Raw genomic sequence first — 57,352 nt, 5'->3', positions numbered from 1 at the left:
TGTAGGCCGTCGTGATGTAGGAGATCAGGCGTTTGTCGGCGACCAGATCGTCGACGTTGGTGATCGTGCCGATCTTGGCGGTATAATAGGCCTTGTTGTAGTCGGCCGCCGTCTTGTTGACGTAGACGACGTCGGAACCGACCGAATTGTCGATGATGACGGACTGGGAATTCAGCGTATAGGCCTCGATGACCGAAGCCTTCTGCGCCGCGGTCTGGGCCGTGCCGGTGACCGTGCCGTCGGCGTTGAAGCTGAACTGGGCGGCAAGCGCCTTGTACTTGTCGCCGCCCTGCGTGTTGACGAAGCTTGCGGGGTCGCTGAGATCGCTCGTCAGCACCTGGCGCAGAAAATCCTTCGACGCATAGGTGGGATCGATGTTGAAGGTCTTCAGCACATAGGTGCGAAGCCTTGTGTTGTTGACCAGATCGTCGACGCTTTGCACGCTGTCGATATTGTTGCCGTAATAGGTGCTCTCGGCGGTCGCCGCCTTGTCGGCGTCGACGAAGGACTGCTTGTAGAGGCCGATGAGATCGTCCTCCTGCGCGTCCGTCTGCACGTCCTTGTCAGGCGCGTTGAAATTGAAGGCGGCCGCGAATTCGCGGTAGCGTGTATCGGAGAGCTTGTTGGCGTAGCTGTTGGGGTCGGTGAGATCGCTTTCCAGCACCTTCTTCATGAAGGCCTTGGCGTAGGTCATGTCCTCGAGGCCATAGGCCTTCATCGCATAGCTGTAGAGCTTGTAATCGCCGAGGAAGTCATCAACATCAGTCACCTTGTTGATATGGTCGGCGTAATACTGAGCGTCCTTCTTGACCGTCGCCTGGGACGCGACCTTGTTCAGGCTCGACGTCATGTCCTTCGACAGGATCGTGTAAGCGAGGGAAGCCGTGATCATCAAACGCGCCCTTCTCGGCAAAATCTCTAAAAGAACGAACTGCTGGTAAGCATATTTTGCCACAGAAAGCTTACCTGAGCCTTACCTCAGGATGCATCACTTCAGCACAGCATGGCGTTCACCTTCCGGAAACCCTGCCGGATTCGGTTTTGATAACCATCTGAGGACGCAAAGTTTTCTTAACCGCAATTTTTAAGCTGTACGGAACGGCAGGCCCCTATTGTCGGCCATAGAGGACGAAAAGTCCCAAGGAGAAGACCGGAAATCGGCTCTCAGGTAAGACAAGGGTAGAATGACATGAACAATCCCGTAATGAAGCCCGCCTGGGCTGGTACGACGCTGCGCCTCGATCCGTCCCGCTTTCCGCAGCAGGTCAGCTACGCCATCCATGATTGTTCGGATGACGTGAATATTACCATAGACGAACGCGGTGCGGTCCTGCGCAAGGTCCTCCCCTCCAGCGGCCTGCCGCTCTCGATTGCGCTACCGAAGCGCGTCTTCCAAGGTGTCGCCGCCCGCGCCATCGACCATGGCGACGGCGAAGTTACCGTCACCCTCGAACTCCATCATGCCGATCCGGAGCTCTGCATTCCGCTGCTCGTCGCCCATGATCTCAGCGATATCGCCGCCGACTGGCGCGGCTGGTCGGAAGCTTTCCGCATTCCGATGCTGATGGTCGAGGCCGACGGTGTCGCCCGGCCGCTCGAAGACCATATCGGCGGCTTACGCACCAGCGATCTCAAGCCGCGCCGCCGCCATTCCTACTTCGCCAACCGCCGCCCGCGCTTCCTCGTGCGCCGCACCACCGGCCAACTCGGCGTCGCCATGCGGATCGAGGGCAAGGAAATCATCGCCCGCAACTGAGCGATTTCGCGACACTTCGTTTTCGCACGCATTTGAAACCCGGCGCCCGCGCCGGGTTTGTCGTTTTACCATCGCTGCAATCAGGGCCCCAATCAGGGAATCGCGAAGAGCAGCGAAATGAAGAGGCCGAAGAAGATGATCAGGCCGACACGATTGTTCGACTTGAAGAGCGCCAGGCATTGGGCGGCATCATCGATATCGAGCCGAACGATCTGCCAGGCAAACATGCCGGCGGCGCCGAGCAAGGCCAGGAAGGCGATGAGATTGGCGCCGGCGAGCGCGAAAGCGGCAAACATCAGCACCAGCGTCAGCCCGTAAAGGCCGATCAGCCATGCCCTCGTCCTGTCGCCGAAGAGGCGCGCGGTCGAGCGGACGCCGATGAGTTCGTCGTCCTCCTTGTCCTGATGGGCGTAGATCGTGTCGTAGCCGATCGTCCAGGCGACCGAGGCGGCGTAGAGCAGGACGGAAGCAAAGGAAAGCCCGCCCAAAATGCCGGCCCAGCCCATCAGCGCGCCCCAGGAAAAGGCAAGCCCCAGGTAGAATTGCGGCCAGTCAGTGAAGCGTTTGGCATAGGGATAAAGCGCGACGATGCCGAGCGACAGCAGGCCGAGGAAAACGGTGAACCAGTTGAACTGCAAGAGCACGAAAAGCCCGACCAGCGCCTGCAGGCCGATGAAGATCTTCGCATGGGCGCGCGTTACGCGGCCGGAGGGCAGCGGACGCGAGCGCGTGCGCGCCACTTCCATGTCGATCTCGTGGTCGACGAGATCGTTATAGGTGCAGCCGGCACCGCGCATGGCGACCGCGCCGATGAAATAAAGGAACAGGTGCGACACCAGCAGGCTGCCGGAATAGAGCCCCTCGCCGATCGCCGCATTGGCGGCAAGGGTCGCCGACCAGAAACACGGCCACATCAGCAGCTGCCAGCCGATCGGGCGATCCCAGCGCGCGAGCTGCGCATAGGGCCAGAGCCATGGCGGCAGGATCCGGTAGACCCAGTTGTCGGAAGGTGCGTCGGAGACGCGGTCGTTGAAATCGCCGGAATCTTGCATGCCGCCATCTAGCGACCGGCCGGCGATCCGGTCAAGAAGCGATCTCTCCGTCTTATGCATGTCGTTATCCCGGAACCGCGCACACTTCCGGGCGACATGCATTGGATCACTGCAGGGAGAAATTGAACTTGTAGGTCGCCGAAACGCCGATCACGATCTGGTTCTTCGAACCGCGGTCGCGCACCAGGCTGCTGTCGGCGGCGGGACCGGCCAGCCGCTTATATTCGAGGAAGGAGCTGGCCGAGAGATTTTCCGTCGCCTTCCAGGTGATGGCCGTTCCGGCGCCGTAGGACTGGATGCCCGACGACGGCTTGTAAGGATCAAGGCCGCTTGCCGCGGCATGTTTGGCGCTGACGCCGTAATAGGCGTCGTAATAGCCGGCGGTGGCAAATGTCGCGCGCGGGCCGCCCGACAGCTGCAGGTTGGGCGCGATATCGGTGAAGGCATCGACGGCGAGATCGGCGACGATGCCGTCGTGGGAACGAATGCCCTGGCGGACTTCGGCGCGGGCGCGCAGGAAATCTGTGGGGTAAACCTCGACGAAGCCGCCGGCTTCCGCCCCCCATTTGACCTTCCTCAAGCCCTTCAGGTCACTGTCGTCACCGGCATCGCGCGACGGCACGAATTTGCCGACGAGGCCGGCGCGGAAGGCGCCCTTGTCGATGAGGGCGAAGGACGGGTTGTCGTTGCGCGAGGAAAAACGCGGGCCTGCACCCTGGCGGCCGACCGAGATCAGCGGGCTGAACTTGAATTCATTATGCGACGAGCCTTCGAATTTCGGCGCGGAGAAGCCGGCGACGCCGACGCTCAGATACCAGTCGCCGGACCAGAAGGGCTGGCCGCTTTCCTGCGCGAGCGCCAAAGCTGGGGATAGAAGGGCAATAGCCAAAGAGATCGATACGACTGATCGATGAGACACGTCCGCACTCCAGAAAACGCAAAAACAAAGCCGCGGAGAGCGGCGATGGCTACATTTATCGTGAGGTCGTTACCCCAATGTTAACCACGGGGGACAAAGGACGCTATTGAAAGTCATGCCGTGCGGGCCACCCGGCTGATGGCATCCTAACTCTGGTTCCACCGGCGAATGACCGGCTCCGTCAGATCATGTTCGTAACCGAGCACGCTGATAGAAGCCGTATCCAGCACGAAATGCGCGCCGCCTTGCGGCGGCAGGCCGAGCCAGCGGGCGGCGAGCACGCGCAGGAAATGCGAGCTTGAGAAGATCAGGATGCTGCCAGCCGCCTCGCGAAGCGCGTGGATGATGCTGTCTGCACGGGCGCCGACGTCGGCGGCGAATTCGCCATCCGGGCAGCCGTCGCGAAAGAGCTGCCAGCCGGGGCGCTCCGCCAGGATCGCCTTGGTGGTGATGCCTTCATAAGCGCCATAGTCCCATTCGGCGAGATCGTCGCGGATCACCGCACCCGATCCGAAGCCGGCGAGCGCGCAGGTTTTGCGGGCACGCGCCGAAGGGCTCGACCAGACGGCGGAGAAGGTGTGGCCGGCGAGCCGCTCGGCGAGCTTGCGGGCGGCGACCTCGCCGTTTCCCGTCAGCGGAATATCGCTGCGGCCGGTATGGCGGCCGGACAGGCTCCATTCGGTTTCACCGTGGCGCACCAGATAGATCTCGGGAAACGCACTGCTCATCGGCATGTCCTTTCATCACATCTCGCTGCTGCCGCTCAGAACGTCACCTTTTCGAGCGGCGGGCGCCTTGCCTCGAATTCCCTGAGCCTGGCTTCGTTTCGGGCGATATAACTGCGATTGTCGGGAACGGTGAACTGGTTCTTGGCGATCTGGACCTGCAGGATGAAGAGCTCATCCCAGCGGAAGCCCATTTCCGAGCCGGCCAGATAGAATTCCCACATGCGGAAGAACTGCTCGTCGTAAAGGGCCACCGCTTCGGCCTTGCGCGCCACGAAACGCTCGCGCCAATGGCGCAGCGTATAGGCATAATGCATCGGCAGGATTTCGACGTCCCTGACCAGGAGCCCGGCCTTTTCGAGCGGCGGCACGACCTCGCCGACGGAGGGGATATAGCCGCCGGGGAAAATATACTTCTCGATGAAGGCGTTGGTGCCGAAGCTCGGCTTCGGACGGGCGATCGAATGCAGCACCATGACGCCGTTGTCGTCGAGCAGGTCGGCTACCTTGCGGAAGAAATTGGGGTAATTGCCGATCCCGACATGCTCGAACATGCCGACCGAGACGATGCGGTCGAACTTCCTGCCGGTCATGCTGCGGTAATCCTGCAACTCGAAACGCACGCGCTCGGCAAGGCCGCGCTTTTCGGCGCGGCTGCGGGAAACCTTGAGCTGCTCTTCGCTCAGCGTAATGCCGGTGAAATCGGCGCCTTCGGTCGCCTCGGTCAGATACATGCCCATACCGCCCCAGCCGGAGCCGATTTCCAGGATGCGCTGGTTCGGCTCGAGCAGAAGCTTGGCGGCGATATGGCGTTTCTTGGCGAGTTGCGCCTCGTCGAGACCGATGCCGGCCGGTTCGAAATAGCCGCAGGAATATTGCCAGTCCTCGTCGAGGAACAGATCGAAGAGCTTGGCCGACAGGTCGTAATGATGGGCGACATTGTGCTTGTTGCGATTGACCGGCACGCGGCTCTTCAACTGCTGCCAGGCAATACGGCCGACGAGCAGTGCCGCCATCTTGAAATCGAAGATTTCATTGGTGGTGTTCTGTTTCACCAGCGACAGGAAATCGTAAATATTGCCCTGTTCGAGAATGAACCGGCCCTGCATGTACATCTCGCCGAGCTTCATCGTCGGGTCGCGGCGGATGGCGTCCTCAGCCTCCTGATCGGCAAGCCGGGCGACCACCGTGTCGCCGGTGCCGTCGCCGATCATGTAGGTGTCGCCATTGGCAAGGGTAAGTTCCAACGAACCCTTGCGGATGATTTGCTGGACGATCGAAAGGAAAGCCGACGCCATGGACGCCTCGCAAATGTGACAGGATGGTCACATCAACTTAGGCGATCTCTTTCGCCTTACAAGCGCCGGATTTAGCACTCTCGAAATTACGCTGCCAAACTGTTGCATTTTTGCCGATATGGCGGCTAAGCCTTTATTTTCGCTTCATGGCCTCGGCAAGGGCGGCGCCGAAAGCGCCCTGGCTCTCCGGCTTCGGTGCGGCCGGCCGGCGCTCGTTCTGCGGCCGCGAGCCCTGGTTCGCGCGAGAATCACCACGGGGCGGCGGCGCTGCGGAACCGTCGTCGCGTTTCATCGACAGAGCGATGCGCTTGCGCTTGGCGTCGACCTCGACGACTCGCACCTTGACGACATCGCCGGCCTTGACGACCTCGTGCGGATCCTTGACGAAGCGGTCGGCGAGCTGGGACACATGCACCAGGCCATCCTGATGCACGCCGATATCGACGAAAGCGCCGAAGGCGGCGACATTGGTCACCGTTCCCTCAAGCACCATGCCGGGCTTCAGGTCGGAAATTTCGTTGACGCCCTCGGCGAAGGTCGCGGTCTTGAAGCTCGGGCGCGGGTCCCGGCCGGGCTTTTCCAGTTCCGAGATGATGTCCCTGACGGTCGGCAGACCGAATTTCTCGTCGATGAACTGCCGCGGATCGACCGATTTCAGCATGGCGCTGTCGCCCATCAATGCGCGCAGATCGCGGCCGCAGGCGGCGACGATCTTCTTGGCGACGCCATAGGCCTCCGGGTGAACCGAGGAGGCGTCGAGCGGCTCCTTGCCGTTCGGGATGCGCAGGAAGCCGGCACATTGCTCGAAGGTGCGGCCGCCGAGCCTGGCGACCTTCATGAGGTCCCGCCGGGTCTCGAAACGGCCCTCGCTGTCGCGGTGGCGGACGATGGCATCGGCAATCGACGGACCGAGGCCGGAGACGCGGGAAAGCAGCGGCGCCGACGCCGTGTTGAGATCGACGCCAACGGCGTTGACCGCGTCTTCGACCACGGCATCGAGCGAGCGCGACAGCTTCTGCTGGTCGACGTCGTGCTGATACTGGCCGACGCCGATCGACTTCGGCTCGATCTTGACCAGTTCGGCGAGCGGATCCTGCAGACGGCGGGCGATGGAGACGGCGCCGCGTAGCGACACGTCGAGATCGGGAAACTCGGCCGCTGCGGTTGCCGAGGCGGAATAGACCGAGGCGCCGGCTTCCGAGACGATGACCTTGGTCGGCTTCGGCGCCGGCAGTTCGGTCAGCATGTCGGCCACCAGCTTTTCCGTCTCGCGGCTGCCGGTGCCGTTGCCGATCGAGATCAGCTCGACATTGTGCTTGCGGATCAGCGAGGCGAGTTCGATCTGGGCGCCGCGCACGTCGTTTCGCGGCTGGAAGGGATAGACGGTCGATGTCGCCACGACCTTGCCGGTGCCGTCGACAACGGCGACCTTGACGCCGGTGCGGATGCCGGGGTCGAGGCCCATCGTGGCGCGCGAGCCGGCGGGGGCGGCGAGCAGCAGATCCTTGAGATTGCGGGCGAAGACATGGATCGCCTCCTCTTCGGCCCTCTCGCGCAGTTCGCGCATCAGATCGAGCGACAGCGACATGGAAAGCTTGACGCGCCAGGTCCAGCTCGCGACCTCCATCAGCCAGCGGTCGCCGGGGCGGCTCGTCCCGATCTCATAGGCCGCGGCGATCATCCGTTCGACCGGCTTGTTCGGCGAGAGGGTCTCGGCGTCGGCCTCGATCGTCAGCGTCAGCACCTCCTCGTTCCAGCCGCGCAGCATGGCGAGCGCGCGGTGGCCGGGGGCGGTCGCCCAGCGTTCGGAATGGTCGAAATAATCGGAAAATTTTTCGCCCGCCGCCTGTTTGCCGTCGACGACCTTGGCCTTCAGCAGCGACGCCTGGCGCATATGGCCGCGCAACCTGCCGAGCAGGTCGGCATTTTCGGCAATGCCTTCAGCGATGATATCACGCGCGCCTTCGAGCGCCGTCTTCACGTCGGCCACATCTGCGGTGACGAAGCCTTCGGCGAGCCCCGCCGGTTCCCTGTTGCGCTCGGCAAGGATCGCCTCGGCAAGCGGGCCGAGGCCGCGTTCGCGGGCAATTTCGGCCCGCGTGCGGCGCTTCGGCTTATAGGGCAGATAGAGGTCTTCGAGTTCGGCCTTGGTTTCGGCGCCGGCCACTTTACCCATCAGTTCGTCGGTCATCTTGCCCTGACCGGTGATCGATTCGACGATCGCCGCGCGCCGGGCTTCGAGTTCGCGCAGATAGACCAGCCGCTCGGCGAGATTGCGCAGCTGCGTGTCATCGAGCCCGCCCGTCACCTCCTTGCGGTAGCGCGCGATGAAGGGCACGGTGGCGCCCTCGTCGAGCAGCTCGATCGCGGCTTTGGCCTGATCCGGCCGGGCATTGATTTCGGCCGAGATGCGGGCTGCGAGAAAACGAAGGTCAGCGGCCATAGGGTTTCCTGGGATTTCCTGTTTCGACGAAAGTTGCGGGACCATAGCGGCGAAAAGCGGCAAGGCAATGCCCGACTGTGGTTTTCACAGCGGAAGTTGAAGGATGGAGGATCATCGGCATTGTGCCGTGTGGCCCCCTCATCCGACCCTACGGGCCACCTTCTCCCCGCTGGGGAGAAGAGGGGAACAAGCCGCTTGCCTCTCTTTCCACTGCAGACGTTTCTAGGAAAAGGGACGTTGCCACGATTCCCCTTCTCCCCAGCGGGGAGAAGATGCCGGCAGGCAGATGAGGGGGCCATGCGGCAACACGCCTGCCAGGTCGCCCCACCCTATCGCCCTCTTCCGTTTTTGCGGTTGTGCAGATGCGGCATTCTTTGATAGCAGAAGCAACGTTTTGGATCGCCCTGCCCGCGGGCGCAAGGAAAAGTGTGACATGCCAAACCTTCTTCTCGAACTCCGCTCCGAAGAGATTCCGGCCCGCATGCAGCGCAAGGCTGCCGGCGACCTGAAGAAGCTCGTCACCGATGCGCTTGTCGAAGCCGGTCTTTCCTATGAGGGCGCCCGCGAATACTGGACGCCGCGGCGGCTGGCGCTCGACATTCACGGGCTGACGGCGCGCTCGGCCGACGTGCGCGAGGAGCGCAAGGGGCCGCGCACCGACGCCAACGAGAAGGCGATCGAAGGCTTTCTGCGCGGCGCCGGGCTGTCGTCGGTCTCCGAGGCGCAGGTGATCAGCGATCCGAAGAAGGGCGATTTCTACGTCGCGGTCATTTCGAAGCCCGGCCGCGCGGCCGAGGAGATCGTCGCCGAGGTAATGCCCGGTATCATCCGCGACTTTCCCTGGCCGAAGTCGATGCGCTGGGGCACGGCCTCTTCCAGGCCGGGCGCACTGCGCTGGGTGCGGCCGCTGCAGTCGATCATCTGCACCTTCGGGCCTGAGCACGAGGAGACTGTCGTCATCCCCTTCGAGATCGACGGCATCACCGCCTCAAACGTCACCTACGGCCATCGTTTCCACGCGCCCGAGCCGATCACTGTCCGCCGCTTCGACGATTATGCCGCGAGCCTGGAGAAGGCGAAGGTCATCCTCGATGCCGAGCGGCGCAAGGACATCATCCTGCATGACGCCCGCGACATCGCTTTTGCCAACGGTCTCGAACTGGTCGAAGACGAGGGCCTGCTTGAGGAAGTCTCCGGCCTCGTCGAATGGCCGCAGGTGCTGATGGGTTCCTTCGAGGAGGATTACCTGTCGATCCCCTCCGAGATCATCCGGCTGACGATCAAGACCAACCAGAAGTGCTTCGTCACGCGCAAGCAGGGCGAGGAAACGCTGTCGAACCGGTTCATCCTCGTCTCCAACATCCAGGCGCATGACGGCGGCAAGGAAATCGTCCACGGCAACGGCAAGGTGGTGCGGGCCCGGCTTTCGGACGCGCTGCATTTCTGGAAGCGCGATCAGGGCGACCTGCCGGATCTGGAGACGCTCAACGCTTCGGCGGCAAGGTTCGGCCTCGATCTGCAGAAGCCGCTCGACCAGCGTATGGCCAAGCTCGATGCGCTCGACGTGACTTTCCATGCCAAGCTCGGCACCCAGGGCGCGCGCGTCGCCCGCATCCGCGCACTGGCCGGTGAATTGGCAAAGATCACTGGCGCGGATACGGCGCTCACCGATCGCGCCGCCGTGCTCGCCAAGGCCGATCTGCGCACCGAAGCGGTCGGGGAATTCCCGGAACTGCAGGGCCTGATGGGCCGCAAATATGCGGGGCTGCAGGGTGAGAATGCCTCGGTTGCCGCGGCCATCGAGGACCATTACAAACCGCAAGGCCCGTCCGATCGTGTTCCCGCCGACAGGGTCGCGATCACCGTCGCGCTCGCCGACAAACTGGACACGCTTATCGGCTTCTGGGCGATCGGCGAAAAGCCGACGGGCTCGAAGGATCCCTTCGCGCTGCGCCGTGCCGCCCTTGGCGTCGTCAGGATCCTGCTGGAGCGCAATGTCAGGCTGCCGCTGCTGAAGCTGATGAGCCAGACGTCGCTGCTCGCCAAGACGAGCGGCGATGCGGTGTTTGCCTTCGCAGCCGATCCGGCCGAGACTTTCTTCGACCTCCTCTCCTTCTTCCACGACCGTCTCAAGGTCTATCTGCGCGACCAGGGTGCCCGCCACGACCTCATCGACGCCGTGCTGACTTCAGATGCCGACGACCTGTTGATGGTGGCCCGCCGCGTCGAAGCGCTGACGGCCTTCATCACCTCGGAGGACGGCAAGAACCTGCTCGCCGGCACCAAGCGCGCCACGCAGCTGCTTGCCGCCGAAGAAAAGAAGGGCACCGTGATCGCCGATGCCGTTTCGCCGGCGCTGCTGAAGCTCGATGCGGAGAAGGAGCTGTTCGCGGCAATCTCCGGTGCATCGAAAGAAGCGGCTGACGCCGTCGCCGGGGAAGATTTCCGCTCGGCGATGGCAGCCCTTTCCAAGCTGCGCGGCCCGGTCGACCGCTTCTTCGAAGACGTGCTCGTCAACGACGAGGACGCCGCCATCCGCGCCAACCGCCTCGCTTTGCTGCGGCTGATCCGTCAGGCGACGGGAACGGTGGCGGATTTCTCGAAGATTTCGGGGTGAGAGCCGGGTTTCGGCTGGGTGCTTGAGGGAGACGCAGTGCTTGCGGCCATGGGTCCTCGGGTCAAGCCCGAGGACGACGGAGGGTGGGGGAACGCATGCGTTAAATAGCGACGTGCGTGGTGGTATTGTTGGAATTGCCGCTGTCTGCCTCATTCCCGGTCAAAGCCGCCCGCTCGATTTCGCTGAAATTCCTCCGGACCTCTCGCCTCTTGCCGCTCCTTACCCCCACCCTCCGTCATACTCGGGCTTGACCGAGTATCCATGCCGCACGCGCTTCGCGTGATTTTTGGCTCCGGTCGGCGTCTAAAACAACACAGCCGCCGGAGAACCGGCGGCTGTGTTGTTTGGCAATACGAATGCCTGTCGTCCCGACGCCGTTTAAGCGGCGCGACGACCTTGATGCATGGCCGGGGCGGCGCTTTCGTCGCTGACGCGGAAGCCGCGGATCAGGTCGATCAGCTCGTCGGTGTCACTGGCGAGCGTTTCGGCCGATGCCGTGGTTTCCTCGGCCATGGCGGCGTTCTGCTGGGTGGCCGCGTCGAGCTGGTTCATCGACGATGAGATCGAGCGCAGCGTCGTGTCCTGTTCGGAGGCGCTGTGGGCGATCTTGGCGACGATTTCGTTGGCGGCCTTGATCTGGTCGGAGATGCGCTTCAGCGCCTCGCCTGCCTCGCCGACCAAGCGGACGCCGTGGTCGACCTGGCTGGAGGAGCGGGCGATCTGGTCCTTGATCTCCTTGGCGGCAGCGGCAGAGCGCTGAGCAAGTTCGCGCACTTCCTGGGCGACGACAGCAAAGCCCTTGCCGGATTCGCCGGCACGGGCCGCCTCGACACCGGCATTCAGCGCCAGGAGGTTGGTCTGGAAGGCGATCTCGTCGATGACGCCGATAATCTTGGTGATCTCCGATGACGACTTCTCGATGCCGCTCATCGCCTCGATCGCCTGGCCGACGATCGCATCGCTATGGGTGGCTTCGGTGCTGACCGAGTGGACACGCTTGCTGGCTTCGTGGGCGCCATCGGCCGTCTGGCGGACGGCGACGGTGAGTTCGTCGAGGGCCGCCGAGGTTTCCTCGAGGCTGGCGGCCTGCCGCTCGGTGCGCTGCGACAGCTCGTTGGAGGCACGGCGGATCTCTTCCTTGCTGGTGCCGATATCGCTGCCCTTGGCGCTGACCTTGGCCATGGCGGCTTCGAGATGCGACAGTGCATCGTTGAAGTTGTCGCGCAGGGCGGCATATTTCTGGCCGAGATCGGCGCAGCGCACGGTGAGGTCGCCGCGAGCGATCATCTCCAGCGCCTGGCCGATCGTCGCCACCACACGGGCCTGGAGGGCTGTCTCGTCCTGCTGCTGGCGCTGATTGTTTTCACGCTCGTTTTCCAGCGCCAGCTGCTGGGCCGCCTCGCGATCCGACATCGCATGGCGTTCGCGGATCTTTTCCTGCAGCGCCAGCGTGGCTTTCGCCATCTTCCCGATTTCATTGTTCATGGCCGTATGCGGGATGGCGATGGAAACATCCTCTTCGGCCACCGCCTGCAGGGCGGCATGGACGTTGTTGAGAGGGCCCGATATGCCGCGGATGATGAAATAGGCGGCGGCCATGGCAAGAAAGAACAGAACGATGCTGCCGGAGAGCGCGGTCAGGATCGTGCTGTCTATCTGCGCATCGAGATCGTCCATGTAGACGCCGGTGACGACGACGACTTTCCAGGGCTCGAAGGCCTGTCCATAGGCCGTCTTGCGGTAATCGCCGGCCGGCTGGCCCGGTTTGCTGGTGGAATAAAATTCGACGAGACCGCCGCCCTGCTGGCCGAGCTTGACCAGTTCTTCGCGATAGAGCTTGCCCTTGCTGTCCGCCTGCCCCTTCAGGTTCTGCCCGACTTTCGCGGCGTCGTAGTGAAACATCATCTGGACGTCGTAGCTATAGCCGAAGAAATAGCCGTCCGGATCGTATTTCATTCCGTTGACGGTGGCATAGGCCTGCTTCTGGGCATCCTCGAGCGTCATTTCGCCGGCGGTGACCTTGGCCTGGTAAAGCTTGAGAACGGAAACCGCCGACTGAACCTCGGCGCGGAGCATGTCATAACGCTCCTTGTAGATCGCATCGACCGAGGAGCGGATCTGCAGGGACGTGGCCACCGCAAAGGCGATCATCAGGCCGACGACCAGCAATATGAGCTGCTTCGATATTTTCAGATTTTTCATGATTCCTCGCAACGGGAACGGCAAAGTACATTCCGGTGCGGTCTTCTACCGCCTGTGCGAGCACGCCGAAGGGACGACGCGTCTACCGCTGCTAAATAACATGCTGCGACCGGCGAGGAAGCATCACCGCTTATCCCATAAGAAAGCTTTAATTTAACGAAAAACGATGCAAAGTTTCACTAAAAATCTGGGGTGGGAATTAAGCGGAAAACGCCGGACTTTGATCCGCTGGTCGTAGACCGATCGTTTTTCAAAGAGCGTCTCAAAGTAAGAATGCACCCCCGCTTCTCTTCGAGGGTGCATTCGGTCCACCCGAGGTGGAACCCCAAACGATCGAAACCTTGATCGGGCAGGGGCAGGGAACTTTAGAAACGCAGCTCGAATTCGGAAACGTTCAGGGCTGCCGGTTGTTCCGCCATGCCGGCCACAACAGGCCTGGCATCGCCGCCGATGACAGCCGCGGTCGTCGCGCTCATATCGATGCCATCCGCGGATGGGGCTGAAGGCGCGGCGGCGATCATCGCTTCCGGGGTCGCCTTGCTGACGAAGACGACGGGCGAGCCGCCCATCCAGCCTTCGGTGCGATAGATCTTCTTTTCGCCGCCGACATCGCGGACTTCACTCGCCTGGAGGACGCCGGGCTTCAGCTCCGGCACCGTATAGTCCTTTTTGACTAGTTCGGCCTGGAGCGGCGGGCAATCGGCACAGCGTTCGGTGACGATGCTGCCTTCAGTCCGCGGCGCGGTCTTGCCGACCACCTCGATCGAGGAGGCCATTGCCGACCCTGCCATCAGCAGGATTGCCGCACCGAGGAAAATCTGACGCATCAACGCACCTCCGTCTCACTATGGGAGCGGTATAGCGCAGCTTTGTTTCCATCCCGTCAGGGGAAAAGGTAAAGTTTTAAAGAACGCGGCGATTTATACTCTACAGCGCCGCGCGTCTTTTCAGACGCGCAAAGGACGCTGTAGCACTCTGAATGCTGCATAATTTTGTCCTTAAATCGATTCCGCTTTAAGGAATTATGCAGTGCCTGCGGCCGTTTCGCGCTCGATCGCCCGCCAGCCGATGTCGCGCCTGGAGAAGCCGTTTTCCCACGTCACCCTGTCGAGCAGCGCATAGGCGCGGTCCTTGGCCTCGGCGACCGTGCCGCCTGACGCGGTGACGTTCAGCACGCGGCCGCCGGTCGCAACCAATGCGCCGTCCTTCAGACCCGTGCCGGCATGAAACACCTTCTCACCCTCGCCTGCCTCAGGCAGCGAAAGGATCGGCGTGTTCTTTTCATAAGCGGCGGGATAGCCCTTCGAGGCCATGACGACGGTGAGGGCCGGATCATCGCTCCACTCGGCGCTCACCTGGTCGAGCGTGCCGTTGGCCGTGGCGAGCAGCAGCGGCAGCAGATCGCTCTTCAGCCGCATCATCATCACCTGGCATTCGGGATCGCCGAAGCGCACATTGTATTCGATGAGTTCCGGACCCTTCTCCGTGATCATCAGCCCGGCGAAGAACACGCCGGAGAAGGGATGACCGCTCTCGGCCATGCCGCGGATCGTCGGCTCGATGATCTCCTTCATGGTGCGCTCGACCATCTCGGCGCTCATCACCGGCGCCGGCGAATAGGCGCCCATGCCGCCGGTATTGACGCCCGTATCGCCCTCGCCCACCCGCTTGTGATCCTGGGCGGTCGCCAGCGGCAGTGCATGTTTTCCGTCGCAGAGGCAGAAGAAGCTCGCCTCTTCGCCGTCGAGATAGGCTTCGACGACGACTTCGGCGCCGGCGGCGCCAAAGGCGCCCTCGAAGCAGTCGTCGACCGCATCAAGCGCCTCATCCAGCGTCATCGCCACCGTCACGCCCTTGCCGGCGGCAAGACCATCGGCCTTGACGACGATCGGCGCGCCCTGAGCGCGGATATAGGCCTTGGCCTTCGGTGCATTGTTGAAGCGCTGGTAGGCGCCGGTGGGAATTCCGTAGCGGGCGCAGATATCCTTGGTGAAGCCCTTGGAACCTTCGAGCTGGGCAGCGCCGGCCGAGGGGCCGAAAACCACAAGGCCATCGGCGCGCAGCCGGTCGGCGAGGCCGGCGACAAGCGGCGCCTCGGGGCCGACGACGACGAAATCGATCGCCTTCTCCTTGCAGAAAGCGGCGACCGCTTCATGATCCTCGATATTGATAGGCACGAGCACGGCGTGTTCGCCAATGCCGGGATTGCCGGGCGCGGCGTAGAATTCCGTCATCAACGGCGATTGCGCCAGCTTCCAGGCGAGCGCATGCTCGCGGCCGCCCGATCCGATCAACAGAACCTTCATGCGCCACCCTTTCCTTTTGCCTCTGGCGGTTAAGGGCCAAGCGCCGAAAGGTCAAGCGGGAAAGCTTACCAGCCCCCACCTCCCCCGCCACCGCCACCTCCGCCGGACGAGCCGCCGCCGGAAAAACCGGAAGACGAGCTCGACGGCGGCGGCGAAGGGATCGTCGAAGCGATGGTCGAGGCCATCGACGAGGAGAAGCCGCCGACACGGTCGGAAAAGCTGCCGCTGTTGAAATCGCCGGAATACCAGGCCGGCGCATAGGCTGCGGCCGCACCGGCAGCGGCAGCCGCAAGCCAGGTCTCAAAAGTGCGCGACCAGGGTTTTTCGACGCCGAGCGCCACCGCATAGGGCAGCAGCGTCTCGAAATGCTGCGGCGACATTTGGGGCGCGCCTGCCGTATTCATCCGGTCTTTCTCGGCCAGCGTCAGATATTGGCGCAGGCCATCTATACCGTCCATCATCCTGGCGCCGAGCGGGGTCGGCGCGCCCATGATGAAGAAATAGAGGATGTTGAGCAGCACGATGCCGCCGACGGCAAAGAGCATCGGGGTTTCGTGCAGTTCCACCAGCGACGAGGCAAGCGCCAGGACGACGACAGCAAGAATGCTGATGCCGACGAAAACGCCGATCGCCGTGGCGATGATGGCGATGATCTTGCCGAACAGCGAGCTGCCGCGATGCATCGACCGCATGAAACCGGCGACGAAGACGGCGACGAAAACCGCGATGGCGGTCGGGATCAGCATCAGCGCGATCGTCTCCGGTTCCAGCGAGCCGAAGACGAACAGCGCCACCAGGGCGGCGGCGCTGAGCGCGATGCCGCCGCTGGTGTAGCCGATGTTGGAATTGTAATATTTGCCGCGGTGTTCCTTCTCGATCGCCGAGCGGAAGGCCTGGCCGACGGATTTCACCCGTTCGCCGTTGACCTTGTCGATCGTCAGCGTCCTGCCTGCGCCGCCGGCGGCTTTCAGGAGCTCGGTCTCGCCGGCCTGGAATTTTTCCTTGCCGAGCGCTTTGCCGGTGCCCTGGATGACGATCGAATTCTTCAGGTCTTCAAGCTTGACGTAGCCGCGGACCGCAAGATTGAGCGCGGTTGAAGCAAGCGCCGTCCAGCCTCCGCCGGAGAAACCCTTATTGTCGATGTAATTGACCAGCGCCGGCGAGATGCCCTCAGGCGCGTCCCAGCGCGGCACGACGACGCCGCGGGCGGGATCGCGGCCGACCTTCAGCCAAGCTCTGAGGTAATAGGCAAAGACCAGGATCAGGCCGCCGAAGCCGATGAAATAATTGCGGTTGTCCTTGAGCCACCAGGTGCTTTCCATATCGGCGCTCGGCGGATCGATCGATCCCTTCGGCATGCGGATCGCAAAGGTCAGGCCCTCCTTGGCATCGAGCGGCGCGGTGGTGGCAAAGACGGGGCCGGCCGGAGTTTGGCCGACCCGGGCATTCTTTCCCGTCGCGCCCTGAGGACCGGTGAAGAAGATCGTGTCCGTGGCTGCGACACCCGGCGGCAGCCGTACCATCGCGGTGGCCGAGCGGATCGGAAAGATCCAGCCATTGCCGGTGACGTTCCAGTAGAGTTCGTCGTGATCGGCGAAATAGCGGATCTGACGGTCGGTCTTGTAGGTGAAGACGTAGCGATGGCGCCCCGGCGTCACCGTCACCTCGGCCGAACCGGCATAGATGCGGATGCCGCCCGAAATCGACTCCGTGTGCCAGGGCTCGTCCGCACCGTCGCGCTTGACCGAGACCATATCGAAATCGACGCTGCGGCGACGGCCCCCGGCATCGGTGAAATAGAGCGGAAAATCACGGAAGATGCCGTGATTGATCCAGTTGCCCTCGGCATTGACGGTAATCGTTTCCGTCACCGTCATCGCACCGCTCTTTTCCAGCGCGATGTCGGAGGCGAAACTGTCGATCACCTCGGCGGCGAAGGCCGCCGGAGCGGCGAGCATCAGCAGCAGTGCAAAACAAAACCCGAAAAACCGACGCCCCATCCCTGTCTCCCCGCCGGCAGCCTCGGCTGCTTCTCGTCAATCCTTGTCCCGATAGGTCACGCCGAGGGTGGCGAGCGTCCGCCAGTAGGCGGGGAAGGTCTTGCCGACACAATCGGGATCGAGAATGGTGATGCCGTCGATCTTCAGCCCGGCAAGCGCGAAGCTCATGGCGATGCGGTGATCGGCGAAGCTGTCGATCTCGGCCGGCAGGCGTTTTCCCGCAAGGGCCGGATCGGACTTTACGATCAGATCGTCGCCCTCTTCGCGGGCAAGGCCGGGAAGGATGCGGTTGAGGCCGGAGGAAAGCGCCCGGATGCGGTCGCATTCCTTGACGCGCAGATTGGCGATGCCGACGAAGCGGACCGGCGTCTCGTTGAAGGCGGCGAGCACGGCAAGCGTCGGAACGGCATCCTGCATCTGCGAACCGTCGATTTCGGCCGGCAGCTGCGGAAAACGGGCGATCATGTCGTAGGCGCGCGCATCCGGCTGCGAAAAGGCGTCGGAGGGCACGCCGAGATCGATCGCGCCGCCGGTCAGGACTTCGGCGGCCCAGAGATAGGTCGCAGCCGAGGCATCGGGTTCGACGATGAAGTCGGCGGCGCGGTAGCCGGTCGGCTCGACGCGCCAGGTGACGGGGCTGGTCTTTTCGACCCTGGCGCCGAAGGCCTTCATCGCCGCCGTGGTCAGATCGATATAACCGAGCGCGCCGATATCCTCGCCGACAAGTTCGATATCGACCGGCCTGTCGCCGCCGGCCGCCATCATCAGAAGCGCCGAGACATATTGGCTGGAGAGGCCGCCATCGATGCGGATGCGGTCGGCCTGGAAGCGGCCGGTGCCCCGGACGGTGACCGGCGGGCAGCCGGTCTCGGCGCTGACGTCGATGCCGAGCGTGCGCATCGCCTCGACGAGCGGACCGATCGGGCGCTTGCGCATATGTTCGTCGCCATCGACGATGACGGTGCCGTCGACCAGGGCGGCGGCCGCCGTCAGGAAGCGCGTCGCCGTGCCGGCATTGCCGAGGAAGAGCGGCGCCTTCGGCGGCTGGAGCTCGCCGCTGCCGGTGACGACGAACGTGGTGTCGTCGGGTTCGTCGATCGAAACGCCCATGGCGCGCAGCGCATCGGCCATATAGCGCGTGTCGTCGCTCTTCAGCGCCCCGGTCAGCCGGCTCGTGCCCTTGGCAAGGCCGGCGAGCAGCAGCGCCCGATTGGTGATCGACTTCGAGCCCGGCGGCATGGCGCGGCCCGAAAGCGGCCCGCCCGGCGGGATGATCGTGAGTTTGGCTGTAGGTGTCATGTTGTTTCTTCCATGGAGCGACCATTGCCGGCCGCAATCTGCCCTTGCTCTTAATCGCTTTCTTGCAAAGGCAAAATGCCGGATCGTCAGAATTTGACGCTGGGGACAGCGCGATCGGCCTCGTTGGTGATTTCGAAATAGTCCCGCTTGGCAAAACCGAACTGGCCGGCGACGAGATTGGAGGGGAAGCTTTCGACCTTGACGTTCAGGTCGCGCGCCGCGCCATTGTAATAACGCCGCGCCATCTGCAGCTCGCCTTCCATGGTTTCGAGCGAAGCCTGCAGCTCGGCAAAATTCTGGTTGGCCTTGAGATCGGGATAGGCTTCGGCAAGCGCGATGACACGGCCGAGCGCCTGGCCGAGCAGCCCTTCCGCCTGCGCCCTGCCGGCGACATCACCTGCTGGCACGGCCTGCGCCTTGTTGCGGAGCGCAACCACCTCTTCGAGCGTCGACTTTTCGTGGGCGGCATAACCCTTGACCGTCTCGATCAGGTTCGGGATCAGATCGGCGCGGCGCTTCAGCTGCACATCGATGCCCGACCAGGCTTCTTCCGCCATCTGCCGGGAGCGAACCAGGCCGTTGTAGATGAAGACGATGTAGAGTGCGACCAGAACAATGGCGCCAAGTGCAATATACATCGCGAATCTCCCAAACGAAGTAATGTTTGTGCAAAGACTACGCAGGATTTCCGGCTGTCGTCAAACACCGATATGCGCGAGAATTCGGGCCGCCGTCCGCTCCGGCGAAAGGTCCGTCGTGTCAATTTCGACGGTGTGTTCAGCCAGTCCACGCAATAATTTATAGTTTGCCCGGAGCTGTTGCAGCCTCGCCGTATCCGTCAGCTTGAGGGCCTCGGATCGGCCGGAAGAGATGAGGCGCCTGGCATTCTCCTCCGGCGCGCAATCGAGGAGAACCGCGACCAGATCCGCGCCTCTGGCGGCCGCCAGATCGGGATACCAGGAGAACATCGCACTATCATGCTCGTCATCCGCAAGAGCATCGGTAAAGACGAAACTGTCAGCCGGATCGGCGCGCACGGCATGGTCGAAAACCGCTCGCCGAATCTGCTCACGCAGTGATGCATGCAGAGGGTTGCTGCGGGCGAAAAGAGCTTCGGCCGGATTGAGCAGCATGTGATTGTCGATGAGGCGGGCGCCGAGGCTTTTCGCCAGCAAGCGGCCGACAGTCAGCTTCCCGGTGCCTGGCCAGCCATTGATATGGACGATACGGCTGGCAGGATTCTGCGTCACGCCGCCTCTTTGCCCAGATTGACGCCGCCGGCATCGGTCAGCAGGAAGGCTTCGCCGCAGGCTTTCGCGAGGGTGCGCACCCGCAGGATATAGCTCTGGCGCTCGGTGACCGAGATGACGCCGCGGGCATCGAGCAGGTTGAAAACATGGCTGGCCTTGATGCACTGGTCATAGGCCGGGAAGACGCATTTGTGCAGGCGCTGGTTGGCATTGTCGCCGGGAGCGCCGGCATCGAGCAGCGCCCGGCATTCCTTCTCCGCGTCGACGAAGTGGCGATGCAGCATCTCGGTATTGGCGAATTCGAAATTGTGGCGGGAATATTCCTGCTCGGCCTGCAGGAAGACGTCGCCATAGCTGATCTTTTCGTCGCCCTCGCGGCCGTTGAAGTTCAGGTCGTAGACATTGTCGACGCCCTGGACATACATGGCGAGGCGTTCGAGGCCATAGGTCAGTTCGCCGGCGACCGGCGCGCATTCGATGCCGCAGACCTGCTGGAAATAGGTGAACTGCGACACCTCCATGCCGTCGCACCAGCACTCCCAGCCGAGCCCCCAGGCGCCGAGCGTCGGGCTTTCCCAGTCGTCCTCGACGAAACGGATGTCGTGCAGCAGCGGATCGAGGCCGATCGCCGCCAGCGAACCGAGATAGAGCTCCTGCAGATTGGGCGGGTTCGGCTTCAGGATGACCTGATACTGGTAATAATGCTGCAGCCGGTTGGGGTTTTCGCCATAGCGGCCGTCCGACGGGCGCCGCGACGGCTGGACATAGGCCGCCTTCCACGGCTTCGGCCCGAGGGCGCGTAGCGTGGTCGCCGGGTGAAAGGTGCCGGCGCCGACTTCCATGTCATAGGGCTGCAGCACCGCGCAACCCTTGTCCGCCCAGTAGCTATGCAGGGTCAGGATCAGCGCCTGGAACGAGCGCTTCGGGTTCATATGGTCTGGGATGGCTGACATGAAACGGCACCGATTGCGTGGGGATTATCGGCGCGACAGGTGCCATGGAGGGCGGCAGGGGTCAAGGGTTTTGCGGCGGTCGCGAGATCTAAGACGCCTCCCCAACCCCTCCCCACAAGGGGGAGGACTAACCCGGAGCGCCCGCCTCGCTCCTCCCGAAACGTCGAATATCTGGAACGCGGGTGCGGCAAGTTAAGCCTCTCCCCCTTGTGGGGAGGGGTTGGGGAGGGTTCTAGGATGCCGGATAGGGCAGAGCAGTGGCGACGCCCTTAATTTTATTCCTCATCCCGCTTCAGCCGGTATTCCCCGGTCACGGGATCCTTGACCAATGTGCCGATCGCCCCGGTCTGGCGTTCCTTTTCGGCGCGGCGGGATTTTTCGGCGAGCTTGCGGGCATCGGAGACGAAGCGGCGGTAGAGCCACCAGGCCGAGAAGACCAGCACCAGGATCGTGATAAGCTGCGCCATTCCCCTCTTCCGCCTTCCTCAAAGCCCGAAACGGCTCCACAATGCTCTTTCTTCGGCCGCTTCGACAAGCCCTGTCGCAAGGCCGGATGCCGCCGCTTCGAACGAAACCGGCGACACGCCCGGAATTCGGCGGCCGAACAGGCCGCGGCCGGCGGTGACGAGCTCCAGCTTCGTCTTCTGGCCATAGCGCCGCTTCAACTCCTGGCGCATGTCGCCGAGGCCGTCGACCAAGCCGAGTTCGAGGCCGCGGGTGCCGCTCCAGAACAGGCCTGAGAAGACCGCGGCATCGTCCCTCAGCTTGCCGGCGCGACGCTCGCGCACCATCGAGATGAAGACCTGGTGGATTTCGAGCTGCAGGCTCTTCAGATACTCGATGTCTTTCTCCTTTTCCGGCTGGAAAGGATCGAGGATCACCTTGTTTTCGCCAGCGGTATAGACGCGGCGTTCGACGCCGATCTTCTTCAGGAGCTCGGGAAAGCCGAAACCGCCGGAGACGACGCCGATCGAGCCGACGATCGAGGTGGCGTCGGCGATAATCTCGTCACCGGCAAGGGCGATCATGTAACCGCCTGAGGCGGCGACGTCCTCGACGAAGACCAGCACCCTCTTCTGCTTCTCGCGGGCGAGCTCGCGAATGCGGGTGAAGATCAGGCGGGACTGGACGGGCGAGCCGCCCGGTGAATTGATTGAGATGGCGACCGCCGGCGCGTCCTTCATGGCGAAGGCTTTTTCCAGAACCGGAGCGATATTGGCGAGATTGAGGGCCGGCCGGAACGGGCCGCCGCCGCTGACGATCGCGCCTTGCAGCCGGACGACCGGGATGGTGATGCCGTCCTTGCGGAACCGTTTCGGCAGCAGCTTTCTCAACAATCCGGCCATTTCCAATCCTTCGCTTCGGGTCGTCCCGATCGTCAATCCGCGATCGGCATCCATGTATGCGCTGGAACGACAAACGCAATGGCCGCGTTCTCGAAAACATTAGGCCCGAAAACATCGGATTGATTTTGTTGTTGCGAATGACTTGCATTATCATTCCAATCCGGCATAGTGCAGCTGAGATAAACAAGTGGAAATCGCATGGACGCCCTAAACCCGAATGCAACAAACGGCTGGCGGCACGAACGCGGCGAGGCGTCGCTATCGGACGTCTACCGCACGATCGGAACCGGGCGTCACAGCTCCAGATGGCGGCGGGCGGCGGCCTTTGCCGGGCCGGGCTATATGGTCGCGGTCGGCTACATGGACCCCGGCAATTGGGCGACCTCGCTCGCCGGCGGCTCGAAATTCGGCTATGCGCTGCTGACCGTCGCGTTGCTTTCCAACCTGATGGCGATCGTGCTGCAATCGCTCTGCGCCCGTCTGGCGATCGCGTCGGGCCGTGACCTGGCGCAGGCCTGCCGCGACGCCTTCCCGAAATGGGTTTCGGTGCCGCTCTGGGCTTTTGCCGAGATCGCCATCATCGCCACCGATATTGCCGAGGTGATCGGCACGGCGATCGGCCTCAACCTCTTGATGGGCATCCCGCTCGAGCTCGGCGTGCTGATCACCGCGCTCGACGTCTTCGTCATCCTCTTCCTGCAGAAGCTCGGCTTCCGCTGGGTGGAGGCCTTCATCATCGCGCTGCTCGGCGTGATCGCGGTCTGCTTCGGCGTGCAGATCCTGCTTGCCGATCCGCAATGGAGTGCCGTCGTCACCGGCTTCTTCCCGACGACCGAGATCGTCACCAATCCGGAGATGCTCTATCTGGCGCTCGGCATTCTCGGCGCGACCGTCATGCCGCACAATCTCTACCTTCACTCCGGCATCGTTCAGACGCGGGCCTATGGCCATACCGTTCCCGAAAAGAAGGAGGCGCTGACCTATGCGACGATCGACTCGACGGTGGCGCTGTGCTTCGCGCTGCTGATCAACGCTTCGATCCTGATCCTGGCGGCCGCCGCCTTCAATGCGCACGGGAAGACCGATGTCGTCGAACTCGGCGACGCCTATTCGCTGCTGTCGCCGCTGCTGGGCCTCGCCATCGCGCCGACGCTGTTCGGCATCGCGCTTCTCTGCTGCGGCCTCAACTCGACGGTGACGGCAACGCTGGCCGGCCAGATCGTCATGGAAGGCTTCCTCAAAATCCGGCTGAAGCCGTGGATGCGCCGGCTGATCACCCGCGCCATCGCCATCGTGCCGGCGGCGATCGTCACCATCTGGTATGGCGACAAGGGCACGGCGGAGCTTTTGATCCTCACCCAAGTAGTGCTCAGCCTGCAGCTTTCCTTCGCGGTCTTCCCGCTGGTGATGTTCACCGCCAGCAAGGCCAAGATGGGCGAGCTCGTGGCGCCGCGCTGGCTGAGCGGCATCGCCTATCTGATCGCAGTCGTCATCGCCGGGCTGAACGTCAAGCTGCTCTTCGACTTCGTCACCGGCTAGCTGCTGTGGATCGAAGCCTGGCATAGGCGGCCCGGCCATTGTTGAAATCATCGACGAGAGGGGAGAACTTGTGGCTCCCCTCTTCGTGCATGATCAAAGGCGCGCGCAGCGACAGCCGCGCCCTCGACCCCTTGATACCCGTCACCAGGATACGCACGGCGTTTTCGCCGGCGCGCGGATGGATCGCCGTGATCTCGATGCCGCCGAAGCGCCGGCCGCAGGCGGTAACGATCTCGGCGATCGATTCGGGTCTGGCGATCAACGACAATTGCCCCCCCGGGATCATGATCGCACCCGCCGTGCGGATCCAGCTTTCGAACAGGCCGTCGGTCATCGCATGGGCTTCGGCCTTCAGCGCATCCGGCGTGCGCCGGTCGCCGGCGTCGTTGAAGGGCGGGTTCATGATGACGTGGTGGAAGCTCTCGTCGATGAGGCCGGCATCGTTGCGCGCCTTGGCGGTCAGCGTTACATCCGCCTCGACGACGCCGACGCGGGCGGCGAGATGGGCATTTTCCGGCAGGAGGATGCTGCGGCGGGCATAATCGGCCATTTCAGCCGAACGCTCGAAGAGCACCACCTCAGCATCGGCAAGCCGCGAGGCGACGGCAAGGCCGGCCGCACCGGCGCCGGCGCCGAGATCGGCGACCCTGATGGGGCGATCGTCGGCGACGAGAGCGGCAAGCAGCATCGCGTCCATGCCGGCGCGATGGCCCCTGCCCTTCGGCTGCACCAGATGGAAGGCGCCGCGATGGAAGGCATCGATGGTTTGGGCAGGCTCGCCGGTCATCGCCCGCTCACGTTCTGTCGCGCAATTCGCCGCCGAGACCGGCGTCGATCAGGATGCGGCGTGCCTGATCGGCCATCTCCTCATCCACCAGCAGACGGCGCGGCAGCATGCCGAGCGAGCCTTCCAGCACGCTCATGCCCTGATCGGCGATGAAGCAGTGAATGCCCGCATCCTTCATCAAGCTCTCGGCAAAGGAAAGCAGAACGGGGTCGTTGGCGCGGATAAGTTCATGCATTTGCCGTCGTTTTCCTTCCAATTTCGCCTTGCGCGACAATTCACCCCTTGCCGCGTCCATCGCCCCTTTCTATTGTCGGATGCAAAGAATGAACAGGAGTCCGGGTCGTTGGGCGTGGTCATACCGCTTGAAGAAAGCAAAAACAAACTGGCATCCATCAAGCCATTGGTCGATCTCACCAGGGCGGATATGGAGCGGGTGAACCAGCTCATTCTGTCCAAGGCCGGCTCCGACGTGCAGATGATCCCCGAAGTGGCGAACCATCTGATCTCCTCGGGCGGCAAGCGGCTGCGGCCGATGCTGACGCTGGCGTCCGCGTCGCTGTTCGACTATCGGGGCGAAAACCACGTCAAGCTCGCCACCTCGGTCGAGTTTATGCACACCGCGACGCTGCTGCATGACGACGTCGTCGACGAAAGCGACCTGCGCCGCGGCAAATCGACGGCGCGGATGATCTGGGGCAACCAGGCCAGCGTGCTGGTCGGCGACTTCCTGCTCGGCCAGGCCTTCCGCATGATGGTCGATGTCGGCTCGCTCGACGCGCTCGACGTCCTGTCTTCCGCCGCCTGCATCATTGCCGAAGGCGAGGTGCTGCAGCTTTCCGTCGCCAAGAACATGGAGACGACCGAGGACGATTATCTCTCCGTCATCCGCGCCAAGACGGCGGCGCTGTTTGCCGCCGCCGCCGAAGTCGGGCCGATCGTCGCCGAGGCCGGCAAATCCGGCCGCAACGCGCTGAAATCCTACGGCATGAACCTGGGGCTCGCCTTCCAGCTGGTCGACGACGCGCTCGACTACGGCGGCAAGGCGGCCGATCTCGGCAAGAATGTCGGCGACGATTTCCGCGAGGGCAAGATCACCCTGCCGGTTATTCTCGCCTATCGCCGCGGCACCGAGGACGAGCGCGCCTTCTGGCGCGATGCGATCGAAGCCGGCAACAGCACCGACGCCAACCTCGAAAAAGCGCTGGGACTGATCACCAAATACGGCACGCTCGCCGACACGATCGGCCGGGCGGTCCATTACGGCACGATCGCAAGGGACGCGCTTGCGCCGCTTCCCGATACGGTATGGAAATCCTCCCTGATGGAAGTGATCGACTTCTGCATCGAGCGCGTCAATTGATCAAACGTCCTTGATCGCAGGCTGAATTTCTTGCGGCGCCGCTTCAAAAAAGCCATCCTGTTATGAATCAGTGAACACAACTGATTTTTGCGACCGGCACCATTGTCGGGACGCTGTCGAAGAAAGGTTTCCTAATGCGGCAGAGATTTGCCATCCGTCTTCTTACGAGCGCAGCGCTTGCCGCTGTTCTTTCGCTGGGCGGTGTCGGCGGCGTGAGTGCCGAGGATGCGGCCAAGCCGGGCGATGCGGAGAAGACCGATAGCTTCAATGCCGATAGCGTTACCACTTTCTCCGGCGCCTTCCTTGCGGCGCGCACGGCCGATGTCGATCACGACTACGAAACGGCGATCGAACTCTACAAGAAGGCGCTGCAGATCGAGCCCGGCAATCCCGAGATCCGCCAGCGGCTGATGATCTCGCTGCTGCTCAACGGCGACATCAAGGAAGGCGTCAAATATGCCGACGACCTGAAGGCCGATCCTTCCGTCGAGCGCATCACCACGATCGTGCGCGGCATGGATGCCGTGCGCCGCGACGACTACAAGACCGCCGAGGCCATCCTCAAATATAAGGGGCCGAACGATCTCGACCGGATGATGAACGACCTGCTGCTTGCCTGGGCCCGCGTCGGCGCCGGCCGCGGCAAGGATGCGCTCGCCATGGTCGAGAAGATGAAGGGGCCGGACTGGGTCCGCATCTTCCAGAATTACAATGCCGGCGCGATCGCCATCGCCACCGGCGACGTCAAATCCGCCCGAAAGCATCTGAACGATGCCGTGCTCGACAAGGAAGGGGGTGCGACGGCGCCCGACACCTTCATGCGCGCGGTGATGGCGCTTGCCCGCCTCGAAGCGACACAAGGCAACAAGCAGAAGGCGCTCGACGCCGTTTCCGTCGGCGACAACCTGCTGCCGAACTATGCGCCGCTGAACGCGCTGCGCGACAGTATCGAGAAGGATGAAAAGCAGGAACAGCAGGTCAAGACGGCCGAAGAAGGCGCTGCCGGCGTGCTGTTTTCGGTCGGCGGCGCTCTGAACCGCGACGGCGCCGAGGACATCGTCTCGCTTTACCTGCAGACCGCCAATGCGCTCGATCCGAACAGCGCCGATACGCTGGTGCTGCTCGGCGGCATCGCCGAGAAGCAGAACCAGATGGACCGCGCCATCGCACTCTACAAGAAGGTGCCGGAGAATTCGCCGATGCGGCGCATCTCCGAGCTGCAGCTCGGCCTTGCCCTTGCCCAGGGCGGCAAGGTGGACGAAGCGCGCAAGCACCTGCAGGCGCTGATCGCCTCCGACCCGAAGGACATCCGCAGCTACCTCGCCTATGGCAGCGTGCTCTCCGATGCCAAGGACTATGAGGCGATGGCCGCCAATTACGACAAGGCGGTCGAAGCGATCGGCCCCATTCCCGGCCGCGTCAACTGGAGCGTCTTCTTCCAGCGCGGCATCGCCTATGAGCGGCTGAAGAAGTGGGACCAGGCGGAGCCGAACTTCCGCAAGGCGCTGGAGCTCAATCCCGATCAGCCGCAAGTGCTGAACTATCTCGGCTATTCCTGGATCGACATGAACCGGAACCTCGACGAGGGTCTCGGCATGATCAAGAAGGCCGTCGAGCTTCGTCCTGACGATGGCTACATCATCGATTCGCTCGGCTGGGCCTATTTCCGCCTCAACCGCTTCGACGATGCCGTCGACGAATTGGAGCGGGCAGCCCAGATCAAGGCCGGCGACGCGACGATCAACGACCATCTCGGTGACGCCTATTGGCGCGTCGGCCGCAAGCTCGAGGCCGTCTATCAGTGGAACCGGGCGCTTGCCTCCGAGCCGGAAGCCGCCGAGATCCCGAAGATCAAGGACAAGGTCGCCAACGGCCTGCCCGCCGTCAGCGACGATGCCAAGGCGGCCGACAAGAAACAGCCGGATCCGGCCCCGGTCACCCCGCCGCCGGTCGACAAGAAATCCTGACGGGCGAGACGCATGCCTGAAGAGGGCCTCGCCCAGGCGTTCGGCGTCATCGAAGCGGCGCGCGCGAAGATCAACCTCGCTTTGCATGTGACGGGCCAGCGAGCAGATGGCTATCATCTGCTCGATATGCTGGTGACCTTCGCCGATTGCGGCGACCGGCTGGGCTTCCTGCCCTCACAAGCCGACGCCTTCACCCTGTCGGGCCGTTTCGGCGAGACGCTTGCCGGCGATGGCGGCACCAATCTGGTGCTGCAGGCCCGCGATCTCCTGCGCGAGGCGGTCGGCGCCCTCGCCTTCCCTGTCCATATCCACCTGGAAAAGAACCTGCCTGTTGCCTCCGGCATCGGCGGCGGCTCGGCCGATGCGGCCGCGGCGCTGCGCGGGCTGATGCGGCTCTGGGGCATGAGCCTACCAGTGGAAGCGCTTGCCGGCCTCGCCCTGAAGCTCGGCGCCGACGTGCCGATGTGTCTTGAAAGCCGGCCGCTGATTGCCCGCGGCATCGGCGAACAGATCGAAGCCGTGCCTGATCTGCCGGCCTTTGCCATGGTGCTCGCCAATCCGTTGAAAGGTGTGTCGACACCCGAGGTTTTTCGTCGGCTGGCGGCAAAGGACAATCCGGCTCTGAGCCTCGCTCCGGCTCTTGCCGGCAGTGCCGATTGGCTTGAAGTGATTGCTGCTGCCCGCAACGACCTGGAGCCGCCGGCGCGCGCAATCGTGCCGGAGATTGCGGAGATCGCGGCGATGCTGCAGGCGCGCGGCGCGCTGCTGACCCGCATGTCCGGCTCCGGCGCCACCTGTTTCGGCATTTTTGCGACCATGGCGGCGGCACAAGAGACGGCGGCAGCTCTTCACGACGAGCGGCCCGACTGGTATGTCCAGGCGACGGAAACGGTTTCGGGAGGCAGGTGATGGCAGGTCTGGACGAAAAGCGGCCCTTCATCGCCGTCGGCATTGCGATCCTCACCGTCTCGGATACGCGCACGCCGGAGACGGACAAATCAGGCGACACACTGGCGGCGCGGATCGCCGAAGCAGGCCACCGGCTGGTCGACCGGGCGATCGTGCCCGATGATCGCGAGAAAATCGCCGCACGGGTGAAGGCCTGGACCGAGCGCGATGAGATCGACGTCGTCATCACCACAGGCGGCACCGGATTTACCGGCCGCGATGTGACGCCCGAGGCGCTGGAGCCTTTGTTCGAAAAGCGCATGGACGGCTTTTCCGCCGTCTTCCACCGTATTTCCTATGAGAAGATCGGCACGGCGACGATCCAGTCGCGCGCCACGGCGGGCGTTGCCAACGCCACCTTCATCTTTGCGCTGCCGGGCTCGCCCGGCGCCTGCCGGGATGCCTGGGACGGCATCCTGAAAGGACAGCTCGACTACCGCAGCGTTCCCTGCAATTTCGTCGAGATCATGCCGCGTCTGGACGAGCACCTGAAACGCGGCGCCAAACCATAGGCTGCCTGCCGCCGGCGTCGGCTATGTGGCAAGGCCCGGCAGAGCCGGCATCGTTTCCCAGCTGTCACCCGACAGCAGGATGCAGCTGATGCCGTTAACACCCGTGACGACGAGCGTCCAGGTTCCGCTTTCGGCGGCATAGACCTCGAGAACGGCGTTCTGGTTGACCAGTCCAACCGCTGTCAGCTTTTCAGCAAAATTCCTGTCGAGGAAATTGACGACATCGGATCGGCCTGCGCAACTGAGCATCGTCTGCGATGCTGCCGAATGCGGATGCGCGATCACCAATGTCGGCAATATGACGGCCAGCAGGCCGTAGACCATATTGCGTACGCCGTAGATCCTACCGCGTGTCATGACGCACCTCCTTTCGCCGGGAACCCGGCAGAAGAGGAGATTGTCGCCGACCTGATCTGCCGTCCACCGGCATTCCATGGCCATCCGTTGCGAAGCGCGGCGCTTCGACGGCGCCATGGTGAATTATAGCGCGAAATCCTATTGGGCGCCATCTTTTGCACGATGGTGGAAGGGTGCGATCGCCGCGAAAGAACCCCTCCCCACAAGGGGGAGGGGCTAGGCGCGGCACCGCCCCACGACAAACATCAACGATTCTGCGGATGAGACGGTGAAAGGGATAGCGTCAGCGCGGCATTATAGCCCCTCCCCCTTGTGGGGAGGGGTTGGGGAGGGGTTTTTGGGCGGTGGAAACCGGCCAGCCGTGGATGACCGAGAGCTTACCGCGCCGCGCGTGCCACCCAGGAGGGAATCAGTTCGCTGGCGAGCTTGCGCGGCTTCTGGCCCTTGGCGAATTCGGCAAGGGCCATGCCGCTTCTGGCAGTGGCCAGCGCCTGGATCTTCGGCATCAGCAGACCGAGCTCCAGCGGCGGCACGGCGCGGCCGAAGCGCTTGAGAAACGGACGCCGGTAGCCGCGCGAGGCGGTGAAGCGCGCCGGCAGCTTGTTGAGCGCGATATATTCGGCAATCTCGTCGATCCAGCCGGCCTGAGGCCGGGCGCCCGGCTCGACGAAGAGCAGCCATTCGCCGCGGGCCGAGCGAACGATGTCCTTGATATCCCATCGCGAATGAAAACGGCAGCCGGCGGCGTCGGCGACCCGCGAGGTGCCGTCCTGCGAGCCGTGATCGAGCACGATCACATCGCTGACAAGCCCCTCCACGGCACCTGCCACCAATACCGATAAAGTCTGGGCCAGCTCAGATTCCTGATCCTGACATTCGAGAACAACCGTCAACATTGCTCATTCATAATGCGCCGCACAAATTTTTGCCAGCGGCGTTTTCCGCATTTTGTTCTTGCATTGTTCTTGCTTTGCGGATAGGAATTTAATCATCAAAACGGGCGGAAGCGATGGCTTTTGCCGCGGGAGAATCCGATGAGAGAGCAGTCCCTTGCAGGGCAGGCCGCATTCGCGCCTGCCAATACGGCAGATATTGCCGATGCGATGATCGTGTCCTCCGGTCTGAGGATCGAGGTCGATCGGCGACGCGGGCGTGGGGCGGGACTGAACCCGACGGGGCGGTTCGAGGCGCAGCAGCGCGAGACTTTCGACGACGGCTGGCAGACGCTGGAAGAGCTTCCGCCGTTCAAGACGGACGTGCAGATCGAGAAGCCGCGCACGGCCATCACCCGTAATGAATCGCCTGACATTGGCTTCGACCGCTCGATCAATCCCTATCGCGGCTGCGAGCATGGCTGCATCTATTGTTTCGCCCGGCCGACACACGCCTATATGGGGCTTTCGGCGGGGCTGGATTTCGAGACGAAGCTGTTTGCCAAGCCGGATGCGGCAAAGCTGCTGGAGCGGGAACTTGCCAAGCCGGGCTACAAGGTGCGGGCGATCGCGATCGGCACCAATACCGACCCCTATCAGCCGGTCGAGAAGGAGTGGCGCATCATGCGCGGCATTCTCGAGGTTTTGAACAAGGCGAACCATCCGGTCTCGATCGTCACCAAGTCGGCGATGATCCTGCGGGATCTCGACATTCTGCAGGAGATGGCGGCGAAGAACCTGGTGCGCGTCGGCATCTCCGTGACCACGCTTGACCGCAAGCTTGCCCGGACGATGGAGCCGCGCGCCGCCACGCCGCCGCGCCGGCTGGAGACCATTCACACGCTGTCGGAAGCGGGCATCCAGACGGCTGTGATGGCCGCGCCGCTGATCCCGGCGCTGAACGATCACGAGCTGGAGCGCATTCTCGAATCGGCCAAGGCCGCCGGCGCCGCCGAGGCGAGCTATGTCATCCTGAGGCTGCCGCTCGAAGTCAGCCCGCTCTTCCGCGACTGGCTGCTGCAGCACTATCCGGATCGCTACCGGCATGTGATGTCGCTGGTGCGCTCGATGCGCGGCGGCAAGGATTACGATGCCGAATTCGGCAAGCGCATGAAGGGCGCCGGTCCCTATGCCTGGCAGATCGCCCGCCGTTTCGAAATGGCCGCCAGGCGTTTCGGCCTGACGCGACGCGGCATGCCGCTGCGCGACGATCTGTTCGTGCCGCCGGATGGCAGCGGCGTGCAGCTGTCACTGCTTTAGGCTTTGTTCTTACGCAATTTTTGGCAAAAGCGCTTCGCGCTTTGCTCAGGGAAAACCGCAAAACACTTTTCCTGGAATTAATCTGACCTTTTACGCAATTCCGGACGGAAAATCGCAAGGCACTTTTCCTGGAATTGCTTGAAGCTTGCGCATCGGCTGCTCAGAAAAACCGCCCTGTTTTCGAGCCCCGAGCGCAATTCCCGCGGATGGCAATGACCGCCACCATCCGCCGGACCCGGTCCCCGACCGCCGCCCTGATCGGGGACTTGCGGGCAATCGGGTTGGCGTGCGAGGTTCAGCCGCATGAAACCTCGCACGCCACCCGATTCTCCCCAGCTTTTCCAAGCGGCTCCGCTGGTGCCGGATTTTCGGCTGGAACTCAAAGCCCGCAAGGCCGGCCATTGGCCGGTCGCCGGCGCCGACGAGGCAGGCCGCGGGCCGCTGGCCGGGCCGGTCGTCGCGGCCGCCGTCATCCTCGATCCGAAGCGCATCCCGGAGGGTCTGAACGATTCCAAGCAGCTTTCGGCGCAACGGCGCGAGGAACTGTTCGTGCAGATCCTGGCGACCGCCACCGTCTCCATCGCGTCCTCCAGCTCGACGCGGATCGACGAGACGGATATCCGCAAGGCGAGCCTCGACGCCATGCGTCGCGCCATCTGCAGCCTTGCCGTTCCGGCAAGTTATGTGCTGACCGACGGGCTCGACGTGCCGCCCGGCCTCGACTGCCCCGGACAGGCCGTGGTCAAGGGCGACGCCCGCTCGGTCTCGATCGCCGCCGCCTCGATCGTCGCCAAGGTGACACGCGACCGGATGATGGCGCGCGCGCATCATGTCTTTCCGGCTTACGGTTTTGCCGCCCATGTCGGCTACGGCACCGCGCAGCACCGCGCCGGCATCGAAAAGCTCGGCCCCTGCTCGCTGCACCGAATGAGTTTTCGGCCGCTGCGCAAGGTCGAGGACGATCCCGAGATGGACGAGCTGATTTCGGAATAGGTCTGGGCTTCAGACTGCCGAGAGCTACATAAGACCCCTCCCCAACCCCTCCCCACAAGGGGGAGGGGCTAACGTGCCGAACCGTTTTGCGTAACCCTTCATCGTAATTCATCGAACGGCAACAGCCAGCAAGAACTCGCCTTTTGGTCGCTGCCGGACATCACAGCATAGTCCCTCCCCCTTATGGGGAGGGGTTGGGGAGGGGTTTTCTCCTCAACTGGCGCACGGCTTGGAATAATAAACGGTCATCAACAAGAAAAGGCCGGGACATGCCCGGCCTCTTTCTATTCCATGCGACACCGCTCAGTTGAGCCGTGTCTTGACCTGGCCGACGGCGTTGCCGAAGAGCTCGGACTGAACCTTGGCGTCGGCCTGCTTGGCGAGCACCGTTTCGGCGGCGGCGATTGCGAGATCGACAGCAGCGGAACGTACCGCCTTCATCGCCTCGGCCTCGGCCTGCTTGATCTTCTGCTCGGAAAGCGCCGTGCGGTTGGCAACGAATTCTTCCGTCTTCTTCTTTGCTTCGGCGGTCAGCATTTCGGCTTCGCGCTCGGCTGCGGCAACGATATGGGCCGCTTCGGCTTCAGCTTCCTTGCGCTTGCGCTGGTATTCGGCGAGCAGGTGCTGGGCCTCCTCGCGCAGGCGCTTGGCTTCGGCCAATTCGTTGCGGATCTGGTCGGCGCGGTCGTCGAGCGACCTTGCCATCATGCCCGGAACCTTCAGGTAAACGACCAGCGCCAGGAAGAGGACGAGGCCAACAAAGGCGAAGAAAGTTGCGTCTAAGGCAAATTCCATCGATCAAGCCTCCTTCTTGGCGGCTGCAACAGCAGCGGCGACATCGGCCTTGGCGACGGTGCCGCCGATCAGTTGATCGACCACGGCAGCCGCGGTTTCCTCGGCAATGGTGCCGACGTCGGCGAAAGCCTTTGCCTTGATCTCGCCGATGCGGAGCTCGGCAGCCTTGATCTTTTCCGACAGGCTCGCCTCGACAGCGCGGCGATCCTCTTCGGCCTTGACCTTCGCGGCGTCGCGTGCGGCGGAGCCGATCGCATTGGATTTGGCGCGGGCGGCGGCCAATTCACCTTCATAGGTCTGGACGGCAGCGTCGGCTTCCGCCTTCAGGCGGCCCGCTTCTTCCAGATCCTGGGAAATGCGCGTGTGACGCTGATCAAGGATTGCTCCGATGCGCGGCGCGATGACCTTTTGCATGAGCAAATAGAAGACGCCGAAGGTGATCACCAGCCAGAGCAGCTGGGACGCAAAGGTCGTCGAATCGAAAGGCGGGAAAGGGCCGCGGGCGTGTCCGCCTTCGGCAACACCGGTCTCGGTATGGACCTCGCCTGCGGCCGGAGCGGCATGCGCATCCGTACCCGTCGCTGCCGCCGGTGCTTCTTCAGCGTAAGCCGGGGTCACAAAAAACATTCTCACCTCCAGGTGGACTGCAAATGCAAAGGATCACGGCTTGCGGTGGCAGGCCGTGATCCATCTATTCGCCGATATCAGACGGCGAAGAGGAGGAGGAGAGCGATGAGCAGCGAGAAGATGCCCAGAGCTTCCGTAACGGCGAAGCCGAATACCAGACGGCCGAACTGGCTGTCAGCGGCAGACGGGTTGCGCAGTGCGCCGGAGAGGTAGCTGCCGAAAATATTGCCGAGGCCGAGAGCCGTACCGGCCATACCAAAGCAAGCCAGGCCTGCACCGATGTACTTTGCTGCTTCCGCTTCCATGTTGAACTCCTTTGAAATGGTTGTTGCGGCGAATGACTGACGCCCTGGAGACGTCGATGTCGTTATCCTTAGTGCCCGCCCGGATGGATTGCGTCGTTGAGGTACATGCAAGTCAGTACCGCAAAGACATAAGCCTGGAGGAAGGCGACGAGGAACTCGAGACCGGTCAGGGCGACGGTCATGATGAGGGGAAGAACGGCGCCGCCGATGCCGAGAGCACCCAGGGTTCCGAGCGAGGCGACGAAGCCTGCGAACACCTTGAGGGTAATGTGACCGGCGAGCATGTTGGCGAAGAGACGAACCGAGAGTGAAATCGGACGCGACAGGAAGGAGATGATTTCGATCGCCACCACCAGCGGCAGCAGCGCGCCCGGCACGCCGTGCGGCACGAAGAGATTGAGGAAGCCGAAGCCATGCTTATAAAAGCCGTAGACGACGACGGTGCCGATGACGAGCAAAGCAAGGGCGAAGGTCACGATGATCTGGCTGGTCACCGTGAAGAAATACGGGAACATGCCGAGCAGGTTCGCCGTCAGCACGAACATGAAGAGCGAGAAGACCAGCGGGAAGAATTTCATTCCCTGCTTGCCGGCGCCTTCCTTCAGCATGTTGGCGATGAATTCATAGGACATTTCCGCGACCGACTGCGAACGGCCCGGCACGATGGCGCGGTTCGAGGTGGCGAAATAAAGGAAGCCGACGGCAACGGCAGCCGAAGCGGCCATGAAGAGCGATGCGTTGGTGAACGAAAAATCAATTCCGCCGATTTCGATCGGCACAATCTTATGGATCAGGAACTGATGAGTCGGATCGTTAGACACCGCTTGTTCTCTCTCTTTGGCCCGCAGGACGCGGGGTCATTGCACTGGACCGGGAACCGGTCCTTATTTCTTGTCGCCCTTGTCGTCCAGGGGATGGGCCACCACCCCCGCAGAACGCAGCACGTTCAGAACGCCGGCACAGAATCCGAGAAGCAGAAGAACAATCATCCCCCAAGGCGCCGTGCCAACAAAACGGTCGAAGACATAGCCAAGGACGGCACCGACGACGATGGCGGAAATGAACTCGCTGGAAAGCTTCATCGCCTGGGCATAACCTTTGCGGCTTACCTCGGAACGAGCTTCACTTGCCTCTTCCACTTTCGCCTCGACACGCTTGGTCGCGAGTTTCGCTTCCAGTTGCGCACGGCGCTTCTCAAGACTTTCTTCGCGGTCATCCGCCATGGATCTCTCCTCGCCTGCCCGTCGCCCGCACTCCCGCTACCCCGGTCATTCGGACACCGGACGCGAAGGTTGAAACCCTTCCGGCCCGTTCTGAAGTCGCGCGCAACATAGTTTTAGGGATTGGTATAGTCAAGGCGTAGACAGTTTCTGTCCAGCCAGAAAATAATCGCGTTAAATCAAATAGATAGGCTTATTTATGGCCGATCTCTTAAATTCGATGGAAAGAATCCGCTTTTATGCCCGGCAAATCGGCTTGCCCAAGCGATTTATCTCAGCTCCAGCCGCCGCCATAAGTGCGATAGAAGACATGAAGACCGATGCGGCCGACCTTTTCCATGGTCTTTGCCCATTTCGGCCTGACATAGACGGCATGGTAGTGAGTCGCCGAGCCCACCTGCGGCAGCCAGATCTTGCCTGATGTCACCGCCATCGCCACATCGCGGGCCATCCGCCAGTGATATTGCGAGTTCACCCTGTCCTTGATGCTGTCGCAGACAAAGGAGAACTGGCAGCGGTTGCGCCAATCCTCGTTCTGGTAGACGACGCCGCAGATGGTCTTGGGATAGGCGGGATTGCGGACGCGGTTGAGGATCACCTGGGCGACGGCCGCCTGGCCCTTCACCGATTCTCCCCGCGCCTCGAAATAGATGCCGGAGGCAAGGCACTGCTGTTCGCGGGCGGAAAAGACGCTCGGCGCCAATATGCTGGCGGCCCATGCATGGTCGCGCGGGCCGATCTCCGGAACGAAACGGCCGCTGTCCTGCTCGGTCAGGATCGAATCGAAGGGCGATTGGCGGGAATAGTCGGGTGCGGCCGGCCCGTAGGCAGTGGCCAGGATATCGGCCTTGTCGCTGGTGACGAGGCTTGCCAGCATTGCCGGCACGCCATTATCGGTCACCACAGGCTGCTTCTTATAGAAAGATGTGGCGATCGCGATTTCCTTGCCCTGGATCTTCGGCTTGACGAAGGCCGACCTGTCCTTGAGATCGAAGCTCGGGGTGAAGAGCATCTTCGTGCGTTCGAGGATCGAGCCGGCGGAAAAATCCTTCGGCGGCTGCATCTTCTCGACGGCGACGACTCGGCCTTTCTTGGCGCCGCGGTTGACGCGATCCTCGTCGGGCGTGTCCTCGTGGCCTTTTTCTTTGGCGGTGCCCTTGTCCATGGAAGAGAAAGCGATCTTGCGGCCATCGGGCAGCACCATGCCGGCGCCTGACGAGATCGAGCCCGTCACTTCAGGATCGAAAAAGGTCAGTTCGGCCTGATGGATGGAGCCGGCCGGCGAATTGGTCAGCACCATGCGCCAGTTCTCCCCCTCCCGATCGAGACCGGCCAGCATGGCGGCGAGATCGGCATGAGATGGGACGCTCGGGAAGATCAGCCAGCCGGCGAGCCCGAAGATAGCGGGCGACACCCAGTTCTCGGGAAGAAGACGCAGCTTGCTACGGGAAGAGCTCTTTCGACGCAACACCAACTCCGGGCATGGAACGCGGGAACATTCCATCGAAAATCTCGCATTAACCTTGACGTCGGGTTAACGGGGCGTGCCGGAATGTGGCTATGCGAAGTTTTGCATGTTCTAATGTGGCTGAAAAATGCCGGGTGTCTGCGCCCCTTGCAAAGTCCCCTCCCCAACCCCTCCCCACAAGGGGGAGGGACTTAGAGAGGCACCGTCGCATTCACGCCCGAAACGCTGAGATACTTGTGAAATGGGTGCGACTGGTTAAGCCCCTCCCCTTGTGGGGAGGGGTTTGGGGCGGGGCTTAAAGGACGGTGCAACCGCCCCCTCTTCCCACCCATCAAATAATCACATGCGACCCCAGTTCCACCACGCGGTTGGCCGGCAGGCGGAAGTAGTCCGAGGGATTGGCGGCGGCGTTGGCAAGCGCGATGTAAAGCCGATCCTGCCAGTAGGGCATGCCTGATTTGGCGTCCGGCACCAGCTTGCGGCGGCCGAGATAGAAGGAGGTCGACATGATGTCGAACTTCAGCCCCGTCTTGCGCAGCGTCGCCAGGGCCTGCGAGACATTCTGCGATTCCATGAAGCCGAACAGCAGTTCGACGCGGGCGAAGCGCTCGGAAATCTGCTCGACCTTGTAGCGGTCGTGGCTCGGCACGCGCGGCTTGTTGACGGTGCGGATCGTCAGGATGACGTTGCGGTCGTGAAGCACGTGGTTGTGCTTGAGATTGTGCAGCAAGGCGGCGGGGGCCGATTCCGGATCGCTGGTCAGGAAGATCGCGGTGCCCGGAACCTGGGCCGGCGAATGGTCGCTCTTGCGCTCGATCGCGCTGACGAAGGAAGGGAGCGGAATATCGGTGTGGCGGGTCTTTTCCATCAGGATCGCGCTGCCGCGGCGCCAGGTCCACATGACGACGGTAAAGGCGGTGGCGATCAGGATCGGGATGTAACCGCCGTCGTGGATCTTCAAAAGGTTGGCGCCGAGGAAGATCAGTTCGAGCACGACCAGCGGCGCAAGCGCGATCACCGCCACCGGAAGCGACCAGTTCCAGCGGGCGCGAACGAATTCGAAGGCCATGATCGACGTGACGACCATGGCACCGGTGACGGAAATGCCATAGGCGGTCGCCAGCGCATCCGACGTCTTGAAGCTCAGAACCAGGAAGATGACGCCGATGAACAGCACGGCATTGACCGAAGGCACGAAGATCTGCCCGGTATTGGTTTCCGAGGTGAAGAGGATTTCCATGCGCGGCAGGAAGCCGAGGTTGATGCCCTGGCGCACCAGTGAGAAGGCGCCGGTGATGACCGCCTGGCTGGCGATGATCGTCGCGGCGGTCGCCAGGATGACGACCGGCAGCAGCGCCCATTGCGGAAACATCAGATAAAAGGGATCCGACATCGTCGCCGGCTTGCCGAGCACGAGAGCGCCTTGCCCGAGATAGTTCAGCGTCAACGACGGAAACACCAGCGCAAACCAGGCCCATTGAATCGGGCGGCGGCCGAAATGGCCGAGATCGGCATAAAGCGCCTCCGCACCCGTCACCGTCAGGAAGACGGCGCCAAGCACGACGATACCGTAGAAACCTTCATGCAGCAGGAAGCTGACGGCATAGTAGGGGTTGAAGGCGGCAAGGATGCCGAAATCGTCCGAAATATGCGATATGCCGGCGGCGGCAATGACGATGAACCAGACCGCGGTGATCGGGCCGAAAAACCTGGCGACGGCGCCGGTGCCGCGCGACTGCACGACGAAGAGCAGCGCCAGGATCACCACCGAGATTGGCACGATATATTCCGAGAGCCTCGGTGTGACCAGCTTCAGACCTTCGACGGCAGAGAGCACCGACAGCGCCGGTGTGATCATCGCATCGCCGAGAAAGAGGGCAGCCCCCATCAGGCCGAGCAACATCAGGATCGCGGTATGGCCGTTGGCGGTCTTCATCAGAAGAGCAAGCAGCGACAGCGTGCCGCCCTCGCCCTCGTTGTCGGCGCGCAGCAGGAAGAGCACATATTTGATGGTGACGATGATCGTCAGCGCCCAGATCATCAGCGAAATCAGGCTGATGACCTCGAAGCGGGTGAGGCCGTCATGGGCCACGGGCTTCAGCGCCTCGCGAAAGGCATAGAGCGGGCTGGTGCCGATATCGCCGTAGACGACGCCGACGGAACCCAGCGTGAGATAGAACAGCTTTTTCGGCGTCATCTGGGATTCGTTCGGATGGCTCTCTTCGGACATGAAGTTGCAACAGGCTCCTCAGAGCCAGCCTTTCCAGCGGAAAAAGAAAAAAGGGATGACGGCTGATATTACCATCAGGGCCAGCGAATAGGGATAACCCGCAGCCCAGGCCAGCTCCGGCATGACCTGAAAATTCATGCCATAGACGGAGGCGACCAGTGTCGGCGGCAAGAACACCACCGAGGCGATCGAGAAGATCTTGATGATCGAATTCTGCTCGATGTTGATCAGACCGAGCGAAGCGTCGAGCAGGAAGGTGATGTTGCCGGCAACGAAGGCGGCATGCTCCGACAGCGACTGGATATCGCGCGAGAGGGTGCGGCAGAGTTCCTTCGTCTCGCGGTCCTGCTGGACCGCGGGGATCGTGTGAAAAAAGGTCAGCAGGCGAGACAGCGAACCAAGGCTGTCGCGCACCTTACTGATCATCCGGTGATAGCCGGCGATATCGCGCAGCTTCTCTTCGAGGTAGTTCGAGGGCTTACGCACCTTCTTCGCCCGGTCGCCGAAGACATGCGTCGACAAGATGTCGAGGCGTGAGACGGAGACTTCGAGGATCTCGGCGGTGCGGTCGACAATCGTCTCCAATAGCTTGGCGAGAAGGGCAGCGCCGCTGCGCCAGTTCTCCGGCAGCCGGTGAAGGGCGGCGATGAACAGCGCAAAGGATTTGGGATGGGCGTAGCGGATGGTGACCAGCCGGTTTCCGGCCAGGATGAAGGCGACATCGGTCAGCGTCGGGGCGTCGGTATCCGCCTTCCAGAGAAGCGAGGCGGTCATGAAGACGGCGTCGTTTTCGACATAGAGACGGGCGGAGGGCTCGATATCCTTGAGATCGTCACGGGTCGGAACCTCGATGCCGAGAACCTTCTCGACATACAGCTCCTCGTCGCGGCTCGGCTCGATCATGTCGATCCAGACGACATCCCCAGGGAAGGATGCGGGATGCGACAGATCGCGGATATCGACCGACCTGCAATTGGAACAATAAGCGGTGATCACCGGCAGCCTTTCCATGCGGCCGAAAGCGCGGCAATGCGAGGCTCGCTCGTCCCAGGTTCCAACGGAAGCGGATCAAAAAAGCTCATACAACTCCGGCTGCATCCAACCTTGAAGGCCGGCATGCGCATTGTGCTCCACCGCATCGCAGCGATCAATCCTTCGATCGACAAGACAACTCCGAACTTGCAGGCGGGCCGAAATCTTCCAAACGAAGACGGCCGTCATTGAGCATCTGCAGCAAACGCCATCATGGCGCCGCGGCATATGCAGCAAAGCCGTGAAATAATCAAGACATCTTCCGTGAACCGCGGCTTTTCACCACGTTTGCCTCACAATTTGAGGTATCGACAATCGTGATTCGGCCGCTGCATGCGTCGCTCGGAACTGCCGCACCGTTCCGGATGACGTGGCTTATTCGAAGACGATCGTCGGTGCCGGCCGTTGGGTTTGGCCGCCCAGCTGTTCCCAGACCTTGGCGGCGATGCCGCGATAGATGCCGGCGACGACGCCGTTCGGCTCGGAGGCGACGAGCGGCGTGCCGGCGTCGGAGGTTTCGCGGATGTTCATTGTCAGCGGCACTTCGCCGAGGAAGGGCACGCCGATGCGCTCGGCCTCCTTGCGGGCGCCGCCATGGCCGAAGATATCGTAGCGGGTGCCGGTGTCAGGCGCGATGAAATAGCTCATATTCTCGACGATGCCGAGCACCGGCACCTCGACCTTGCGGAACATGTTGAGGCCCTTGCGGGCATCGATCAGGGCGAGGTCCTGCGGCGTCGAGACGATGACGGCGCCGGCAAGCGGCACCTGCTGGGCCATGGTCAGCTGCGCGTCGCCGGTGCCGGGCGGCATGTCGACGACCAGCACGTCGAGTTCGCCCCAGGCGACTTCACGCAGCATCTGCAAGAGCGCCGACTGAACCATCGGCCCGCGCCAGATCATCGCCGTCTCCTCGTCGACGAGGAAGCCCATCGACATGACCTTGAGGCCGTAATTCTCCATCGGATTGATGATGCGGCCATCGATCTGGGTCGGGCGGCCTGAAATTTTCAAGAGCCGCGGCATCGAGGGACCATAGATATCGGCGTCGAGAATGCCGACGCGAAGACCGTTGGCGAGCAGGCCGAGCGCCAGGTTGACGGCAGTGGTCGACTTGCCGACCCCGCCCTTGCCCGAGGCGACGGCGATGATGGCGCCGATGCCGGGAACGCCGATCTTGCCGGCCCGCGGCGGCTGTTGCGGGGCATGGGCGTGGCTACCGTGATCATGTTGATGATCGTGGCCAGCATGGCCGTGCGGCGGGTTCGGCACCGGGCGGGCGGCCGGAGCGGCGGCGGCGGCTTTCTTGTCTGCGGTCAGCGCGACGAGCGCGCCCTTGACGCCAGGCATGGCCTTGACGACGCGCTCGGCCGCGAGCCGCATCGGTTCGAGCTCCTTGGCGCGATCGGCCGGAACGGTGATGGAGAAATAAACCTTGCCGTCGGAGATGAAGACATCGGAAACCATGCCGAGCTCGACGATATCGTGCTCGAGATCCGGTCCACGCACAGTCTTCAGCGTTTCGAGAACCTGTTCCTTGGTGACGTCGGTCATTCCACCCTCACTGCTTCTTCTTGCAGACCAGAGCGCCGCGCGTCTTTCAAGACGCGCAAGGAGCGCTGTAGCACTTTGAATTGCTGCATGATTTCAGCCTTCATCGATTCCGATCAAGACTGAAATCATGCAGTAGAGATAGTGGAGACGGACGCCTTCGCCAAACAAAATCATCGGCGGGGAAACCGATTTGCCGGCTTGCAAAAAGCGCCGGGGAGAACGGGCAATCCGTTGCGGCCATCAAGTCCGCCGGGCTTTCGCCCTGATGGCCGCAACGGTCTCCCCGAGAACCGGCGCAATCCGGGGCGAACTAGCGCAAGCCGACAAAAAGGCCAGCGAAAAATTAAGAGGAAAGGCCAAATCGCGGGCATCCGTGCAAGAGGCGGTGCCAAAACGCAACAACCGCTGCCGACACCGAAGGCTTGGGAAAGCGGCATCGGCGTCGGACAGCAGTGCGCGGCCGCGCCATTTCCTGGCGCTGGTCCAAGTCCCCTCTGGGCCTTTGTCAAAAGAGAAGCAGAAAGCGTGCCAGACGGAAAATTGGCGGAAATGGCACAAATGCGGGCCGGGACGGCCGCGAGCGGCAAGCATATGCCCAAGCGCTGGGCGCCCGGCGAAAACCCGCCACGCCTTCTGCATCTTATTTGATCAGGCCGATGCGCAGCGCCTTGGCCACCGCCTGCGTCCGGTTGACCGTATCGAGCTTCTTGGTGGCGCGGTTGAGGTAATGATTGACCGTGTGCTCGGAGAGGGTGAGAATTTCGGCGATTTCGGCACTGGTCTTGCCGGCCGCCGTCCAGTTGAGGCAATCGATTTCCCGGTCGGTCAGCGTGTCCGTGATGCGGGTATCGAGGTTGCGGATCTCGGCGAGCCTGTCATAGACATGGATGGAGATATAGCAGAGCTCGCGCATCTCAGCTGGGCTGAAGGGCTCGCGGTCGCCGGCGAAAGAGATGGCGCCGCGCACGCCGGATGGCTCATGCGTCGGGAAATAGGCGCCGCGCATCATCCTGAAACGTTCGAACAGCGAGGCGACGAGCACCGACTTGCCATCGTCCCGCGACCAGTTCTCGCGCGACATGTCATAGAAGAAGGGCCGCGCGGAGGTTCTCAGCCGCCTCAGAACCGGGCTGTTGACCAGCAGGCTCTCCTGGTCGTAGAGCGCCAGAAGCTCAGCCGGCCAACTGGTGATGACGGTGCTGCCCTGGATATCCAGAGAGGTGATCGGCGGCAGGTTGAGAACCAGGAAGGCGCGGCTGCGATAGGCTTCCGTCACGCGTTTCAGGAACCGGAAAATATCGAACTGGGTCTTCAGGCCGGCTATTTCCTGGATATAGTCGTCGTCTTCCGGGGATGTTTGCGACAAGGGTGCCATCACATTTCTTCATCTTCGGCGCAACGGCCGGCTCGATTGCATCGGGGAATGACGATCGCTGGTTGGATCACACGGAGTCGGCCTCGGCATACAGCGTTCGGCCGGCAGGTGGTTAATCGATTTCGCGGACTATTTGCAGTTGTCGTGATTCGCCGGCAAATCTCAATATCGCCCTTATCATAAGCATGCTCCCTGATTGCATTAGCGGCGCGGGCCCAGCCGGATGCGCATGCCTTCCATGATCCTCCCAGCTGCCAGCTGAACTGGAACGGCCCATTGGCGTAGAAGTTCCATCGACAGACGATAGGCCGGGCCGGTAATCGAAATGCCACCAATAAAGGTCCGATCCTGCGACCAGACGGGGGCAGCGACGCAGCGGATGCCGGCTTCGTGCTCCTCGCGGTCGAAGGCATAGCCCTGATCGGCGATCTCGCGGATTTCGGCAAGCAGCGATTCGCCCGAGGCATGGGTCGAGGCGGTAAAGCTGGTGAAGTTGATGCCGGCGAGGAGATCGGCGAGGAGATCAGGCGGAAGCAGCGAAAGGGCGGCCTTGCCGACGCCGGTGCAGTAACAGGGCGAGGCATTGCCGATCTGCGAATACATCCGCACCGGCTGACGGCCGTCGACCTTGTCGAGATAGATGATCGACTGGCCCCTCAAAACACCGAGATGCACCGTCTCGCCGGTCGCCTGCTGCAGCTCGGCGAGGTGCGGCTCGGCAATCAGGCGGAATTCGTTGCGCGCCCAGCTGCGCGCAGCAAAATCGAGCAGGCGCAGGCCCGGCGCATAACGGCCGTCGCCATCAAGCTCAAGCAGCCCTTCCTCCACCAGATGGCTCAACTGGCGATGCAATGTCCCGCGCGGCTGGCCGGCACGAGCCAGGATATCGGTGAAACGCAGCGGTGCCTCCGCATGGGTGACGAGATCGAGCAGAACCATCAGTTTGCCGAGCGTGCCGGTCTCGCGCGTCTGCGCCATGCTTTCGCTATTTGAAGTCATCATCTCGTCCGCCCTTGACAGCAAGGTCAGCATAATTCGATAATTCCATATAGTCAAATTAAGTTCCATATAATGGAACAAATTGAATATCAAAGGGCGACTGCGATGTCGGCACAATTTCCGGAGTTCAGAGACCGAACCGTACTGGTAACCGGCGGCGGATCGGGCATCGGCGCTGCGATCGTCGAAGGCTTCGCGCGCCAGGGCGCCAAGGTCTCGTTCATCGACATCGCCGAGGCGGCCGGCCGCGCGCTTGCCGAGAGGCTGTCGCCGGAGACGGCGCATCCGGTCTCCTTCCACCATGCCGACCTGCGCGACATCGAGGCGATCCGGCGCACGGTCGATACCGTCGTTGCCAACTCCGGGCCGATCCGCGTGCTCGTCAACAATGCCGCCTGGGACGACCGCCATGAATTCGACGCGGTGACCGAGGCCTACTGGGACAACAACCAGGCGGTCAACCTGCGGCACGTCTTCTTCACCTCGCAGGCAGTGGCGCCATCGATGCGGGCGGCCGGCGGCGGGGCGATCATCAATATGTCGTCGATCGCTTTCAAGCTGAATATGGGCGGTTTTCCTGCCTATGCGGCGGCGAAGGCTGGAGTCGTCGGGCTGACCAAGAGCCTGGCCGGCCGGCTCGGGCCGGAGAATATCCGGGTCAACTGCATCCTGCCCGGCATGGTGCTCACCGAACGGCAAATGCAGCTGTGGCTGACCGAAGAGAGCATCGTGCGCTCGGTGGAGCAGCAATGCCTGAAGGTCGCCCTCAAGCCCGACGCGATCGTCGGTCCCTGCCTGTTTCTTGCATCCGACTGCGCGGCAGGAATGACCGCCCAGTCCCTGATTGTCGATGGAGGCATTTTGTAATGGCTAATCCCGCTTATGTCGCGGTGGACTGGGGCACCAGCAGCTTCCGGCTCTGGCTGATCGGCAGGGACGGCGGCATTCTTGCCGAACGCCGCAGCGGCGAAGGCATGACGAGTGCCGCAAAAACCGGCTTTTCCCAAGTGCTGTCAGGCCATCTCGCCGCCGTCGCGGCGCCGGAGAACCTGCCGGTGATCGTCTGCGGCATGGCCGGCGCCCGGCAGGGCTGGGTCGAGGCCGGTTATATCGACGTGCCGGCGCCGCTCACCTCGGTGCTGACGGCGGCGGTCTCCGTGCCGGGAGAAACCCGCGACATCCGCATCCTGCCGGGCCTTGCCCAGCGGGATAAGGCGACACCCGACGTCATGCGCGGCGAGGAAACCCAGCTTCTCGGCGCGCTCGGCACCGCAAGCTCGGGCGCCCAGGCGGTCTGCATGCCCGGCACCCATTCGAAGTGGGTGCATGTGGGCGACGGCAAGGTCACCGGCTTTTCGACCTTCATGACCGGCGAACTCTTCGACGTCATCAGCAAACACACGATCCTGTCGCATGCCGTTGCCGGCGCCGAGGAGCAGCCTGCTGATGCAGCCGCCTTCGAGGCGGCGGTATCGGCCGCTTTCCAGCGCCCGGCCCTTGCCTCCAATCTGCTGTTTACCGCCCGCTCGGGCCAGCTCCTGCACGGGATCTCGGCCGCATCAGCGCAAGCCCGGCTTTCCGGCACGCTGATCGGCCTCGAAATCGCCGGCGCGCTGCAGGATGCCGCCAACTCAGGCATCACCCTGGTCGCCTCAGGGCGCCTGCAGGCGCTCTACGAACAGGCCTTCAAAACCCTCTCCCTGACCTTCACCGCCATCGATGCGGACGCCGCCGTGCGCCGCGGGCTTTCGGCCGCCGCCGAAGCCATCTGGCCGAATTGAGAAAGCCGACACGATGAACCGTATCCCCTTCCCCGACATGAAACGCCCGCTGATCGCCATCCTTCGCGGCATCCGGCCCGACGAGACCGAGAGCGTTGTCGGCGCCCTGATCGACAACGGCCTGACGGCGATCGAGATCCCGCTGAATTCGCCGAAACCGTTCAAATCGATCGAGATCGCCGCAAAGATGGCGCCGGCCGAGGTGCTGATCGGCGCCGGCACGGTGCTGACAGTCGAGGCGGTCGATAGCCTGCATGCGGCCGGCGGCACACTGCTCGTCACGCCGAATGTCGAACCCGAGGTAATCATCCGGGCGCGCCAATACGGCATGGTGACAATGCCCGGCGTCTTCACCCCGACCGAGGCGCTGGCGGCCGCGCGCGCCGGCGCCACCGGTCTCAAATTCTTTCCGGCGAGCGTGCTCGGGCCCTCCGGTATCACGGCGATCCGGGCGATCCTGCCGCCGGAACTGACGATTGCCGCCGTCGGCGGCGTGTCGGACAAGAATTTCGGCGATTATACCAAGGCCGGCATCTTCGCCTTCGGCCTCGGCACCAGCCTCTACAAACCGGGAATGACCGCGGCAGAGGTTGCCGAGCGCGCCAAGGCGACCATTTACGCCTATGATGCAGCCATGGGAGCGTGAGCGTATGACCGATATCTACGAGTTCGAGGGCAAGACCCTTTGCAACACCAATTCCGTTCTCGGCGAAGGCCCGACCTATGATCCGGACAGCAACACCGTCTGGTGGTTCAACATCCTCGGCAAGGAGTTGCACGAGCTCAATCTTTCGACGGGCGCGAAAAAGGTGCATCCGCTGCCTGCCATGGCGAGCGTGCTTGCCCGTATCGACGCCGGACGGCAGCTGATCGCAACGGAGGAAGGGCTTTTCGTTCGCGATGTGGCGAGCGGCAACCTCACCTTCTACGCCGCGCTCGAAAACGACAAGCCGGAAAACCGCTCCAATGACGGCCGCACACATCCTTCCGGTGCGCTGTGGATCGGGACGATGAGCAAGCGGGCGGAAAACCAGGCCGGCGCCATCTATCATGTCGCCAGCGGCAAGGTGACGAAGATCTTCAACGGCATCAGCATCCCGAATTCGATCTGCTTCTCGCCTGACGGTACGATCGGCTATTATACCGACTCCCGCCTCAACCGGCTGATGCGCGTCATGGTCGATCCGCAGACCGGCCTGCCCACAGGCGAGCCGATCGTGCTGGTCGACAGCGCCAACGAGCCCGGCGACATCGACGGCTCGGTGGTCGATGCCGACGGTTATATCTGGAATTCGCGCTGGGGCGCCGGCGTCGTCGACCGTTACAACCCGGACGGGCTGCGCATCTCGCGCTACAAGGTTCCCGCCGTCCAGCCCTCCTGCCCCGCCTTCATCGGCGTCAATGCCGACCGGCTGGCGGTGACAACAGCCTGGGAGGGCCTCGATGAGGATGCCCGTTCTGCGCAGCCCAGCGCCGGCGCGCTGCTGGAACTCGGCATCGACGTCAAAGGCGTGTTCGATCCGGTCTATGTAATCTGACCGGGTGATTTGGCCGGGTGATCTTACCTTGCCTGCCAGCGGCCATTAGAGGCGCTCCCGACCGGGGCGCCTTTTCTCGTTCTGGTGGGGTTTGGCGATAAAAGTTCCGTGAAAATCGAGAAATTTTCCGTGTTTTCAACCGGAACCAATCGCCGCACCAGTCATTGTCCTTTCGAACCGGCGCGGCAATAACAGGAACATTGCCGGGTCAGCGACCACTCTAGGACATGAAGGTAGGTTCGAAATGACACGCAAACTCTTGACGACCGTTGCCGCTGGCGCGCTGTTTGCCACGGCTTTCGCACCGGCGGCATTCTCGCAGACGGCGCCGCAGCCGGCGGATCCAGCCGCGCCGACACAGGCAGCTCCTGCCGATCCGGCAGCCCCGAAGCCGCCGGTCACCCCTGACGTCACCAAACCCGCAGGCGATGCCGCACAGGCTCCGGCTCCGGCACCGACGGCAGACACGGCACAGGCCGGCTATATCACCGAGCAGGCTCCGGACCAGATCAGCGCCAACACCTATATCGGCCAATCGGTCTATAACGGCAACAATGAAAGCATCGGCAGCGTCAACGACCTGATCATGAAGAAGGATGGCGGCCTGGTTGCTGCGATCGTCGGCGTCGGCGGCTTCCTCGGCATCGGCGAAAAGAACGTCGCCGTGCCGATGGAGAAGATCACCGTCGCCCAGAATACCCAGGACGGCAGCGTCAAGCTGACGACCAGCGAAACGGCTGAATCGCTGAAGGCCGCACCTGAGTTCAAGACGCTGGCCATGCAGTCCGCCGAAAAGGCACCGGCTGCGACCGGCACCGATACCACGGCAACCGGCTCAACAACGCCTAAGTAGATTGGCGCCAACCAGGCTGGGGCCAAGCAAACCGCGCGCGCGGTAGTATAGCGTAGGCAATGGCGCTCCTAGGGGCGCCATCGCTTTATGCCGCGCCAAAGTTTAGGCGCTGACACGCTCCACCAAGCCCGGATCGTAGTAATTCTCGTGCAGGAAACGCAGCGTGGCGATGCCGTCGGCCGGGCGGCCGAAGTGATAGCCCTGGCCCATGCCGCAGCCGAGCGTGCGCAGTTTCACCGCTTCGGCATAATCCTCGATGCCCTCGGCCACGACTTCCAGCTCAAGGCCGTCGCACATGGTCAGGATCGCCTTGATGATGTGTTCGGAGGCGCGGTCGGAATTGATGCGGGAGACGAAGGCGCGGTCGATCTTGATCTTGTCGAAGATGAAGTCGCGCAGGCGCCCGAGGCTCGACTGGCCAGTGCCGAAATCATCGAGTGAAATGCGCACGCCGGCGGCGCGGAGGTCGGCGATGATGCGGTGGGCGGTATCGGCCGAACTCATCACCGCCGTCTCGGTAATTTCAAGCTCCAGGCGATGCGGATCGAAGCCGACGCGGCCGAGGATAGACAGCACGCTGCCGCTCGTGCCCGGGTCCATCAGCTGGGCCGAGGAGAGATTGAAGGACAGAAAGAGTTCGCGCGGCCAGGAGAGCGCTGCTTCCGCCGCCTTGCGCAGCAGCGCTTCCGACAGCGCATCGATGAAGCCGCGCTCTTCGGCGAGCGGCACGAAGACGCCGGGTGAGACGAAGCCCAGATCGGGATCGTTCCAGCGGGCAAGCGCCTCGAAGCCGACGACCTGATTGTTGGAGAGCGAGACGATCGGCTGGAAATGCACGTCGATCGCGTCCGATATGATGGCGTTTCTGAGCGCCTGCTCCAGCTGCGTCGCGCGCTTCATTTCCTGGGCGATCTCGCGCGAATAGACGGTAATCTGGCCGCGGCCGCGGCGCTTGGAACGGTAGAGCGCGGTTTCGGCGCTCTTCAGCAGTTCCTCGCAATCTTCTCCGGCGAAGGGGTAGATGGCAAAACCGAGGGAGGCAGAGAGACGTACATTACGGTCGCCGAGATCATAGGGGGCCGACAGCACTTCGCGGATCATCTGGCCGAATTTCTCGGCACTCGCCCGCTCGAAAATCAACGGCAGCACGAAGGCGAATTCATCGCCGTCATGGCGGGTGACCATTGCGCCATCGGGAATGCAGGCTCTGAGGCGATGAGCGACCTGGCAAAGAATTTCGTCGCCGGCGGCCGAGCCGAAGAGATCGTTGATCGGCTTGAAACTGTCGAGATTGGCGATGCCGATGGTGAAAGGGGCCGGATCGCTGGCGCGCTCGGAAGAGATCTGCAGGACTTTCTCCCGCATGCGATTGCGGTTACCCAATCCGGTCAGCGGATCGGTATAGGCCATTGCCTGAAGCTCATTCTGACCGACGGTCGAGAAAGCCATATCCGCCGATTTCATCATCCACCCGAGCTTTCCCGCGCCATGCAAAGAATGACCGGCATGTCTTAACAATTTGATAGTAAATCAGTAGGCATTGACGCTGAACCACCCCAGAATCGAGGAGTTGACGGCTGGTCCGGCTAAGGTCTTTGGTTTTCAGGCATGTCGTTCACCCGGAACCGCTGCACACCTCCTGATGCATGCATCAGCCGCGCGCCCGCATCACCTCTTCGATCAGATGCCTCTGAAAGACGGCCTCGAGCATATCCGGGCTGACGGGTTTCATGATGACATCGTCCATGCCTGCTTTGACGCATTCGGCGTGGTCTCGTTCGAAGGCCTGGGTGAGCACGCCGATAATCGGGGTGCGGCTTCCGCCGCCGGTTTCCTCCATCTGCCGGATGAGGCGGGCGGCCTCGAAGCCGTTGAAGCCCGGCAGCGAAATATCCATCAGCACGATCTGCGGCCGGTGCTCGGCCCAGAGGCGCACGGCCTCGTCGCCGGTCGCCGCGATCATATGGCGATAACCGAGACCCTCGAGGATCTGCGAAAAAACGATCTGGTTGATGTCATTGTCTTCGGCAACGAGAACCTGCAGGCCGACGACGTCGTCGGAAATGCTGATTTCCCAATCCGTATCCGCACCGGCGCCGCTGTTGCGGCTGTTGCGGTTGAAGTGGCGGGCGATCTGGAAGGTGAGCTCGTTGGCAATCTGGAAACCGTCCATCACCAGCGCCGGGATGCCGTATTGCTCTGACAGTTCGAGGCAGCGCATGCCCATCTGGTTGTCGATGATCAAGAGATCGAGCGAGATGCCGGAGGAAGTGGCAATTTCCAGGAACCGCTCCTCCTCGTCCTCACCGCGGACCGAGCAGGATTCGAAACCGTATTTCGACAGCGTCCGCAGCGCGGCGGTCTCGGCGGCGAGGTCGGCGGTGACGACCAGGACCTTGCGGCCGGAGAAATTCTCCGGAACGATCGCTTCCATCGCCGCCGGCTCGCGGCGCTCGACGGCGCTCGGCACCGGCACATAGGCGCGGCGATAGCTTTGATTGCTTGAGGTGGTGATCGCAGATGCCCGGCCGAACTCGTCGAGATCGGCGCCGTCACGCGGCAGGTCCTGCATGGTCGACACCAGGAAATAGCGGCCCGGCTTGCCGATGCGGTGCTTGCGGCTGACGATGTCGCGCTCGATGCCGTCGCGGGAGATCTGCCGCTGGCGGGAGACGGACATCTCGCCGGTCTCCAGCACGTGACGGTCGCTCTCTTCGAAGCGCTTGGCGATCTCTTCGGAAAAAAGGTCGCTGCTCTTGCGCCCGAGCACCTCGTCGGCAGTCGTCTGATATTTCTCGCAGAAGGCGAGATTGACCGCGACATAAGTGAGGTTGCGGTCCTTGACGAAAAGCGGGAACGGCAGATTGTCGAGAATGTCCTCGGTGAGCTGCACCCGCTCCAGATCCGAGCGCCATTGCTCTTCGCGCTTCTTGTCCTCGGAAATATCGGAAATGATGGTGACGCCGTAACCGCCGGGCAGCCTGCGTTTAACGAAACGGACCCAGCTGTCGGCGCCGTGACGCTCGACGGCTTCGAAGCGCTCGCGCCAATGCGAGGCGATTTTCTGCGACAGCCAGTCCTCGCGGCTCAGCGAGCCGCGCTGCTTCACGTCATATTGCTGGCGAATGCCAGTGTCGTAGACCGCGCCGAGGAAATCGCGAAGCCGCGTGCCGGGTTTCAGCATCTCCAGGGGCAGCGGGAAGAATTCCAGCGTCTGGCGGCTGGCGAAGATCAGGTGATCGTTCTTGTCATAGATGATGAAAGCCGCCGCAAGGCTGTCGCACACCACATCGAAAAGCGCCGCCTGCAGATCGGCCCCGGCGGAAATCCCGTCGGCTTCCGATGATGGGTCCGCCTTTTCGAAGCCGGCACTCATGCAATTGCGTCCCACATCTGTTCGATTTCGAAAACTTCCGGAGGTATATGAATAGAAATGCCATTTTTATGTTAAAACCGGCTTAACATTACCTGTCCCCGAATTTGGCGGAGCCGGAACTACGCTTTGGGAAAGTACATCGAAAGCCCTTCCCTCCGCCCCACGAATCCTCGAAAATAGCCCATGGCCATCAGACAGCTTTCCGAAACGCTCATCAACCAGATCGCCGCCGGCGAAGTCATCGAACGGCCGGCGAGCGCTGCCAAGGAACTGATCGAAAACGCGCTCGATGCGGGTGCCACGCGCATCGAGATCGCCACATCGGGCGGCGGCAAGGTGCTGCTGCGGGTCAGCGACAACGGCTCGGGCATGGACGCGGCCGATCTGGAGCTGGCGGTCCGGCGTCACTGCACCTCGAAACTATCGGACACGCTCGATAATATCCGCACGCTCGGCTTCCGCGGCGAGGCGCTGCCCTCGATCGGCTCGGTCGCCAGGCTCAGTATCGCCAGCCGCAGGCGCGACAGCGCCGGCGGCCACGAGATCGCCGTCAACGCCGGCAAGATCGCGCATTTGCGCCCGGCCGCCGCCAATCCCGGCACGATCGTCGAAGTGCGCGACCTGTTCTTCGCCACACCCGCCCGGCTGAAATTTTTGAAGACCGAGAAAGCCGAGGCAGGCGCCATTACCGAGATCGTCAAACGCATGGCGATCGCCTTTCCCGCCGTGCGCTTCGTGCTGTCGGGCTCGGACCGCACGACGCTGGAATTTCCGGCGACCGGCGACGATCATCTGGCGCGTATGGCGCAGGTGCTCGGCAAGGACTTCCGCGACAACGCCATCGCGCTCGACGCCGTGCGCGAGGAGATTTCGCTCACCGGCTTTGCCGGCGTGCCGACCTTCAACCGCGGCAACTCCGCCCACCAATATGCCTTCGTCAATGGCCGGCCGGTGCAGGACAAGCTGATCCTGTCGGCCATCCGCGGCGCCTATGCCGAGACGATTCCCTCCGGGCGCTATCCGGTGGCGGTGCTGTCGATCAGCCTCGATCCGGCACTCGTCGACGTCAACGTGCATCCGGCCAAATCGGACGTTCGGTTCCGCGACCCCGGCCTGGTGCGCGGCCTGATCGTCGGCGCCGTCCGCGAGGCCTTGTCGCGCGACGGCAGCCGGGCGGCAACGACCGGGGCGAGCGACATGCTGCGCGCCTTCCGTCCCGGTTTTCAGCCGTACGCGCAGCGGCCGCAGACGGCATGGTCGGCCGAGACCTCGCCCTCCCGGCCCTACCAGCCGGCAAGCGGTCTCGGTGAACGGCCGCAGGCCTCTTTCGACGGGCTGTCGATGCCGACGGCGCGCGCCGAGCCGCAGTTTTCGCCGCAGCCGGCAGCAGCCGACACCACCTCTCCCGAAACAACCGGGCGCTATCCGCTCGGCGCGGCGCGGGCGCAGATTCACGCAAACTATATCGTCGCCCAGACCGAGGACGGGCTCGTCATCGTCGACCAGCATGCCGCGCATGAGCGGCTGGTCTTCGAGGCGATGCGCAAGGCGCTGCATTCGAAGCGGCTGGCCTCGCAGGTGCTGCTCATCCCGGAGATCGTCGACATTCCGGAAGAGGATTGCGACCGACTGATGCAGCATGCGGGCGAGCTTTCCGAGCTTGGCCTGGCGATCGAACGTTTCGGCCCCGGGGCGATCGCCGTGCGTGAGACACCGGCCATGCTCGGCGAGGTCGATGCACATGGCCTGATCCGCCAGCTTGCCGACGAGATCGCCGAATGGGACACGGCGTCCGGCCTGTCGGCCAAGCTCGAATATGTGGCGGCGACCATGGCCTGCCACGGATCGGTGCGCTCCGGCCGGCGGCTGCGGCCGGAGGAAATGAACGCGCTGCTCAGGGAAATGGAAGTGACGCCCGGCTCCGGCCAGTGCAATCACGGCCGGCCGACCTATATCGAATTGAAGCTCAGCGATATCGAGCGGCTTTTCGGCAGAAGCTAAAAAAGCTGGAAAAGCCGCCTTTGCCGGAGTATGGCAAACGGATGAGAGGCTGCAGGGAACGGAGCGCATGAATTTGTTCGAAGGGCACGGAAACCGCGAGGCGAAGATCCGGTATCTCGATGGCGATTTCCAGATTCTCTCGCCCGGCTCCTATGTCGTCTGCGCGATGACGGGAAAACAGATCCCGCTCGACGAGCTGCGCTACTGGAGCGTCGCGCGCCAGGAACCCTATGCCGACGTGATCTCGGCCATCGAAGCCGATAAACGCGCCGGCGTGCTGCCGAACCAGCGGCGTTAGAAGGGAGCCGCCCTTTACCGGCGCGCTCAAGACGCTCTATCACCTTCAAACCGTGCAGTTTTGAGGACGGAACAGACATCGCAAACGCTGCGGCGGAGGCGAGTGCAAGGAGAGTCCGGGGGCCAAGCAGGATGGTTCTCCGGTCTGCGGCGCCAGCTTGTTGCAGCGAGAATATCCACTCCGGTCGCCCGACGACCGGAAGGCATCGGCTCATCCGCCGCGCCTTCCGTATCGACTGGCCAATAGAGCTCCGGGCCGCAGAGTTCCACGATATCAATCCGATAACGAGGTGAGACTGCTTCGCGCCTTTGACGCTCCACAGGGGCGACGGTTCACTTGAAGGTTGCCATATTGTCGGGCGTTACGAGCGCCGCGCCGGAGTCGATCAACGACTCGACCTTTTCTCCGCGAATCGATTTCACCAGGGCATCCACACCGAGCTCAGCCATTTTGGTTGGGAACTGTGCTACCGATGCGTCCTCGACTCCACTCTTCAGCGCTTCCTCTTCGCCACAGCAGAAGTCGAAACCGACCAGCACAATGTTGTCATTGGCAATGCCGGCATTCTTGATTGCGCGCGCTGCGCCGGCAGCGGGCGGGCCGCAGGCGGCATAGATGGCCTTAAGGTCTGGGTTCTTGGTGAGCAGATCCTCGGCGACATTAATGCCGAGTTCCTCGGTGCAATTTGTCGCGCCTTTTCCGACGATCTTGACGTCAAGGCCGTTCAGCCCTTCCATCATCCCCTTCACACGGTCATCAAGCGCCGGCACGCCGGGCACGCCCTCGAGAATCCCGAGCGTGTCGCCGGCTTTGAGAACCGTTTTGAGATATTCGCCCGCGATTTTGCCCGCGGCGAAATTGTTGGTCGTGGCAAGCGCCGTCCTGCCGTTCCAGTCCGGGATATTGTTATCCATCAACACGACCTTGATGCCGGCGGCAACCGCCTTGTCCAGGGCAGTGGATACGGTGGGATCGACGGGGGTAAGGGCGATGCCCTGCACGCCTCGCGTCACCATGGACTCGATCTGCGCAATCTGGCCCTCGATGTCGGTCGCGGAGGTACCCTGCCCGTAAATGATCTCGACGCCGGGATTTCTCTTCGCATAATCTTTCGCGGCGTTCTCCATGGTTGCGAAGAACGGTACAGGGAATTTGGTTATGAAGCCGAGCTTGACCGGCTCCTGCGCCAAGGACGGTACTACAGCGACGGCCAGGATCCCAAGAGCTCCCAGCAGGAAATGCCGTTTCATGATACACCTCCCATGTTTTGACCGCTCTCCTCTAGAGCGATCTCGTTGTTCGCTGCCCCAACGAAGCAGCGATCTCCCTCAAGCCCCGGCGCCGACAATCATCGCGACAAGGTCCTGCTTGTTCGCTTCCGTTGGCTTCAATTCACCGACCTTGCGACCTTGGCGCAGCACAACCGCCCGATCGGCGATCTCGACGACATGTTCCATATTGTGCGTGATCAAGATCACCGCATTGCCGGCGGCCTTGAGCTGATTGATCAGATCAAGAACCTGGCGGGCCTCGCGAAGGCCGAGGGCCGCCGTTGGTTCGTCAAGGAGCACGAGCTTGCGCGCAAAGACGATGGCGCGCGCGACCGCGATCGCCTGGCGCTGCCCCCCGGACATCAGTGCAACCGGCGCGTCGAATCTCGGCAGCTTGACCTTCAGGCGATCGATGACGCTTGCTGCGTCGCGCCTCATCATGCCCGTGTTGAGGAAGCGGAGCGGACGCGGCAGCCAGGACGGAAAGGAGATCTCTCGGCCGCAATAGAAATTCTGGACGGGAGTCAGGTTGTCGAAAAGCGCCAAGTCCTGATAGACCGTTTCAATACCGGCGCGGCGGGCCGCCGTGGTTGAATTGAGCCAAACAGGAGCACCGTCGACGAGAATTTCTCCTTCGTCGAGACTGTGAAGCCCACTGATGCATTTGACGAGCGTCGATTTGCCGGCGCCGTTGTCACCCAAAAGAGCGGTTACTTCACCTGCATAGGCATCGAAGCTTACATTTTTCAAGGCATGAATCGCCCCGAAGCGCTTCTGCGCGTTGCGTACCGAAAGTGCCGGTGTCGTGGATCCAGCGCTCATTGCATTCTCGCCGTTTGAAGCACGCGCGCGCGCGCCTCGAGATGGTTGCGAAGCACATCGGCCTCTACGGCAATGACGATGACGAGCCCAATCGCGATCATTTGAAAGAACACGTCGACGCCGAGCAGGTTTAGGGCGTTGCGGATAACACCGATCAGAACGGCGCCGATCAGTGCATGGCCGAGATGGCCCCGTCCGCCAAGGAAGCTGGCGCCACCGATAATCACCGCAGCAATGGTGTCGAGCTCGAGGAGATTGCCGTAGATTGGCGAGGCAGCGGCAGTCCGTCCTGCAAGCAGCACCGCGCCGACACCTGCACAAAAGCCGCAGATGATGTAGGTCGCGAGCAGAACGCCATTAACCGGGATACCCATGCTTCTGGCGGCATTCGGCGAGCCGCCGACAGCATAGATCCATCGGCCAAAGACCATCGACTTCGTCAGGATCAGAAAAAGAAGCGTGAATATGGCGACGACAAAGAAGGAGTTGGGCACACCAAGCGTCGTACCGCCGCCGATCACGGCAACCGCATCGGGCATCCCGCGCATGGTGGTGTGGCCGGGCGCCAATGAAAGTGCCAGGCCGCGGCAGATGCTCAAGGTCGCAACTGTGATAATGAAGGGGTGCGGCAGCCGGCCATAGACAAAGACCACGCCGTTTACCGCCCCGACAACAGCACCTGCAAGCAGCATGGCCACGATGACGACGATCGAGGAATCAATTTGATGGTAGACGAGTCCGCCGATGACCGTCGCCAGCGCCAGGTTCGAGCCGACAGACAGATCGATCCCGCGCGTCAGGATGACGAGCTGCTGCCCCATCGCCACAACAGCAATCCCTGCAGTCTGCGCCAGGATGTTCCCCAGGTTGACGGGCTTTAGAAAGGCCGGCGTGATCAAACTGACGACGGCGATGAGCAGAACGAGGATCAAGAGTGGGCCCAGGCTCAATAGCTTCAGCCCCAATGAGATGCCAGATTGTCTCGG

Annotated in this window: 52 protein-coding genes (2 of these 52 running past the window's edge); 16 read left to right on the top strand and 36 right to left on the bottom strand. The window is 62.5% G+C overall.

The window, feature by feature from the left end; translation table 11 throughout:
• On the bottom strand, window positions 1-892 hold the 5' portion of the coding sequence (locus AF337_RS36865; RefSeq protein ID WP_049735992.1) for a DUF1217 domain-containing protein. The gene continues 2,441 nt to the left of window position 1, outside the view; 892 of the gene's 3,333 nt are visible here — the first part of the coding sequence; the start codon lies at window positions 890-892; its stop codon lies beyond the left edge, outside the window.
• A 297-nt stretch (window positions 893-1,189) separates the two neighbouring features.
• Between AF337_RS36865 and AF337_RS36860 the strand changes: the two genes are divergently transcribed.
• Complete coding sequence (locus AF337_RS36860) at window positions 1,190-1,756, top strand: DUF6101 family protein (RefSeq protein WP_003588186.1); 567 nt, start codon at window positions 1,190-1,192, stop codon at window positions 1,754-1,756.
• Window positions 1,757-1,848: 92 nt separating this feature from the next.
• Here AF337_RS36860 and ubiA read toward each other — a convergent pair whose 3' ends face one another.
• From ubiA to AF337_RS36835, 5 genes are all read right to left on the bottom strand, one after another.
• The gene (gene ubiA / locus AF337_RS36855; protein ID WP_049736047.1) at window positions 1,849-2,808 is read right to left on the bottom strand and encodes a 4-hydroxybenzoate octaprenyltransferase; all 960 of its coding nucleotides are present in this window, start codon (window positions 2,806-2,808) and stop codon (window positions 1,849-1,851) included.
• A 106-nt stretch (window positions 2,809-2,914) separates the two neighbouring features.
• Complete coding sequence (locus AF337_RS36850) at window positions 2,915-3,727, bottom strand: MipA/OmpV family protein (RefSeq protein ID WP_049735991.1); 813 nt, start codon at window positions 3,725-3,727, stop codon at window positions 2,915-2,917.
• Between the two features lie 146 nt (window positions 3,728-3,873).
• Window positions 3,874-4,455 (bottom strand): histidine phosphatase family protein, encoded by a 582-nt coding sequence (locus AF337_RS36845; protein ID WP_049736046.1) that lies wholly within the window; start codon window positions 4,453-4,455, stop codon window positions 3,874-3,876.
• A 35-nt stretch (window positions 4,456-4,490) separates the two neighbouring features.
• Window positions 4,491-5,750, bottom strand: a complete 1,260-nt coding sequence (locus AF337_RS36840; RefSeq protein WP_049735990.1) for a cyclopropane fatty acid synthase — start codon at window positions 5,748-5,750, stop codon at window positions 4,491-4,493.
• Window positions 5,751-5,883: 133 nt separating this feature from the next.
• Window positions 5,884-8,193: a Tex family protein gene (locus AF337_RS36835; RefSeq protein ID WP_049735989.1), complete on the bottom strand. Its 2,310-nt coding sequence runs from the start codon at window positions 8,191-8,193 to the stop codon at window positions 5,884-5,886.
• Between the two features lie 433 nt (window positions 8,194-8,626).
• Between AF337_RS36835 and glyS the strand changes: the two genes are divergently transcribed.
• Window positions 8,627-10,810 carry a glycine--tRNA ligase subunit beta gene (glyS, locus tag AF337_RS36830; RefSeq protein ID WP_049735988.1) on the top strand — a complete coding sequence of 728 codons (2,184 nt, stop codon included), beginning with the start codon at window positions 8,627-8,629 and terminating at the stop codon, window positions 10,808-10,810.
• Between the two features lie 378 nt (window positions 10,811-11,188).
• Here glyS and AF337_RS36825 read toward each other — a convergent pair whose 3' ends face one another.
• From AF337_RS36825 to AF337_RS36780, 10 genes are all read right to left on the bottom strand, one after another.
• Complete coding sequence (locus AF337_RS36825) at window positions 11,189-13,012, bottom strand: methyl-accepting chemotaxis protein (RefSeq protein WP_049735987.1); 1,824 nt, start codon at window positions 13,010-13,012, stop codon at window positions 11,189-11,191.
• 365 nt (window positions 13,013-13,377) lie between these two features.
• Window positions 13,378-13,839 (bottom strand): plant virulence effector HPE1-like domain-containing protein, encoded by a 462-nt coding sequence (locus AF337_RS36820; protein ID WP_049735986.1) that lies wholly within the window; start codon window positions 13,837-13,839, stop codon window positions 13,378-13,380.
• A 195-nt stretch (window positions 13,840-14,034) separates the two neighbouring features.
• Window positions 14,035-15,318, bottom strand: a complete 1,284-nt coding sequence (gene purD / locus AF337_RS36815; RefSeq protein WP_049735985.1) for a phosphoribosylamine--glycine ligase — start codon at window positions 15,316-15,318, stop codon at window positions 14,035-14,037.
• A 65-nt stretch (window positions 15,319-15,383) separates the two neighbouring features.
• Window positions 15,384-17,318 (bottom strand): DUF2207 domain-containing protein, encoded by a 1,935-nt coding sequence (locus AF337_RS36810; protein WP_049735984.1) that lies wholly within the window; start codon window positions 17,316-17,318, stop codon window positions 15,384-15,386.
• Between the two features lie 36 nt (window positions 17,319-17,354).
• Entirely contained in the window at window positions 17,355-18,617 is a 1,263-nt protein-coding gene (gene aroA / locus AF337_RS36805) for a 3-phosphoshikimate 1-carboxyvinyltransferase (protein ID WP_049735983.1), read from the bottom strand.
• Between the two features lie 86 nt (window positions 18,618-18,703).
• The gene (locus AF337_RS36800; protein WP_049735982.1) at window positions 18,704-19,255 is read right to left on the bottom strand and encodes a LemA family protein; all 552 of its coding nucleotides are present in this window, start codon (window positions 19,253-19,255) and stop codon (window positions 18,704-18,706) included.
• 60 nt (window positions 19,256-19,315) lie between these two features.
• Entirely contained in the window at window positions 19,316-19,867 is a 552-nt protein-coding gene (locus tag AF337_RS36795; protein WP_049735981.1) for an AAA family ATPase, read from the bottom strand.
• Window positions 19,864-20,820: a glycine--tRNA ligase subunit alpha gene (locus AF337_RS36790; protein ID WP_010069596.1), complete on the bottom strand. Its 957-nt coding sequence runs from the start codon at window positions 20,818-20,820 to the stop codon at window positions 19,864-19,866. Before AF337_RS36790 ends, AF337_RS36795 begins: the two co-directional genes overlap by 4 nt.
• A 275-nt stretch (window positions 20,821-21,095) precedes the next feature.
• Complete coding sequence (locus AF337_RS36785; protein WP_003584596.1) at window positions 21,096-21,287, bottom strand: hypothetical protein; 192 nt, start codon at window positions 21,285-21,287, stop codon at window positions 21,096-21,098.
• Window positions 21,288-21,305: 18 nt separating this feature from the next.
• On the bottom strand, window positions 21,306-22,166 hold the full coding sequence (locus AF337_RS36780) for a S49 family peptidase (RefSeq protein ID WP_049736045.1): 861 nt from the start codon (window positions 22,164-22,166) through the stop codon (window positions 21,306-21,308).
• Between the two features lie 198 nt (window positions 22,167-22,364).
• Here AF337_RS36780 and AF337_RS36775 point away from each other — a divergent pair, with 198 nt between their 5' ends.
• Window positions 22,365-23,705: an Nramp family divalent metal transporter gene (locus tag AF337_RS36775; protein ID WP_049735980.1), complete on the top strand. Its 1,341-nt coding sequence runs from the start codon at window positions 22,365-22,367 to the stop codon at window positions 23,703-23,705.
• Here AF337_RS36775 and AF337_RS36770 read toward each other — a convergent pair.
• Both AF337_RS36770 and AF337_RS36765 read right to left on the bottom strand, forming a co-directional pair.
• Window positions 23,695-24,492 (bottom strand): tRNA1(Val) (adenine(37)-N6)-methyltransferase, encoded by a 798-nt coding sequence (locus AF337_RS36770; protein ID WP_049735979.1) that lies wholly within the window; start codon window positions 24,490-24,492, stop codon window positions 23,695-23,697. The genes AF337_RS36775 and AF337_RS36770 overlap by 11 nt on opposite strands.
• A gap of 7 nt (window positions 24,493-24,499) precedes the next feature.
• Window positions 24,500-24,727, bottom strand: coding sequence for a putative signal transducing protein (locus AF337_RS36765; RefSeq protein WP_003569978.1), 228 nt, complete (start codon window positions 24,725-24,727; stop codon window positions 24,500-24,502).
• Between the two features lie 108 nt (window positions 24,728-24,835).
• On the opposite strand from AF337_RS36765, the gene AF337_RS36760 reads away from it, so the two are divergent.
• From AF337_RS36760 to moaB, 4 genes are all read left to right on the top strand, one after another.
• Entirely contained in the window at window positions 24,836-25,852 is a 1,017-nt protein-coding gene (locus tag AF337_RS36760) for a polyprenyl synthetase family protein (RefSeq protein WP_049735978.1), read from the top strand.
• Between the two features lie 134 nt (window positions 25,853-25,986).
• Window positions 25,987-27,819 (top strand): tetratricopeptide repeat protein, encoded by a 1,833-nt coding sequence (locus AF337_RS36755; RefSeq protein WP_049735977.1) that lies wholly within the window; start codon window positions 25,987-25,989, stop codon window positions 27,817-27,819.
• Between the two features lie 12 nt (window positions 27,820-27,831).
• On the top strand, window positions 27,832-28,728 hold the full coding sequence (locus tag AF337_RS36750; RefSeq protein ID WP_049735976.1) for a 4-(cytidine 5'-diphospho)-2-C-methyl-D-erythritol kinase: 897 nt from the start codon (window positions 27,832-27,834) through the stop codon (window positions 28,726-28,728).
• On the top strand, window positions 28,728-29,279 hold the full coding sequence (gene moaB / locus AF337_RS36745; protein ID WP_049735975.1) for a molybdenum cofactor biosynthesis protein B: 552 nt from the start codon (window positions 28,728-28,730) through the stop codon (window positions 29,277-29,279). Before AF337_RS36750 ends, moaB begins: the two co-directional genes overlap by 1 nt.
• Window positions 29,280-29,300: 21 nt before the next feature.
• On the opposite strand, the gene AF337_RS36740 is transcribed toward moaB, so the two are convergent.
• Both AF337_RS36740 and AF337_RS36735 read right to left on the bottom strand, forming a co-directional pair.
• Complete coding sequence (locus AF337_RS36740) at window positions 29,301-29,636, bottom strand: hypothetical protein (protein ID WP_049736044.1); 336 nt, start codon at window positions 29,634-29,636, stop codon at window positions 29,301-29,303.
• A gap of 377 nt (window positions 29,637-30,013) precedes the next feature.
• Entirely contained in the window at window positions 30,014-30,532 is a 519-nt protein-coding gene (locus tag AF337_RS36735) for a glycosyltransferase family A protein (protein ID WP_049735974.1), read from the bottom strand.
• A 138-nt stretch (window positions 30,533-30,670) separates the two neighbouring features.
• Between AF337_RS36735 and AF337_RS36730 the strand changes: the two genes are divergently transcribed.
• Window positions 30,671-31,828 carry a PA0069 family radical SAM protein gene (locus AF337_RS36730; RefSeq protein ID WP_049735973.1) on the top strand — a complete coding sequence of 386 codons (1,158 nt, stop codon included), beginning with the start codon at window positions 30,671-30,673 and terminating at the stop codon, window positions 31,826-31,828.
• Between the two features lie 303 nt (window positions 31,829-32,131).
• Window positions 32,132-32,821, top strand: a complete 690-nt coding sequence (locus AF337_RS36725) for a ribonuclease HII (protein WP_049735972.1) — start codon at window positions 32,132-32,134, stop codon at window positions 32,819-32,821.
• 303 nt (window positions 32,822-33,124) lie between these two features.
• Here AF337_RS36725 and AF337_RS36720 read toward each other — a convergent pair whose 3' ends face one another.
• The 11 genes from AF337_RS36720 to AF337_RS36665 all read right to left on the bottom strand — a co-directional run bounded on the left by AF337_RS36720 (window position 33,125) and on the right by AF337_RS36665 (window position 44,459).
• Window positions 33,125-33,616: a F0F1 ATP synthase subunit B gene (locus tag AF337_RS36720; protein WP_049735971.1), complete on the bottom strand. Its 492-nt coding sequence runs from the start codon at window positions 33,614-33,616 to the stop codon at window positions 33,125-33,127.
• Between the two features lie 3 nt (window positions 33,617-33,619).
• Complete coding sequence (locus AF337_RS36715) at window positions 33,620-34,243, bottom strand: F0F1 ATP synthase subunit B (protein WP_049735970.1); 624 nt, start codon at window positions 34,241-34,243, stop codon at window positions 33,620-33,622.
• Window positions 34,244-34,320: 77 nt separating this feature from the next.
• A complete protein-coding gene (locus AF337_RS36710) occupies window positions 34,321-34,548 on the bottom strand; it encodes a F0F1 ATP synthase subunit C (RefSeq protein WP_007632966.1) in 228 nt (75 codons plus the stop codon).
• Window positions 34,549-34,616: 68 nt separating this feature from the next.
• Window positions 34,617-35,369 carry a F0F1 ATP synthase subunit A gene (locus tag AF337_RS36705; RefSeq protein ID WP_049735969.1) on the bottom strand — a complete coding sequence of 251 codons (753 nt, stop codon included), beginning with the start codon at window positions 35,367-35,369 and terminating at the stop codon, window positions 34,617-34,619.
• Window positions 35,370-35,432: 63 nt separating this feature from the next.
• Window positions 35,433-35,771 carry an AtpZ/AtpI family protein gene (locus tag AF337_RS36700; protein ID WP_049735968.1) on the bottom strand — a complete coding sequence of 113 codons (339 nt, stop codon included), beginning with the start codon at window positions 35,769-35,771 and terminating at the stop codon, window positions 35,433-35,435.
• A gap of 271 nt (window positions 35,772-36,042) precedes the next feature.
• Entirely contained in the window at window positions 36,043-37,272 is a 1,230-nt protein-coding gene (locus tag AF337_RS36695) for a cell wall hydrolase (protein WP_049735967.1), read from the bottom strand.
• Between the two features lie 295 nt (window positions 37,273-37,567).
• Window positions 37,568-39,466, bottom strand: a complete 1,899-nt coding sequence (locus AF337_RS36690; RefSeq protein ID WP_049735966.1) for a potassium transporter Kup — start codon at window positions 39,464-39,466, stop codon at window positions 37,568-37,570.
• An 18-nt stretch (window positions 39,467-39,484) separates the two neighbouring features.
• Window positions 39,485-40,462, bottom strand: a complete 978-nt coding sequence (locus tag AF337_RS36685) for a magnesium transporter CorA family protein (RefSeq protein WP_049736043.1) — start codon at window positions 40,460-40,462, stop codon at window positions 39,485-39,487.
• Between the two features lie 411 nt (window positions 40,463-40,873).
• Window positions 40,874-42,052 (bottom strand): Mrp/NBP35 family ATP-binding protein, encoded by a 1,179-nt coding sequence (locus AF337_RS36675; protein ID WP_049735965.1) that lies wholly within the window; start codon window positions 42,050-42,052, stop codon window positions 40,874-40,876.
• A 640-nt stretch (window positions 42,053-42,692) separates the two neighbouring features.
• A complete protein-coding gene (locus AF337_RS36670; RefSeq protein WP_049735964.1) occupies window positions 42,693-43,427 on the bottom strand; it encodes a LuxR family transcriptional regulator in 735 nt (244 codons plus the stop codon).
• Between the two features lie 201 nt (window positions 43,428-43,628).
• A complete protein-coding gene (locus AF337_RS36665; protein WP_425287915.1) occupies window positions 43,629-44,459 on the bottom strand; it encodes an IclR family transcriptional regulator in 831 nt (276 codons plus the stop codon).
• A gap of 72 nt (window positions 44,460-44,531) precedes the next feature.
• On the opposite strand from AF337_RS36665, the gene AF337_RS36660 reads away from it, so the two are divergent.
• The 5 genes from AF337_RS36660 to AF337_RS36640 all read left to right on the top strand — a co-directional run bounded on the left by AF337_RS36660 (window position 44,532) and on the right by AF337_RS36640 (window position 48,598).
• Window positions 44,532-45,293, top strand: coding sequence for an SDR family NAD(P)-dependent oxidoreductase (locus AF337_RS36660; protein WP_049735963.1), 762 nt, complete (start codon window positions 44,532-44,534; stop codon window positions 45,291-45,293).
• Entirely contained in the window at window positions 45,293-46,207 is a 915-nt protein-coding gene (locus tag AF337_RS36655) for a 2-dehydro-3-deoxygalactonokinase (RefSeq protein ID WP_049735962.1), read from the top strand. Before AF337_RS36660 ends, AF337_RS36655 begins: the two co-directional genes overlap by 1 nt.
• Before the next feature lie 13 nt (window positions 46,208-46,220).
• The gene (locus AF337_RS36650) at window positions 46,221-46,853 is read left to right on the top strand and encodes a 2-dehydro-3-deoxy-6-phosphogalactonate aldolase (RefSeq protein WP_049735961.1); all 633 of its coding nucleotides are present in this window, start codon (window positions 46,221-46,223) and stop codon (window positions 46,851-46,853) included.
• Window positions 46,854-46,857: 4 nt separating this feature from the next.
• A complete protein-coding gene (locus AF337_RS36645; RefSeq protein WP_049735960.1) occupies window positions 46,858-47,745 on the top strand; it encodes an SMP-30/gluconolactonase/LRE family protein in 888 nt (295 codons plus the stop codon).
• A 244-nt stretch (window positions 47,746-47,989) separates the two neighbouring features.
• On the top strand, window positions 47,990-48,598 hold the full coding sequence (locus tag AF337_RS36640) for a PRC-barrel domain-containing protein (RefSeq protein WP_049735959.1): 609 nt from the start codon (window positions 47,990-47,992) through the stop codon (window positions 48,596-48,598).
• 102 nt (window positions 48,599-48,700) lie between these two features.
• Here the strand turns inward: AF337_RS36640 and AF337_RS36635 are convergent, their stop codons facing one another.
• Both AF337_RS36635 and AF337_RS36630 read right to left on the bottom strand, forming a co-directional pair.
• Window positions 48,701-50,065 carry a putative bifunctional diguanylate cyclase/phosphodiesterase gene (locus tag AF337_RS36635; RefSeq protein WP_049735958.1) on the bottom strand — a complete coding sequence of 455 codons (1,365 nt, stop codon included), beginning with the start codon at window positions 50,063-50,065 and terminating at the stop codon, window positions 48,701-48,703.
• 184 nt (window positions 50,066-50,249) lie between these two features.
• Entirely contained in the window at window positions 50,250-51,974 is a 1,725-nt protein-coding gene (locus AF337_RS36630; protein WP_049735957.1) for a response regulator, read from the bottom strand.
• Window positions 51,975-52,157: 183 nt separating this feature from the next.
• Between AF337_RS36630 and mutL the strand changes: the two genes are divergently transcribed.
• Window positions 52,158-53,975, top strand: a complete 1,818-nt coding sequence (mutL, locus tag AF337_RS36625; protein ID WP_049735956.1) for a DNA mismatch repair endonuclease MutL — start codon at window positions 52,158-52,160, stop codon at window positions 53,973-53,975.
• Window positions 53,976-54,042: 67 nt separating this feature from the next.
• Window positions 54,043-54,273, top strand: coding sequence for a DUF2093 domain-containing protein (locus tag AF337_RS36620; RefSeq protein ID WP_003588271.1), 231 nt, complete (start codon window positions 54,043-54,045; stop codon window positions 54,271-54,273).
• Window positions 54,274-54,605: 332 nt separating this feature from the next.
• Here AF337_RS36620 and AF337_RS36615 read toward each other — a convergent pair whose 3' ends face one another.
• The 3 genes from AF337_RS36615 to AF337_RS36605 form a co-directional block, all read right to left on the bottom strand.
• On the bottom strand, window positions 54,606-55,523 hold the full coding sequence (locus AF337_RS36615) for a sugar ABC transporter substrate-binding protein (protein ID WP_049735955.1): 918 nt from the start codon (window positions 55,521-55,523) through the stop codon (window positions 54,606-54,608).
• Between the two features lie 78 nt (window positions 55,524-55,601).
• The gene (locus AF337_RS36610; protein ID WP_049735954.1) at window positions 55,602-56,366 is read right to left on the bottom strand and encodes an ATP-binding cassette domain-containing protein; all 765 of its coding nucleotides are present in this window, start codon (window positions 56,364-56,366) and stop codon (window positions 55,602-55,604) included.
• On the bottom strand, window positions 56,363-57,352 hold the 3' portion of the coding sequence (locus AF337_RS36605; RefSeq protein WP_193393698.1) for an ABC transporter permease. It continues 69 nt past the right edge of the window; only the last 990 of its 1,059 coding nucleotides appear in the window; its start codon lies beyond the right edge, outside the window; its stop codon occupies window positions 56,363-56,365. Before AF337_RS36605 ends, AF337_RS36610 begins: the two co-directional genes overlap by 4 nt.

The sequence above is a fragment of the Rhizobium ecuadorense genome, assembly GCF_001187535.1.
Lineage (GTDB): Bacteria > Pseudomonadota > Alphaproteobacteria > Rhizobiales > Rhizobiaceae > Rhizobium > Rhizobium ecuadorense.
The sequence above is the reverse complement of the archived record's forward strand: the minus strand, read 5'-3'. Positions and strand labels throughout refer to the sequence as shown.

Bases quoted from the DNA above. Each gene is read 5' to 3' on its own strand.
- AF337_RS36860 (WP_003588186.1), top strand. From the start codon at position 1,190: ATGAACAATCCCGTAATGAAGCCCGCCTGGGCTGGTACGACGCTGCGC.
- ubiA (WP_049736047.1), bottom strand. From the start codon at position 2,808: ATGCAAGATTCCGGCGATTTCAACGACCGCGTCTCCGACGCACCTTCC.
- AF337_RS36845 (WP_049736046.1), bottom strand. From the start codon at position 4,455: ATGAGCAGTGCGTTTCCCGAGATCTATCTGGTGCGCCACGGTGAAACC.
- AF337_RS36840 (WP_049735990.1), bottom strand. From the start codon at position 5,750: ATGGCGTCGGCTTTCCTTTCGATCGTCCAGCAAATCATCCGCAAGGGT.
- AF337_RS36835 (WP_049735989.1), bottom strand. From the start codon at position 8,193: ATGGCCGCTGACCTTCGTTTTCTCGCAGCCCGCATCTCGGCCGAAATC.
- glyS (WP_049735988.1), top strand. From the start codon at position 8,627: ATGCCAAACCTTCTTCTCGAACTCCGCTCCGAAGAGATTCCGGCCCGC.
- AF337_RS36825 (WP_049735987.1), bottom strand. From the start codon at position 13,012: ATGAAAAATCTGAAAATATCGAAGCAGCTCATATTGCTGGTCGTCGGC.
- AF337_RS36820 (WP_049735986.1), bottom strand. From the start codon at position 13,839: ATGCGTCAGATTTTCCTCGGTGCGGCAATCCTGCTGATGGCAGGGTCG.
- purD (WP_049735985.1), bottom strand. From the start codon at position 15,318: ATGAAGGTTCTGTTGATCGGATCGGGCGGCCGCGAGCATGCGCTCGCC.
- AF337_RS36810 (WP_049735984.1), bottom strand. From the start codon at position 17,318: ATGGGGCGTCGGTTTTTCGGGTTTTGTTTTGCACTGCTGCTGATGCTC.
- aroA (WP_049735983.1), bottom strand. From the start codon at position 18,617: ATGACACCTACAGCCAAACTCACGATCATCCCGCCGGGCGGGCCGCTT.
- AF337_RS36800 (WP_049735982.1), bottom strand. From the start codon at position 19,255: ATGTATATTGCACTTGGCGCCATTGTTCTGGTCGCACTCTACATCGTC.
- AF337_RS36790 (WP_010069596.1), bottom strand. From the start codon at position 20,820: ATGTCAGCCATCCCAGACCATATGAACCCGAAGCGCTCGTTCCAGGCG.
- AF337_RS36785 (WP_003584596.1), bottom strand. From the start codon at position 21,287: ATGGCGCAGCTTATCACGATCCTGGTGCTGGTCTTCTCGGCCTGGTGG.
- AF337_RS36780 (WP_049736045.1), bottom strand. From the start codon at position 22,166: ATGGCCGGATTGTTGAGAAAGCTGCTGCCGAAACGGTTCCGCAAGGAC.
- AF337_RS36775 (WP_049735980.1), top strand. From the start codon at position 22,365: ATGGACGCCCTAAACCCGAATGCAACAAACGGCTGGCGGCACGAACGC.
- AF337_RS36770 (WP_049735979.1), bottom strand. From the start codon at position 24,492: ATGACCGGCGAGCCTGCCCAAACCATCGATGCCTTCCATCGCGGCGCC.
- AF337_RS36765 (WP_003569978.1), bottom strand. From the start codon at position 24,727: ATGCATGAACTTATCCGCGCCAACGACCCCGTTCTGCTTTCCTTTGCC.
- AF337_RS36755 (WP_049735977.1), top strand. From the start codon at position 25,987: ATGCGGCAGAGATTTGCCATCCGTCTTCTTACGAGCGCAGCGCTTGCC.
- AF337_RS36750 (WP_049735976.1), top strand. From the start codon at position 27,832: ATGCCTGAAGAGGGCCTCGCCCAGGCGTTCGGCGTCATCGAAGCGGCG.
- moaB (WP_049735975.1), top strand. From the start codon at position 28,728: ATGGCAGGTCTGGACGAAAAGCGGCCCTTCATCGCCGTCGGCATTGCG.
- AF337_RS36740 (WP_049736044.1), bottom strand. From the start codon at position 29,636: ATGACACGCGGTAGGATCTACGGCGTACGCAATATGGTCTACGGCCTG.
- AF337_RS36735 (WP_049735974.1), bottom strand. From the start codon at position 30,532: ATGTTGACGGTTGTTCTCGAATGTCAGGATCAGGAATCTGAGCTGGCC.
- AF337_RS36730 (WP_049735973.1), top strand. From the start codon at position 30,671: ATGAGAGAGCAGTCCCTTGCAGGGCAGGCCGCATTCGCGCCTGCCAAT.
- AF337_RS36725 (WP_049735972.1), top strand. From the start codon at position 32,132: ATGAAACCTCGCACGCCACCCGATTCTCCCCAGCTTTTCCAAGCGGCT.
- AF337_RS36720 (WP_049735971.1), bottom strand. From the start codon at position 33,616: ATGGAATTTGCCTTAGACGCAACTTTCTTCGCCTTTGTTGGCCTCGTC.
- AF337_RS36715 (WP_049735970.1), bottom strand. From the start codon at position 34,243: ATGTTTTTTGTGACCCCGGCTTACGCTGAAGAAGCACCGGCGGCAGCG.
- AF337_RS36710 (WP_007632966.1), bottom strand. From the start codon at position 34,548: ATGGAAGCGGAAGCAGCAAAGTACATCGGTGCAGGCCTGGCTTGCTTT.
- AF337_RS36700 (WP_049735968.1), bottom strand. From the start codon at position 35,771: ATGGCGGATGACCGCGAAGAAAGTCTTGAGAAGCGCCGTGCGCAACTG.
- AF337_RS36695 (WP_049735967.1), bottom strand. From the start codon at position 37,272: ATGGAATGTTCCCGCGTTCCATGCCCGGAGTTGGTGTTGCGTCGAAAG.
- AF337_RS36690 (WP_049735966.1), bottom strand. From the start codon at position 39,466: ATGTCCGAAGAGAGCCATCCGAACGAATCCCAGATGACGCCGAAAAAG.
- AF337_RS36675 (WP_049735965.1), bottom strand. From the start codon at position 42,052: ATGACCGACGTCACCAAGGAACAGGTTCTCGAAACGCTGAAGACTGTG.
- AF337_RS36670 (WP_049735964.1), bottom strand. From the start codon at position 43,427: ATGGCACCCTTGTCGCAAACATCCCCGGAAGACGACGACTATATCCAG.
- AF337_RS36665 (WP_425287915.1), bottom strand. From the start codon at position 44,459: ATGCTGACCTTGCTGTCAAGGGCGGACGAGATGATGACTTCAAATAGC.
- AF337_RS36660 (WP_049735963.1), top strand. From the start codon at position 44,532: ATGTCGGCACAATTTCCGGAGTTCAGAGACCGAACCGTACTGGTAACC.
- AF337_RS36655 (WP_049735962.1), top strand. From the start codon at position 45,293: ATGGCTAATCCCGCTTATGTCGCGGTGGACTGGGGCACCAGCAGCTTC.
- AF337_RS36650 (WP_049735961.1), top strand. From the start codon at position 46,221: ATGAACCGTATCCCCTTCCCCGACATGAAACGCCCGCTGATCGCCATC.
- AF337_RS36645 (WP_049735960.1), top strand. From the start codon at position 46,858: ATGACCGATATCTACGAGTTCGAGGGCAAGACCCTTTGCAACACCAAT.
- AF337_RS36640 (WP_049735959.1), top strand. From the start codon at position 47,990: ATGACACGCAAACTCTTGACGACCGTTGCCGCTGGCGCGCTGTTTGCC.
- AF337_RS36635 (WP_049735958.1), bottom strand. From the start codon at position 50,065: ATGATGAAATCGGCGGATATGGCTTTCTCGACCGTCGGTCAGAATGAG.
- AF337_RS36630 (WP_049735957.1), bottom strand. From the start codon at position 51,974: ATGAGTGCCGGCTTCGAAAAGGCGGACCCATCATCGGAAGCCGACGGG.
- mutL (WP_049735956.1), top strand. From the start codon at position 52,158: ATGGCCATCAGACAGCTTTCCGAAACGCTCATCAACCAGATCGCCGCC.
- AF337_RS36620 (WP_003588271.1), top strand. From the start codon at position 54,043: ATGAATTTGTTCGAAGGGCACGGAAACCGCGAGGCGAAGATCCGGTAT.
- AF337_RS36615 (WP_049735955.1), bottom strand. From the start codon at position 55,523: ATGAAACGGCATTTCCTGCTGGGAGCTCTTGGGATCCTGGCCGTCGCT.
- AF337_RS36610 (WP_049735954.1), bottom strand. From the start codon at position 56,366: ATGAGCGCTGGATCCACGACACCGGCACTTTCGGTACGCAACGCGCAG.